Source organism: Candidatus Blastococcus massiliensis AP3, from assembly GCF_000582785.1.
Lineage (GTDB): Bacteria > Actinomycetota > Actinomycetes > Mycobacteriales > Geodermatophilaceae > Blastococcus > Blastococcus massiliensis.
The window spans coordinates 516,569-570,788 of sequence record NZ_HG931174.1; the positions used below are offsets into that span (position 1 = coordinate 516,569).

The 54,220-nt window shown below is 70.6% G+C and carries 67 protein-coding genes (1 of these 67 only partly in view); 12 read left to right on the top strand and 55 right to left on the bottom strand.

What is annotated here, in order from left to right; genetic code table 11:
• Positions 1-359, bottom strand: partial view of a beta-class carbonic anhydrase gene (locus tag BN344_RS10875; protein WP_040338519.1) — the 5' portion only. Its footprint begins 127 nt before the window's first position; 359 of the gene's 486 nt are visible here — the first part of the coding sequence; its start codon is at positions 357-359; its stop codon lies beyond the left edge, outside the window.
• Positions 360-514: 155 nt separating this feature from the next.
• Here BN344_RS10875 and BN344_RS10880 point away from each other — a divergent pair, with 155 nt between their 5' ends.
• The 5 genes from BN344_RS10880 (at position 515) to BN344_RS10900 (ending at position 4,016) form a co-directional block, all read left to right on the top strand.
• Complete coding sequence (locus BN344_RS10880; protein WP_040338520.1) at positions 515-1,468, top strand: sodium-dependent bicarbonate transport family permease; 954 nt, start codon at positions 515-517, stop codon at positions 1,466-1,468.
• A 14-nt stretch (positions 1,469-1,482) separates the two neighbouring features.
• Positions 1,483-1,785, top strand: a complete 303-nt coding sequence (locus BN344_RS10885; RefSeq protein ID WP_040338521.1) for a P-II family nitrogen regulator — start codon at positions 1,483-1,485, stop codon at positions 1,783-1,785.
• 61 nt (positions 1,786-1,846) lie between these two features.
• Positions 1,847-3,049 carry a molybdopterin molybdotransferase MoeA gene (gene moeA, locus BN344_RS10890; protein WP_040338522.1) on the top strand — a complete coding sequence of 401 codons (1,203 nt, stop codon included), beginning with the start codon at positions 1,847-1,849 and terminating at the stop codon, positions 3,047-3,049.
• Entirely contained in the window at positions 3,046-3,519 is a 474-nt protein-coding gene (moaC, locus tag BN344_RS10895) for a cyclic pyranopterin monophosphate synthase MoaC (RefSeq protein WP_040338523.1), read from the top strand. Before moeA ends, moaC begins: the two co-directional genes overlap by 4 nt.
• Positions 3,516-4,016, top strand: coding sequence for a MogA/MoaB family molybdenum cofactor biosynthesis protein (locus BN344_RS10900; RefSeq protein ID WP_040339108.1), 501 nt, complete (start codon positions 3,516-3,518; stop codon positions 4,014-4,016). Before moaC ends, BN344_RS10900 begins: the two co-directional genes overlap by 4 nt.
• A gap of 20 nt (positions 4,017-4,036) precedes the next feature.
• Here BN344_RS10900 and BN344_RS19890 read toward each other — a convergent pair whose 3' ends face one another.
• The gene (locus tag BN344_RS19890) at positions 4,037-4,216 is read right to left on the bottom strand and encodes a hypothetical protein (protein WP_155858844.1); all 180 of its coding nucleotides are present in this window, start codon (positions 4,214-4,216) and stop codon (positions 4,037-4,039) included.
• A gap of 59 nt (positions 4,217-4,275) precedes the next feature.
• Positions 4,276-5,106 (bottom strand): formate dehydrogenase accessory sulfurtransferase FdhD, encoded by an 831-nt coding sequence (fdhD, locus tag BN344_RS10905; protein ID WP_040338524.1) that lies wholly within the window; start codon positions 5,104-5,106, stop codon positions 4,276-4,278.
• 37 nt (positions 5,107-5,143) lie between these two features.
• Here fdhD and mobA point away from each other — a divergent pair, with 37 nt between their 5' ends.
• Both mobA and BN344_RS10915 read left to right on the top strand, forming a co-directional pair.
• On the top strand, positions 5,144-5,734 hold the full coding sequence (mobA, locus tag BN344_RS10910) for a molybdenum cofactor guanylyltransferase (protein WP_040338525.1): 591 nt from the start codon (positions 5,144-5,146) through the stop codon (positions 5,732-5,734).
• A gap of 9 nt (positions 5,735-5,743) precedes the next feature.
• Positions 5,744-6,409, top strand: coding sequence for an NAD(P)-binding oxidoreductase (locus BN344_RS10915; protein WP_040338526.1), 666 nt, complete (start codon positions 5,744-5,746; stop codon positions 6,407-6,409).
• Here the strand turns inward: BN344_RS10915 and truA are convergent, their stop codons facing one another.
• The 37 genes from truA to rpsL all read right to left on the bottom strand — a co-directional run bounded on the left by truA (position 6,410) and on the right by rpsL (position 29,366).
• The gene (truA, locus tag BN344_RS10920; protein WP_040338527.1) at positions 6,410-7,204 is read right to left on the bottom strand and encodes a tRNA pseudouridine(38-40) synthase TruA; all 795 of its coding nucleotides are present in this window, start codon (positions 7,202-7,204) and stop codon (positions 6,410-6,412) included.
• A 61-nt stretch (positions 7,205-7,265) separates the two neighbouring features.
• Positions 7,266-7,526: a hypothetical protein gene (locus tag BN344_RS10925; protein ID WP_051515799.1), complete on the bottom strand. Its 261-nt coding sequence runs from the start codon at positions 7,524-7,526 to the stop codon at positions 7,266-7,268.
• Positions 7,523-8,137, bottom strand: coding sequence for a 50S ribosomal protein L17 (gene rplQ / locus BN344_RS21265; protein ID WP_040338528.1), 615 nt, complete (start codon positions 8,135-8,137; stop codon positions 7,523-7,525). The genes BN344_RS10925 and rplQ overlap by 4 nt, the downstream gene beginning before the upstream one ends.
• Positions 8,138-8,262: 125 nt before the next feature.
• Positions 8,263-9,339 (bottom strand): DNA-directed RNA polymerase subunit alpha, encoded by a 1,077-nt coding sequence (locus tag BN344_RS10935; protein WP_040338529.1) that lies wholly within the window; start codon positions 9,337-9,339, stop codon positions 8,263-8,265.
• 99 nt (positions 9,340-9,438) lie between these two features.
• Entirely contained in the window at positions 9,439-10,065 is a 627-nt protein-coding gene (rpsD, locus tag BN344_RS10940) for a 30S ribosomal protein S4 (RefSeq protein ID WP_040338530.1), read from the bottom strand.
• Positions 10,066-10,100: 35 nt separating this feature from the next.
• Positions 10,101-10,508 carry a 30S ribosomal protein S11 gene (rpsK, locus tag BN344_RS10945; protein WP_040338531.1) on the bottom strand — a complete coding sequence of 136 codons (408 nt, stop codon included), beginning with the start codon at positions 10,506-10,508 and terminating at the stop codon, positions 10,101-10,103.
• Positions 10,509-10,606: 98 nt separating this feature from the next.
• Entirely contained in the window at positions 10,607-10,981 is a 375-nt protein-coding gene (gene rpsM, locus BN344_RS10950; RefSeq protein WP_040338532.1) for a 30S ribosomal protein S13, read from the bottom strand.
• Between the two features lie 14 nt (positions 10,982-10,995).
• The gene (gene rpmJ / locus BN344_RS10955; protein WP_012950458.1) at positions 10,996-11,109 is read right to left on the bottom strand and encodes a 50S ribosomal protein L36; all 114 of its coding nucleotides are present in this window, start codon (positions 11,107-11,109) and stop codon (positions 10,996-10,998) included.
• Between the two features lie 72 nt (positions 11,110-11,181).
• Positions 11,182-11,403 (bottom strand): translation initiation factor IF-1, encoded by a 222-nt coding sequence (gene infA / locus BN344_RS10960; RefSeq protein WP_028929190.1) that lies wholly within the window; start codon positions 11,401-11,403, stop codon positions 11,182-11,184.
• Positions 11,404-11,694: 291 nt separating this feature from the next.
• Entirely contained in the window at positions 11,695-12,498 is an 804-nt protein-coding gene (map, locus tag BN344_RS10965; RefSeq protein WP_040338533.1) for a type I methionyl aminopeptidase, read from the bottom strand.
• Between the two features lie 94 nt (positions 12,499-12,592).
• Positions 12,593-13,207 (bottom strand): adenylate kinase, encoded by a 615-nt coding sequence (locus BN344_RS10970; RefSeq protein WP_040338534.1) that lies wholly within the window; start codon positions 13,205-13,207, stop codon positions 12,593-12,595.
• Entirely contained in the window at positions 13,207-14,517 is a 1,311-nt protein-coding gene (gene secY, locus BN344_RS10975; protein WP_040338535.1) for a preprotein translocase subunit SecY, read from the bottom strand. The genes BN344_RS10970 and secY overlap by 1 nt, the downstream gene beginning before the upstream one ends.
• A 108-nt stretch (positions 14,518-14,625) precedes the next feature.
• The gene (gene rplO / locus BN344_RS10980) at positions 14,626-15,069 is read right to left on the bottom strand and encodes a 50S ribosomal protein L15 (protein WP_040338536.1); all 444 of its coding nucleotides are present in this window, start codon (positions 15,067-15,069) and stop codon (positions 14,626-14,628) included.
• A 13-nt stretch (positions 15,070-15,082) separates the two neighbouring features.
• Positions 15,083-15,262: a 50S ribosomal protein L30 gene (gene rpmD, locus BN344_RS10985; RefSeq protein WP_040338537.1), complete on the bottom strand. Its 180-nt coding sequence runs from the start codon at positions 15,260-15,262 to the stop codon at positions 15,083-15,085.
• Between the two features lies 1 nt (position 15,263).
• Positions 15,264-15,887, bottom strand: coding sequence for a 30S ribosomal protein S5 (gene rpsE / locus BN344_RS10990; protein ID WP_040338538.1), 624 nt, complete (start codon positions 15,885-15,887; stop codon positions 15,264-15,266).
• A 31-nt stretch (positions 15,888-15,918) separates the two neighbouring features.
• The gene (gene rplR, locus BN344_RS10995) at positions 15,919-16,326 is read right to left on the bottom strand and encodes a 50S ribosomal protein L18 (RefSeq protein WP_081788551.1); all 408 of its coding nucleotides are present in this window, start codon (positions 16,324-16,326) and stop codon (positions 15,919-15,921) included.
• Positions 16,326-16,865, bottom strand: coding sequence for a 50S ribosomal protein L6 (gene rplF / locus BN344_RS11000; RefSeq protein WP_040338539.1), 540 nt, complete (start codon positions 16,863-16,865; stop codon positions 16,326-16,328). The genes rplR and rplF overlap by 1 nt, the downstream gene beginning before the upstream one ends.
• A 12-nt stretch (positions 16,866-16,877) precedes the next feature.
• Positions 16,878-17,282, bottom strand: a complete 405-nt coding sequence (rpsH, locus tag BN344_RS11005; RefSeq protein WP_462475928.1) for a 30S ribosomal protein S8 — start codon at positions 17,280-17,282, stop codon at positions 16,878-16,880.
• Positions 17,283-17,401: 119 nt separating this feature from the next.
• The gene (locus tag BN344_RS11010) at positions 17,402-17,587 is read right to left on the bottom strand and encodes a type Z 30S ribosomal protein S14 (RefSeq protein WP_040338541.1); all 186 of its coding nucleotides are present in this window, start codon (positions 17,585-17,587) and stop codon (positions 17,402-17,404) included.
• Positions 17,588-17,606: 19 nt separating this feature from the next.
• Complete coding sequence (gene rplE, locus BN344_RS11015; protein ID WP_040338542.1) at positions 17,607-18,191, bottom strand: 50S ribosomal protein L5; 585 nt, start codon at positions 18,189-18,191, stop codon at positions 17,607-17,609.
• A 2-nt stretch (positions 18,192-18,193) separates the two neighbouring features.
• Complete coding sequence (gene rplX, locus BN344_RS11020) at positions 18,194-18,541, bottom strand: 50S ribosomal protein L24 (RefSeq protein WP_462475929.1); 348 nt, start codon at positions 18,539-18,541, stop codon at positions 18,194-18,196.
• Positions 18,542-18,543: 2 nt separating this feature from the next.
• Positions 18,544-18,912 (bottom strand): 50S ribosomal protein L14, encoded by a 369-nt coding sequence (gene rplN, locus BN344_RS11025; protein ID WP_040338543.1) that lies wholly within the window; start codon positions 18,910-18,912, stop codon positions 18,544-18,546.
• 220 nt (positions 18,913-19,132) lie between these two features.
• Positions 19,133-19,423, bottom strand: a complete 291-nt coding sequence (gene rpsQ / locus BN344_RS11030; protein ID WP_040338544.1) for a 30S ribosomal protein S17 — start codon at positions 19,421-19,423, stop codon at positions 19,133-19,135.
• Positions 19,420-19,653, bottom strand: a complete 234-nt coding sequence (gene rpmC, locus BN344_RS11035) for a 50S ribosomal protein L29 (RefSeq protein ID WP_040338545.1) — start codon at positions 19,651-19,653, stop codon at positions 19,420-19,422. Before rpmC ends, rpsQ begins: the two co-directional genes overlap by 4 nt.
• Positions 19,653-20,069 (bottom strand): 50S ribosomal protein L16, encoded by a 417-nt coding sequence (rplP, locus tag BN344_RS11040; protein ID WP_040338546.1) that lies wholly within the window; start codon positions 20,067-20,069, stop codon positions 19,653-19,655. Before rplP ends, rpmC begins: the two co-directional genes overlap by 1 nt.
• Positions 20,070-20,072: 3 nt before the next feature.
• Complete coding sequence (gene rpsC / locus BN344_RS11045; RefSeq protein ID WP_040338547.1) at positions 20,073-21,002, bottom strand: 30S ribosomal protein S3; 930 nt, start codon at positions 21,000-21,002, stop codon at positions 20,073-20,075.
• Positions 21,002-21,469 (bottom strand): 50S ribosomal protein L22, encoded by a 468-nt coding sequence (rplV, locus tag BN344_RS11050; RefSeq protein ID WP_040338548.1) that lies wholly within the window; start codon positions 21,467-21,469, stop codon positions 21,002-21,004. Before rplV ends, rpsC begins: the two co-directional genes overlap by 1 nt.
• Positions 21,470-21,489: 20 nt before the next feature.
• Complete coding sequence (gene rpsS / locus BN344_RS11055; RefSeq protein ID WP_029340037.1) at positions 21,490-21,771, bottom strand: 30S ribosomal protein S19; 282 nt, start codon at positions 21,769-21,771, stop codon at positions 21,490-21,492.
• A 23-nt stretch (positions 21,772-21,794) separates the two neighbouring features.
• The gene (rplB, locus tag BN344_RS11060) at positions 21,795-22,628 is read right to left on the bottom strand and encodes a 50S ribosomal protein L2 (RefSeq protein ID WP_040338549.1); all 834 of its coding nucleotides are present in this window, start codon (positions 22,626-22,628) and stop codon (positions 21,795-21,797) included.
• A 48-nt stretch (positions 22,629-22,676) separates the two neighbouring features.
• Positions 22,677-22,979, bottom strand: a complete 303-nt coding sequence (rplW, locus tag BN344_RS11065; protein WP_040338550.1) for a 50S ribosomal protein L23 — start codon at positions 22,977-22,979, stop codon at positions 22,677-22,679.
• Positions 22,976-23,920, bottom strand: a complete 945-nt coding sequence (gene rplD, locus BN344_RS11070) for a 50S ribosomal protein L4 (RefSeq protein ID WP_081788553.1) — start codon at positions 23,918-23,920, stop codon at positions 22,976-22,978. Before rplD ends, rplW begins: the two co-directional genes overlap by 4 nt.
• Positions 23,917-24,582 carry a 50S ribosomal protein L3 gene (gene rplC / locus BN344_RS11075; protein ID WP_040338551.1) on the bottom strand — a complete coding sequence of 222 codons (666 nt, stop codon included), beginning with the start codon at positions 24,580-24,582 and terminating at the stop codon, positions 23,917-23,919. Before rplC ends, rplD begins: the two co-directional genes overlap by 4 nt.
• Before the next feature lie 15 nt (positions 24,583-24,597).
• A complete protein-coding gene (gene rpsJ, locus BN344_RS11080) occupies positions 24,598-24,903 on the bottom strand; it encodes a 30S ribosomal protein S10 (RefSeq protein ID WP_014377994.1) in 306 nt (101 codons plus the stop codon).
• A 126-nt stretch (positions 24,904-25,029) separates the two neighbouring features.
• The gene (gene tuf / locus BN344_RS11085) at positions 25,030-26,223 is read right to left on the bottom strand and encodes an elongation factor Tu (RefSeq protein WP_040338552.1); all 1,194 of its coding nucleotides are present in this window, start codon (positions 26,221-26,223) and stop codon (positions 25,030-25,032) included.
• A gap of 99 nt (positions 26,224-26,322) precedes the next feature.
• Entirely contained in the window at positions 26,323-28,422 is a 2,100-nt protein-coding gene (fusA, locus tag BN344_RS11090) for an elongation factor G (RefSeq protein ID WP_040338553.1), read from the bottom strand.
• Positions 28,423-28,521: 99 nt separating this feature from the next.
• Positions 28,522-28,992 (bottom strand): 30S ribosomal protein S7, encoded by a 471-nt coding sequence (gene rpsG / locus BN344_RS11095; RefSeq protein ID WP_040338554.1) that lies wholly within the window; start codon positions 28,990-28,992, stop codon positions 28,522-28,524.
• Positions 28,992-29,366 carry a 30S ribosomal protein S12 gene (gene rpsL, locus BN344_RS11100; protein ID WP_040338555.1) on the bottom strand — a complete coding sequence of 125 codons (375 nt, stop codon included), beginning with the start codon at positions 29,364-29,366 and terminating at the stop codon, positions 28,992-28,994. The genes rpsG and rpsL overlap by 1 nt, the downstream gene beginning before the upstream one ends.
• 611 nt (positions 29,367-29,977) lie before the next feature.
• On the opposite strand from rpsL, the gene BN344_RS11105 reads away from it, so the two are divergent.
• The 5 genes from BN344_RS11105 to BN344_RS11125 all read left to right on the top strand — a co-directional run bounded on the left by BN344_RS11105 (position 29,978) and on the right by BN344_RS11125 (position 33,146).
• Positions 29,978-30,970: a serine/threonine-protein kinase gene (locus BN344_RS11105; RefSeq protein WP_040338556.1), complete on the top strand. Its 993-nt coding sequence runs from the start codon at positions 29,978-29,980 to the stop codon at positions 30,968-30,970.
• A 59-nt stretch (positions 30,971-31,029) separates the two neighbouring features.
• Entirely contained in the window at positions 31,030-31,254 is a 225-nt protein-coding gene (locus BN344_RS11110) for a hypothetical protein (protein WP_231486735.1), read from the top strand.
• Positions 31,255-31,315: 61 nt separating this feature from the next.
• Positions 31,316-32,356, top strand: coding sequence for an LLM class F420-dependent oxidoreductase (locus tag BN344_RS11115; protein ID WP_040338558.1), 1,041 nt, complete (start codon positions 31,316-31,318; stop codon positions 32,354-32,356).
• Positions 32,357-32,506: 150 nt separating this feature from the next.
• On the top strand, positions 32,507-32,854 hold the full coding sequence (locus BN344_RS11120) for a hypothetical protein (RefSeq protein WP_040338559.1): 348 nt from the start codon (positions 32,507-32,509) through the stop codon (positions 32,852-32,854).
• Positions 32,844-33,146 (top strand): transcriptional regulator, encoded by a 303-nt coding sequence (locus BN344_RS11125; protein WP_040338560.1) that lies wholly within the window; start codon positions 32,844-32,846, stop codon positions 33,144-33,146. The genes BN344_RS11120 and BN344_RS11125 overlap by 11 nt, the downstream gene beginning before the upstream one ends.
• Before the next feature lie 155 nt (positions 33,147-33,301).
• Here BN344_RS11125 and BN344_RS11130 read toward each other — a convergent pair whose 3' ends face one another.
• From BN344_RS11130 to rplJ, 15 genes are all read right to left on the bottom strand, one after another.
• Positions 33,302-37,207: a DNA-directed RNA polymerase subunit beta' gene (locus BN344_RS11130; RefSeq protein WP_040338561.1), complete on the bottom strand. Its 3,906-nt coding sequence runs from the start codon at positions 37,205-37,207 to the stop codon at positions 33,302-33,304.
• 94 nt (positions 37,208-37,301) lie between these two features.
• Positions 37,302-40,808, bottom strand: coding sequence for a DNA-directed RNA polymerase subunit beta (gene rpoB / locus BN344_RS11135; protein WP_040338562.1), 3,507 nt, complete (start codon positions 40,806-40,808; stop codon positions 37,302-37,304).
• Between the two features lie 411 nt (positions 40,809-41,219).
• Positions 41,220-41,933 (bottom strand): hypothetical protein, encoded by a 714-nt coding sequence (locus BN344_RS11140; protein ID WP_040338563.1) that lies wholly within the window; start codon positions 41,931-41,933, stop codon positions 41,220-41,222.
• Between the two features lie 91 nt (positions 41,934-42,024).
• Positions 42,025-42,687 (bottom strand): hypothetical protein, encoded by a 663-nt coding sequence (locus tag BN344_RS11145; protein WP_040338564.1) that lies wholly within the window; start codon positions 42,685-42,687, stop codon positions 42,025-42,027.
• A 51-nt stretch (positions 42,688-42,738) separates the two neighbouring features.
• Positions 42,739-44,013 carry an MlaD family protein gene (locus BN344_RS11150; protein ID WP_051515800.1) on the bottom strand — a complete coding sequence of 425 codons (1,275 nt, stop codon included), beginning with the start codon at positions 44,011-44,013 and terminating at the stop codon, positions 42,739-42,741.
• The gene (locus BN344_RS11155; RefSeq protein ID WP_040338565.1) at positions 44,010-45,293 is read right to left on the bottom strand and encodes an MCE family protein; all 1,284 of its coding nucleotides are present in this window, start codon (positions 45,291-45,293) and stop codon (positions 44,010-44,012) included. Before BN344_RS11155 ends, BN344_RS11150 begins: the two co-directional genes overlap by 4 nt.
• Positions 45,290-46,534, bottom strand: coding sequence for an MCE family protein (locus BN344_RS11160; RefSeq protein WP_040338566.1), 1,245 nt, complete (start codon positions 46,532-46,534; stop codon positions 45,290-45,292). The genes BN344_RS11155 and BN344_RS11160 overlap by 4 nt, the downstream gene beginning before the upstream one ends.
• Positions 46,534-47,556 carry an MCE family protein gene (locus tag BN344_RS11165; RefSeq protein WP_040339114.1) on the bottom strand — a complete coding sequence of 341 codons (1,023 nt, stop codon included), beginning with the start codon at positions 47,554-47,556 and terminating at the stop codon, positions 46,534-46,536. The genes BN344_RS11160 and BN344_RS11165 overlap by 1 nt, the downstream gene beginning before the upstream one ends.
• Entirely contained in the window at positions 47,556-48,620 is a 1,065-nt protein-coding gene (locus BN344_RS11170; RefSeq protein WP_081788554.1) for an MCE family protein, read from the bottom strand. Before BN344_RS11170 ends, BN344_RS11165 begins: the two co-directional genes overlap by 1 nt.
• Positions 48,617-49,990 (bottom strand): MCE family protein, encoded by a 1,374-nt coding sequence (locus BN344_RS11175; protein WP_040338567.1) that lies wholly within the window; start codon positions 49,988-49,990, stop codon positions 48,617-48,619. The genes BN344_RS11170 and BN344_RS11175 overlap by 4 nt, the downstream gene beginning before the upstream one ends.
• Before the next feature lie 7 nt (positions 49,991-49,997).
• A complete protein-coding gene (locus BN344_RS11180) occupies positions 49,998-50,867 on the bottom strand; it encodes an MlaE family ABC transporter permease (protein ID WP_051515802.1) in 870 nt (289 codons plus the stop codon).
• Between the two features lies 1 nt (position 50,868).
• Positions 50,869-51,684, bottom strand: coding sequence for an MlaE family ABC transporter permease (locus BN344_RS11185; protein WP_231486738.1), 816 nt, complete (start codon positions 51,682-51,684; stop codon positions 50,869-50,871).
• The gene (locus BN344_RS11190) at positions 51,681-52,811 is read right to left on the bottom strand and encodes an ABC transporter ATP-binding protein (protein ID WP_040338568.1); all 1,131 of its coding nucleotides are present in this window, start codon (positions 52,809-52,811) and stop codon (positions 51,681-51,683) included. Before BN344_RS11190 ends, BN344_RS11185 begins: the two co-directional genes overlap by 4 nt.
• A 343-nt stretch (positions 52,812-53,154) precedes the next feature.
• Complete coding sequence (rplL, locus tag BN344_RS11195) at positions 53,155-53,547, bottom strand: 50S ribosomal protein L7/L12 (protein WP_040338569.1); 393 nt, start codon at positions 53,545-53,547, stop codon at positions 53,155-53,157.
• A 17-nt stretch (positions 53,548-53,564) separates the two neighbouring features.
• Positions 53,565-54,179 (bottom strand): 50S ribosomal protein L10, encoded by a 615-nt coding sequence (gene rplJ / locus BN344_RS11200; protein ID WP_051515803.1) that lies wholly within the window; start codon positions 54,177-54,179, stop codon positions 53,565-53,567.
• Positions 54,180-54,220: the final 41 nt, after the last annotated feature.

Genomic DNA, 54,220 nt, shown 5'->3' on the forward strand with positions numbered 1-54,220 from the left:
AAGGCGCGCGCCGCCCACGGTGGCCGCCGGCCGGTCGCCTCGAAGACCGTGTCGGAGAAGCTGACGTCGTCCGTGGACTGCAGCCCGCACTCGGTGTGGTGGATGAGCACGATCTCCCGGGTGCCCAGCGCGTGCTGGCTGATGGTCAGCGACCGGATGGCGTCCTCGGTGATGACGCCGCCGGCGTTGCGGATGACGTGCGCGTCGCCGATCTCGAGACCCAGCACCCCGAAGAGCGGGATGCGCGAGTCCATGCACGCCACCACGGCGACCTTGCGGGCAGGGCGCACCGGCTTGCTGCCGGGGAAGTTCTGCGCCCACTGCCGGTTCGCCTCGAGCATCCGGTCGATCTCGGCCATGGTCTCCTCCGCTTCCCCTCTGGGTTCCGGCGATGATCGTGGTCCCTGCGCGCGGGCGCCGCACGGGGACCGGTAGAGGCGTTCGTCACGGTATGGACGCATCCCGGCCGCGCCCCATTACGCTCCGGCACCGTGAGACGCCGCTCGGGGACGACGTGACGACGCTCAGCACCCTCACCTCTCCCGCGGTGCTGGCCTTCCTCCTGGGGGTGCTGGCGGCCCTCCTGCGCAGCGACGTCCGCTTCCCGGACGCGGTGCACACGGCACTGTCGTCCTACCTGCTGCTGGCGATCGGCCTCAAGGGCGGCGCCGGCCTGCGGGCGTCCGACGTGGGGGACGTCGTGCTGCCCGTGCTCGCCGCCGTCGCGCTCGGCGTCGTCACCCCTCTGCTCGCCTGGGCGGCGCTGCGCCTGCTCACTCGGCTGGAGCGGGTGGACCGAGCGGCGGTCGCGGCCCACTACGGATCCACCTCGCTGGTCACGTTCACCGCTGCCGTGGCGCTCCTGGAAGAGCAGGCCGAGCCCTACGAGCCCTACGCCGCCACGCTGCTCGCCGTGCTGGAGGTGCCCGGGATCCTGATCGGGTTGCTCCTCGCCGGCAGCGTGGCCGGGGCAGCCGGAGCGGGGCGGGGCGAGGCGGTCCGCGAGATCCTCACGGGCCGCAGCATCATGCTGCTGGTCGGCGGCCTGGCCATCGGCGCGGTGGCCCAACCGGCCTCCTACGACACCATCGCTCCTCTCTTCGTCGGCCTGTTCCCCGGCATCCTCGTGCTCTTCCTGCTCGACCTCGGGGTCCTGGCCGGCCGGCGGCTGCGCGACGTCCCCGCTGCCGGGCCCGGCCTGTTCGTCGCCGCACTGGCGATCCCGCTGGTCAACGGCACCCTCGGTGTGCTCGTCGGCACCGCGGTCGGCCTGTCCGTCGGCGGCGCCGCGCTCCTGGGGGTGCTGACCGCCAGCGCCAGCTACATCGCGGCCCCCGCGGCCGTACGGCTGGCGCTGCCCCAGGCGAACCCGGCCTACTACCTGACGACCAGCCTCGGGGTCACATTCCCGTTCAATCTGGTCGTGGGGATCCCGCTGTTCGTCGCGCTCGCGCGCGCCCTCGGCTGAAAGGCGGCACCGGCATGAGGACCGTCCCGGTCATCTGCGTGACCATCGTCGGCGAGGCGGTCGTGGAGAAGCGGCTGCTCCGCGCCATCGAGGCCCTGGGGGCCGGCGGCTGGACGGTCACGTCAGGGCACGGACGCGGCACCGGGTTCGTGCAGGCCAGCGAGTGGGAAGGCGCCAACGTCCGGATCGAGACGCTGGTCTCGCCGCCGGTGGCCGACTCGATCCTCGAGATGCTCGCCCGCGACTACTTCCCCCACTTCGCGGTCATCGCCTGGACCAGCCCCGTCTCGGTGGTCCGCGCCGACAAGTTCCTCTGACCGGCCCGCGCCGCCCCGCTCCGGGCAGGGCCGCCCGGCGTCCATCGGCGAGGATGTGCCCGTGCGGACGGTCGAGGAACACCAGGCAGCGGTCGAGGCCCTGCTGTCCCCGCTCGCCGAGGAGTCGGTGCCGGTGACGGCGGCCCACGGCCGGGTACTCGCCCGCGACGTCCTCGCGGCGGTCGCCCTGCCCGGCTTCGACAACTCCGCGATGGACGGCTACGCCGCGCGCTGGGCGGAGGTGGGCGGGGCGGCGGACCACGTCGTCTCGCTCCCGGTGGCCGAGGACATCCCCGCCGGGCGCACCGACGTCGTCCCCCTGGCGCCCGGGACGGTGCACCGGATCATGACCGGCGCCCCGCTGCCGCCCGGCGCCGACGTCGTCGTGCCCGTGGAGCTCACCGACGGCGGCACCGACGTCGTGGAGATCCGCGACTGCCCCGCCGCCGGCGCGCACCTCCGCCGGGCCGGCGAGGACATCGCCGCCGGCAACGTCGCGCTCGCCGCCGGTTCGCCGCTGGGCGCCGCGCAGCTCGGGCTCGCGGCCGCCGTCGGTCTCACCGAGCTGCCCGTGCGCCGTCGGCCGCGGGTGCTGATCCTCTCCACCGGCAGCGAACTGGTGGCGCCGGGCGTTCCGCTGGAACCCGGGCAGATCTACGAGTCGAACTCGCTCCTGCTGGCGGCCGCGGTCGAGGAGGCCGGCGGCATCCCGCGCCGGCTGCACTTCGTGCCCGACGACGTCGACGCGTTCCTCGGTACGGTGCGGGCGCAGCTCACCACGGCCGATCTGCTCCTCACCAGCGGCGGGGTGAGCGCCGGGGCCTACGAGGTCGTGAAGGACGCCTTCAGCGGGCTGGGCACTGTCGAGTTCCTCAAGGTCGGGATGCAGCCGGGCGGACCGCAGGGTGCCGGCACCGTCGACGGCGTCCCGGTGGTCACGCTGCCCGGCAACCCGGTGAGCGCGTTCGTCTCGTTCGAGGTGTTCGTGCGGCCGGCACTGCGCCGCGCTCTCGGGCACGCCGCTCCCGACCGCCTCCGCGCCCCGGCCCGGCTCACCGGCCCGCTGCGGTCCCCGGCCGGCCGCCGCCAGTTCCTCCGCGGCCGCTACGAGGACGGCGAGGTGTCGCAGGTCGGCGGGCCCGGGTCGCACCTGGTCGCGCACCTCGCGCGCGCCAACTGCCTGGTCGTCATCCCGGAGGACGTCACCGAACTGCCCGCCGGCGCCGAGGTCGACGTCGTGCTGATCGAAGGAGCTCTCCAGTGACCGGACCCCGGTTGACCCACGTCGACGAGACCGGTGCCGCGCGCATGGTCGATGTCAGCGCCAAGGCGGTGACCGCGCGGGAGGCGACCGCCGCCGGCCGGGTGCTGGTGAGCGCCGAGGTCCTGGGCCTGCTGCGCGGCACCGGCGTGCCCAAGGGCGACGCCGTCGCCGTCGCGCGGATCGCCGGCATCGCCGGCGCCAAGCGGACGCCGGACCTCGTGCCGCTGTGCCACCCCATTGCGCTGCACGGGGTGACGGTGGACATCGAGGTGGCCGACGACGCCGTCGAGATCACCGCGACCGCGCGCACCGCCGACCGCACGGGCGTGGAGATGGAGGCGCTCACCGCCGTCACCGTGGCGGGGCTGACGATGATCGACATGGTGAAGTCGGTCGATCCGCGGGCCTCGATCACCGACGTGCGGCTGCTGCGGAAGTCCGGCGGCAAGAGCGGCGAGTGGGTCCGGTGAGCGACCTCCCCGCCGGCGCCCGCGCCCTGGTGGTGACCGCGTCCAACCGCGCCGCCGCCGGCGTCTACGAGGACCGCAGCGGTCCGGTGCTGGCTGCCGGTCTGGTCGGGCTGGGCTTCGACGTGGAAGGACCCAAGGTCCGCCCGGACGACGCCGACGAGCTGGAGGACGTGCTGCGGGCGGCGGTCGACGCGCAGATCGACGTCGTCCTCACCACCGGGGGCACCGGGCTCTCCCCCACCGACGTGACCCCGGAGGCCACCCGGCGGGTGCTCGAACGGGAGGCGCCCGGCATCGCCGAGGCCCTGCGCCGGTACGGCGCGGAGAACGGCGTGCCGACGTCGGTGCTCTCCCGTGGCGTGGCCGGCACCGCCGGCCGCACGCTGATCGTCAACCTCCCCGGCTCGACCGGCGGGGTGAAGGACGCGCTCGCCGTGCTCGGCCCCCTGCTCCCGCACGTCGTCAGCCAGCTCCGCGGCGGCGACCACCCGGGCTGACGCGAGGTCGTGCCGCCGGCTCAGCTCCGGCGGGACCGCAGCCCGGCGATCAGCCCCGCGCACAGGACGAGCGTCCCGCCGGTGGCGATGCCGTAGCCCGACGCGTCGTCGTCGCTGACGAGAACCTGCAGCATGCCGAGGACGGCGAAGGCGGCTCCGGCGCCGAGGAGGCCCCGCAACCCCCGGTTCCGCATACCCATGACCGCACCTCCGGTGACCGTGCCGCGACTGGGCGGCACACCCTAGTGCCGCGGGAGGCCTACGCGGGCAGCACGACCCGCTCGGTACGGGTGTAGACGTTGCAGCCGTCGCCGCGCAGGAAGCCGACCAGGGTGATGCCCACCTCGCGGGCCAGTTCCACCGCCAGGGACGACGGCGCCGACACCGCGGCCAGCACCGGGACGCCGGCCATCGCCGCCTTCTGGGTCAGCTCGAAGCTGGCCCGCCCGCTCACCATGAGCACGTGCCCGGCCAGGGGCAGCCGGCCCGCACGGACGCCGTCGCCGATGACCTTGTCGACGGCGTTGTGCCGCCCGACGTCCTCGCGCAGGGCGACCAGGGCGCCGTCGGCGGTGAAGAGACCGGCCGCGTGCAGCCCACCGGTCTTGTCGAACACCTCCTGCTCGGCGCGCAGCCGGTCCGGCAGCGCGAGCAGCGTCTCCAGGGGCAGGCTCACCCGGTCCGCCGCGACGTCGAAGGCCGTCTTCGTGCGGATCGCGTCGATGCTCGCCTTGCCGCACACCCCGCACGAGCTGGACGTGTAGAAGTTCCGCTCCAGCCCCGTGTCGGGGATCGGCACGCCGGCGGCCAGGTCGACGTCGACGACGTTGTAGGTGTTGCGACCGTCGGCATCCACCGAGTCGCAGTAGCGCAGCCCGGCGACGTCCTCCGGGCCGGTGATGACGCCCTCGGTGGCCAGGAAACCATGCACCAGGTCGAAGTCGTCGCCGGGCGTGCGCATGGTGACCGCGAGCGGCGTCCCCGCCAGCCGGATCTCCAGCGGCTCCTCGGCGGCCACCGTGTCGGCGCGGGTGGTGCGCTGCGCCCCGCGGATGCGCAGGACCGGTGTCCGGCTCGTGACTCGTCCCACGGCGTGGACGCTACCCAGGCGGGCCTACGGTGACGCCGTGGACCAGCTGCCGCCGTACACCGCCCTCGTCCTGGCCGGTGGGCGGGCCGCCCGGCTCGGCGGCCAGGCCAAGCCGCAGCTGGAGGTCGGCGGCCGGTCCATGCTCGCCACCGTGCTGGGCGCGGTCGCCGATGCCGAGCGCCGGATCGTGGTCGGCCCGCCGCAGCCGGTACCCGGCGACGTCGCCGTCGTGCGCGAGCACCCTCCCGGCGGCGGACCCGTGGCGGCGCTGCGCGCCGGCCTGCCGTCGGTCCGCACGGAGGTGGTGGCCGTGCTCGCCGGCGACCTGCCCTTCCTGACCGCCGGGCTGATCGCCGAATTGCGTGCGGGACTGACCGACGACGGGGTGCTCGTCGTCGACGAGACCGGTCGCGACCAGCTGCTGGTGGGGGTCTGGCGGACCGCGGCGCTGCGGGACGTCCTGCCCGACGGGGACGGGCCCACGGCCCTGCGCCGCGTGCTGGCCCCGCTGACGACGACCCGGCTGCGCCCCACCGTCGCCCCGGGCACCCCGCCGCCCTGGCTCGACTGCGACACCCCCGCCGATCTGGCCCGGGCGCGGGCGATAGCCGGCGACGGTCGCGGGTAGGGGGCGGGCATGCGCATCGTCGTCGCCGGAGCACACGGGCAGATCGCCCGCCGTCTCGGCCGCCTGCTGTCCGCACGCGGGGACGCCGTCATCGGACTGATCCGCAACCCGGACCACCGGGCCGACCTGGAGGACGACGGCGTGACCCCGGCCCTCCTCGACCTGGAGACGGCGACGGTGGAGCAGGTGGCCGACGTCCTCGCCGGCGCCGATGCGGTCGTCTTCGCCGCCGGCGCGGGCCCGGGCAGCGGCGCCGCCCGCAAGGACACCGTCGACCGCGGGGCCGCCGTGCTGCTCGCGGACGCCGCCGAGCGGGCCGGCGTCCTCACCTACCTCCTCGTCTCCTCCATGGGCGTGGACCTGGTCGCCGACGGAGCCACTCCCGCGAGCGTGGACGAGGTCTTCACGGCCTACCTGCGGGCCAAGCTCGCCGCGGAGGAGGACCTGCTGGCCCGCCGGGACCTGGCGGTCACCGTGCTGCGCCCCGGGGGGCTCACCGACGAACCGGGCACCGGCCGGGTCACCCTCGCCCGGCACGTCGACCGGGGCAGCATCCCCCGGGACGACGTCGCCGCCGTCCTGGCGACGCTGCTCCACGGGAGCCGCGACGGCGTGGTGGCCGAGCTGGTGAGCGGGCCCACCCCCATCGCCGAGGCTGTCGCCACGCTGCCCTGACTACACCCGGCGGGCGCGGGTGACCTGGCTGCGCGCGGCGAGCATGTCGTCGGGCGGGTAGTCGACGCGCACGAGGGTCAGACCCCCGGCCGGCGCGACCGGCACCTCGCTGGCCCGCTCCTCCCGCGCGAAGAGGGATGCCGGCCACTCGGGCGGACGCCGCCCCTCCCCCACGGCGGTCAGCGCCCCGACCAGGCTGCGGACCATCGAGTGGCAGAAGGCGTCGGCGGAGGCCTCCACCGTGACCAGGTCGGCGTCCCGCGCGACGTCCAGCGCCAGCAGCGTGCGGATCGTCGTCGCCCCTTCGCGGCGTCGGCAGAAGGCCGCGAAGTCGTGCTCTCCGAGCAGCAGCGCGGCCGCCGCCGCCATGGCCGGGACGTCGAGCGGGCGTGGCCACGCGGCTGTGTCGGCCCGGCGCAGCGGCGGTGGGCCCCAGGGGGCGTCGGTCAGGCGGTAGACGTAGTGCCGCCCGAGCGCGGCGAAGCGCGCGTCGAAGTCCGGGTGCGCCTCCGTGACTGCGGGGACCGCGATGTCCGGCGGCAGGATCCCCCGCAGCCGGCGGACCAGTCGCTCGCGCTGCCCCTCCCACAGCTCCCGGGGGACGTCGCAGTGCGCGACCTGCCCGGCGGCGTGCACGCCGGCGTCGGTGCGGCCGGCGACGGTGAGCTCGACGGGTGTGCGCAGGATGGTGCTCAGCGCCCCCTCGAGGTCCCCCTGCACGGTCCGAAGCTCCGGTTGACGGGCCCAGCCGTGCAGCGCCGTGCCGTCGTAGCAGACCGCCAGACGGAGACGCACGAGCCCGCCACCGGGGTCGGTGACGGGCTCGGGCGGGTGCTGCTCGGTGTTCAGCGACGCGTCACTCGGGGTCGGGAGCCGACTCGCCGCCAGGGGCGTGCAGGCTCGCAGTGGCCGCGTCGCCCTGCTCGGCGGCGTTGACCTCGGCGGCCGCGGCATCGGCGAGCTCCGGGGAGACGTTGCCGCCCTCGACGACGACGCCGTTCTCCGCGGTCGGCTCGCGGTCGACGTCGCCGTCGTCCTGACGCTCACCGTCGGGGATGAAGACGTCGGCGACGACTTCCTGCGCCTCGTCGCCCGGCTGCGCGCCCGGGCTGGTCACTTGTCGCCGTCCGTGCCGGCGTCGGCCTCCGCGGTGGCGTCGTCGGCATCGTCCGGGCTGTCGGCGCTGTCCGCGGAATCAGCGCTGTCGGCGCTGTCGGCCGAGTCCGCGCTGTCCACCGAGTCGGCGGCAGTGTCGTCGGTCTCGACGGCGTCGGCGGTCACCTCTCCGGCAGCCGCGGCGGAGCCGGCGCCGGCGGCGAACTGCGTGCCACGGGCGCGCTCTGCCTCGCCGACCGCCTGCTGGGCGACGGTCAGCGCCTCGACCAGCTCGATGACCGCCATGGGGGCGTTGTCACCCTTGCGAGGTCCGACCTTGGTGATGCGGGTGTAGCCGCCCGGCCGGTTCGCGAAGCGCGGACCGATCTCGGCGAAGAGGGTGTGCACGACGTCCTTGTCGCGGATCGTCGTCATCACCTGGCGACGGGCGTGCAGGTCGCCGCGCTTGGCGAAGGTCACCAGCTTCTCGGCCAGGGGACGCAGCCGCTTGGCCTTGGCCTCGGTGGTGGTGATCCGCCCGTGCTCGAACAGCGACGTGGCCAGGTTGGCCAGCATCAGCCGCTGGTGCGCGGGGGATCCGCCGAGACGGGGACCCTTGGTGGGGGTGGGCATGTCGGTCCTTCCTCAGGCTGCCGGCCGGTGCCTGGCGGCTGCGTTCCTTGGTGACGTGCTGGAGAGGCCCCCTCGCAGGGCCCCGCCGCGAGCGTGCGAGCGGTGGGGGGCGAGGGGGTCCTTCCTCAGAGCTGCTCGGTCTCCTGGTAGGAGCCCTCGTCGTACTGCGCCTGGTCGTAGCCCGCGGCGTACTCGCCGGTGCCCTGGTAGGCGTCGGTCTCGTAGCCCTCGTCGTAGCTCTCGATGGAGGTGGGGATGAACCCGGGCGGGCTGTCCTTGAGGGCGAGGCCCATGGCCGCCAGCTTCATCTTGACCTCGTCGATCGACTTCGCGCCGAAGTTGCGGATGTCGAGCAGGTCGGCCTCGGAACGCGTGACGAGCTCACCGACGGTGTGCACGCCCTCGCGCTTGAGGCAGTTGTAGGACCGGACGGTGAGGTCCATGTCCTCGATCGGCATCGAGAAGTTCGCGATGTCGGCGGCCTCGGCCGGGCTGGGCCCGACCTCGATGCCCTCGGCGTCGATGTTCAGCTCGCGCAGCAGGCCGAAGAGCTCGACCAGCGTCGACCCGGCCGACGCGATGGCGTCCCGCGGGGCGAGGGAGGGCTTGGTCTCGACGTCGACGACGAGGCGGTCGAAGTCGGTGCGCTGCTCGACACGGGTCGCCTCGACCGCGTAGGTCACCTTCAGCACCGGGGAGTAGATCGAGTCCACGGGGATGCGGCCGATCTCCTGGCCGGGCTGCTTGTTCTGCGGCGCGGGCACGTAGCCACGGCCCCGCTCGACGACGAGCTCCACCTCGAGGCGGCCCTTGCCGTTGAGCGTGGCGATGTGCAGGTCGGGGTTGTGCACCTCGACGCCGGCCGGCGGAGCGATGTCCGCGGCGGTCACCTCGCCCGGGCCCTGCTTGCGCAGGTACATGGTCACCGGCTCGTCGGAGTCGGAGCTGACGACCAGGCCCTTGAGGTTGAGGATCAGCTCGGTGACGTCCTCCTTGACCCCCGGCACGGTGGTGAACTCGTGCAGGGTGCCCTCGATCCGGATGCTGGTGACAGCAGCGCCGGGGATCGACGACAGGAGCGTGCGACGCAGGGAGTTGCCGAGGGTGTAGCCGAAGCCGGGCTCGAGCGGCTCGATGACGAACCGCGAGCGCTGCTCGGTGATCGTCTCCTCGGTCAGCGTGGGGCGCTGTGCGATGAGCATTGTGTCTCCTTCAGGTCCTCCGGCGACCGCCATATGACGCCGTGAGGTGGGTGGTGCAGGCCCCGGCGGACATCTGTCCGTCCACCGGGGCCGGTACTGCTACTTGGAGTAGAGCTCCACGATCAGCTGCTCCTGGACCGGGGTGTCGATCACCTGACGGGCCGGGATGCTGTGCACGAGCACGCGCAGCTGGCTGCTGATGACCTCCAGCCACGGCGGCACGGGACGCTCGCCGGCGCGGGCCTGGGCGACCTCGAACGGCAGCATCGTGCGCGACTTCTCGGCCACCTCGACGATGTCGTTCTCGGACACCCGGTACGACGGGATGTCGACCTTGCGGCCGTTCACCCGGATGTGACCGTGGCGCACCAGCTGGCGGGCCATGTCGCGGGACTCGGCGAAGCCGGCCCGGTAGACCACGTTGTCCAGCCGCGACTCCAGGATCTGGAGCAGGACCTCACCGGTCTTTCCGGTCTTGCGGTTGGCCTCTTCGTAGTAACCGCGGAACTGCTTCTCCAGCACGCCGTAGATACGACGCGCCTTCTGCTTCTCGCGAAGCTGGAGCAGGTACTCGCTGTCCTTGGTGCGGCCGCGGCCGTGCTCGCCCGGCGGGTAGGGCCGGATCTCGATCGGGCACTTCGCGGACTCGCACTTGCTCCCCTTGAGGAACAGCTTCATCTTCTCGCGCCGGCAGAGGCGGCAGTCGGCTCCGGTGTAACGGGCCACGTCAAATACTCCTGTTTCGTCTCGTCAGTGACCGGTCAGACCCGGCGGCGCTTCTTGGGGCGGCAGCCGTTGTGCGGCTGCGGCGTCACGTCCTGGATCTGACCCACCTCGAGGCCCGTGGCCTGCAGCGAGCGGATCGCGGTCTCCCGGCCGGAGCCAGGGCCCTTCACGAAGACGTCGACCTTGCGCATGCCGTGCTCCTGCGCCTTGCGCGCGGCGTTCTCGGCAGCCATCTGCGCCGCGAACGGCGTGGACTTGCGCGAGCCCTTGAAGCCGACGTGGCCGGCGGAGGCCCAGCTGATCACGTTCCCGGCCGGGTCGGTGATCGACACGATCGTGTTGTTGAACGTGCTCTTGATGTGAGCGGCGCCGTGGGCGACGTTCTTCTTCTCCTTGCGGCGGACCTTCTTGGCACCAGCCGCGGTGCGAGCCCTGGGAGGCATGTCTCTCCGGTCTGTGTCTGTGTTCGTGGCCTGGTAGTGCAGGCGCTCCGCCGGTCCGGCCCTACGGACTCAGCGACGGGGCGCCGGTGTGGCTCGCCTCAGCGAGCCTTCTTCTTGCCGGCGATCGTCTTGCGCGGACCCTTGCTCGAGCGCGCGTTGGTCTTGGTGCGCTGCCCGCGCACCGGCAGGCCGCGGCGGTGCCGCAGCCCCTGGTAGCTGCCGATCTCCACCTTGCGGCGGATGTCGGCGGCCACCTCGCGGCGCAGGTCACCCTCGACGCGGAAGTGCTCGTCGATGTAGTTGCGCAGCTTGAGCAGGTCCTCGTCGCCCAGGTCCTTGACGCGCAGGTCCGGGCTCACGCCCGTCGCCGCCAGGGTCTCCTTGGCGTGGGTCTTGCCGATCCCGTAGATGTAGGTGAGCGCGACCTCCATCCGCTTCTCGCGGGGGAGGTCGACGCCGGCCAGTCGTGCCATGTTCAGGTACTCCCTCAGCCCTGGCGCTGCTTGTGCCGGGCGTTGTCGCAGATGACCATGACCCGGCCGTGCCGGCGGATCACCTTGCACTTGTCGCAGATCTTCTTCACCGACGGCTGGACCTTCACCGGTGCCGCCCCTCATTCCTCAGATCGTGTGCCGACCGCGTCTCTGCCGGTGGGCAGTCGCTGGCCGAGCGGTTACTTGTAGCGGTAGACGATGCGGCCGCGTGTCAGGTCGTAGGGCGAGAGCTCCACGACCACGCGGTCCTCGGGCAGGATGCGGATGTAGTGCTGCCGCATCTTGCCGCTGATGTGGGCGAGCACCCGGTGCCCGTTCTCCAGTTCGACCCGGAACATCGCATTGGGCAGCGGCTCGACGACGCGACCCTCGACCTCGATGGCCCCGTCCTTCTTCGCCATGCCCTACACGCACTCCTTGACTCGGTGGTACTGATCCGGCCCGCGCCCACGGTTCGACCCGGGACGACGTGCGCGGTGGTTGAAGAACAGGTGGTGCAGGCGCTCTCGCAGAGGGCGTTCCCCGTCACGCGGCCACAGCACGACGAAGGAACGGCGCTAGCGCCACGGGAAATCGTACCCCGGCACCACTCTGGTCACCAACCCGCCCCCATGAGGGGTGGAACACCCCCGGCCCCGTCGCAGGGGTCCGGTGCGAGGGCAGCGAGTGCCGGAGGGCGACGGGGTCCTTGCTCAGGTGCGGGGCGTGACCCCGAACGGCGCCAGGCCGGCGACGCCGCCGTCCTCCGCCGTGAGCACCCACGGACCCTCCGGGGTGATCGCCACGGTGTGCTCGAAGTGCGCGGCCCGGGAACCGTCCTTGGTGACCACCGTCCAGCCGTCCTCGAGCTCGACGGTCGCGGGGTCGCCCACGGTGACCATGGGCTCGATGGCCAGCACCAGGCCCGGGACCAGCTTCGGTCCCCGACCCGGACGGCCGTAGTTGAGGACGTGCGGGTCCTGGTGCATCTCCGTGCCGATGCCGTGGCCGCCGTAGTGGTCGACGATCCCGTACGGGTGACCGCTGGCCCGGATGGACTCCTCGACCGCGTGGCTGATGTCGGTGAGCCGGCCACCGGCCAGGGCGCGGGCCAGGCCCGCCCACATCGAGCGCTCCGTGACGTCGAGCAGGGCCGCGTCCTCGGGCGAGGGCTCCCCCACCGTCAACGTGACCGCGGCGTCGCTGTGCCACCCCTCCAGGATGGCGCCGCAGTCGATGGAGACGTTGTCCCCCTCGGCGAGCACGCGGTCCGGATTCGGTATGCCGTGGACGACCTCGTCGTTGATCGAGGTGCAGATCGTTCCGGTGAAGCCGTGGTAGCCGAGGAAGTTGGGCACCGCGCCCTGCGAGCGGATGTGGTCCTCGGCGATGGCATCGAGCTCGCCGGTGGTGATCCCCGGCCTGAGCGCAGCCCTCATCGCGGCATGCGCGCCCGCGGTCACCAGCCCCGAGGCCCGCATGAGCTCGATCTCCTGCGGCGTCTTGATCTGGATCATGCGTCCACTCCACTTCGCGAGCAGCGGGAGACGGCTGAGGATCCCTGCCGTCATCTGCCGCGCCACTTCTCCGTCCGGGCTCGCGCCCCGGTGTTCAGTCCGCGTCCGACCGGACGGGGTCCCCGGAGGCATCGACGCCGAGCGCCTCGAGAGCGCGGGACGTGACCTCCTCGACCGAGCCGATCGCGTCGATGCGGGCGAGCAGGCCCGCCGTCTCGTAGAAGCCGGACAGCGGCGCGGTCTGTTCCCGGTAGACCTTCAGCCGGTGCCGGACGGTCTCGGGCTTGTCGTCGTCGCGCTGGACCTCCTGGCCCTCGACGAGCATCCGCCGGCCGGAGAGACGGCGGACGAGCTCCTCCTCCTCGACGACGAGCTCGAGCACCCGGTCGAGCCCCTGGCCCAGTTCGGTCAGGGACTCACGCAGCTGCTCGGCCTGCGAGATGGTCCGGGGGAAGCCGTCGAGCAGGAAGCCCGCCTTGGCGTCGGGCTCGGCGAGCCGGTCCTTGACCATGGCCACCGTGATCTCGTCGGGAACGAGGTCACCGGCGTCCATGAAGACCTTGGCCTTCTGCCCGAGCTCGGTCTGACCGCTCACGTTGGCCCGGAAGATGTCGCCCGTGGAGATCGCGGGGACGAGGAGCCGCTCGGCGATGATCTGCGCCTGGGTGCCCTTGCCCGCTCCGGGCGGCCCCAGCAGGACGACGCGCACTACTTCAGGAACCCTTCGTAGTTGCGCTGATTGAGCTGCGTCTCGATCTGCTTCACCGTCTCCAACCCCACTCCGACCATGATGAGCACCGCGACCCCGCCGAACGGGAAGTTCTGGTTCTGCCCGGGCTGCGTGACCGCCAGGAAGAAGTTCGGCAGCACGGCGACCACGCCCAGGTAGATCGAGCCCGGCAGGGTGATCCGCGACAGTACGTACTGCAGATACTCCGCCGTCGGCCGGCCCGGGCGGATGCCCGGGATGAAGCCGCCGTAGCGCTTCATGTCGTCGGCCCGCTCCTCGGGATTGAACGTGATCGACACGTAGAAGTACGTGAAGAACACGATCAGCCCGAAGAAGACCGCGATGTGCACCGGGCTGCTCTGGTCGATGATGTGGTTCTCGAAGAACTGCCGGAGCCCGCCGGTCTCGTTGCCCTGCAGCTGCACGATCAGCTGCGGCAGGTAGAGCAGCGACGACGCGAAGATGACCGGGATGACACCGGCCTGGTTCACCTTCAGCGGCAGGTAGGTCGAGGTGCCGCCGTACATGCGCCGGCCGACCATGCGCTTGGCGTACTGCACCGGGATGCGGCGCTGGGCCTGCTCGACGTAGACCACCGTGCCGATGATCAGCACCGCGAAGGCGCAGACGACGGTGAAGACCAGGGCGCCGCGGGTCTGCAGGATCGAGCCACCCTCGGCGGGGATGCGGGCGGCGATCGAGGTGAAGATCAGCACCGACATGCCGTTGCCGATGCCGCGCTCGGTGAGCAGCTCGCCGAGCCACATGACCAGCGCGGTGCCGGCGGTCAGCGCGACGACCAGCATGATCGTCGTCCAGACGGAGTCGGACGGGATGATCGGCTCGGAGCAGCCCGGGAACAGCTGGCCGCTGCGGGCGAGGGCGATGATGCCGGTGCTCTGCAGGACCGCGAGGGCGATCGTCAGGTAACGGGTGTACTGGGTCAGCTTGGCCTGACCCGACTGCCCTTCCTTCTTCAGCTGCTCGAAGCGCGGGATGACCACGACCAGCAGCTGGACGATGATGCTCGCCGTGATGTACGGCATGATCCCGAGCGCGAACACCGACAGGCGCAGCAGTGCGCCGCCGGAGAACAGGTTGACCAGCGAGTAGATGTCGCGCTGGGCACCGGACTGGGCCGCGTCGAGACACCTGTTGATGGCCTCGACGGAGACGCCGGGCCCGGGCACCTGGGCGCCCAGCCGGTAGACGGCGATGATCCCCAGGGAGAACAACAGCTTGCGCCGGAGGTCTGGCGTCCGGAACGCCGCAGCGAACGCCTGCAGCACGTGCCCTCCCCTGATCGGTCGAGTGAGTGTAAAGACCCCCCTGCCCCACACCGCTCGCAGGCTCGCGGCGGAACCCTGCAGGAGGGCGGGGCAGAGGGGTCCTTCGTACTAGATGACGGACGTGCTGCCGCCGGCGGCGGCGATCTTCTCGGCAGCGGAGGCCGAGAAGGCGTGCGCCCGGACGGTGACGTTCACGCCGCCGAGCTCGCCGGTGCCGAGCACCTTGACCGGCTGGTTGCGGCGGACCGCACCGGCGTCGGCCAGGGTCTCCGGGTCGACCGAGCCGCCCTGCGGGAACAGCGCCGCGATCCGGTCGAGGTTGACGACCTGGAAGACGACCTTGTTCGGGGGCTTGAAGCCCGAGAGCTTGGGCAGCCGCATGTGCAGCGGGGTCTGCCCACCCTCGAACCGGGCGGAGGTGTTGCCACGCGCGCCGGTGCCCTTGGTGCCGCGACCGGCGGTCTTGCCCTTGGAGCCCTCACCGCGACCCACGCGGGTCTTCGCGGTGTGGGCGCCCGGGGCCGGACGCAGGTGGTGAACCTTCAGAGTCATAGCGAGTCTTTCCTCAGACTTCTTCGACGGTGACCAGGTGCGGCACCGTGGCGACCATCCCGCGGATCTCGGGACGGTCCTCCTGGACGACCGAGTCGTGGATCCGCTTGAGGCCCAGCGAACGCAGCGTCTCACGCTGGTTGGGCTTCGTGCCGATGGCCGACTTGATCTGGGTGACCTTCAGCTGCGCCATCTCAGACTCCCTGGCCGGCACGAGCACGGAGCATGGCGGCGGGGGCGACGTCCTCCAGCGGCAGACCGCGGCGGGCCGCGATCTCCTCGGGACGGACGAGGTCCTTCAGCGCCTGCATCGTGGCGTGCACGATGTTGATCGGGTTCGAGGACCCGAGGCTCTTGGAGAGCACGTCGTGGATGCCGGCGCACTCGAGCACGGCACGCACCGGACCACCGGCGATGACACCGGTACCGGGGCTGGCGGGCTTGAGCAGCACGACGCCGGCCGCCGCCTCACCCTGCACCGGGTGCGGGATGGTGCTGGCGATGCGAGGCACCTTGTAGAAGTGCTTCTTGGCCTCCTCGACACCCTTGGCGATGGCCGCGGGCACCTCCTTGGCCTTGCCGTAGCCGACGCCCACGGTGCCGTCGCCGTCGCCCACGATCACCAGGGCGGTGAAGCTGAAGCGACGACCACCCTTGACGACCTTGGACACGCGGTTGATGGCGACCACGCGCTCGATGTAGTTGCTCTTCTCGGCGGGCGCGCCCCCGGGGCCCCGACCGCCGTCACGACGGTCGCGGCGGTCGTTACCGCCGCCGGCGCCACCGGCGCCGCCGCCGCGTCGCTGTGGTCCTGGCATCAGACGTCCCTCTCGATCAGCTTGTCGTACATCAGAAGTCCAGCCCGCCCTCGCGGGCACCGTCGGCCAGGGCGGCGATGCGCCCGGCGTACCGGTTGCCACCGCGGTCGAAGACGACCGCCGAGATGCCGGCGGCCTTCGCCCGCTCCGCCACCAGGGCGCCCACCTGACGGGCCAGGGCGGACTTGTCGCCCTCGGCGCCACGCAGGCCGGCGTCCATCGTGGAGGCGCTCACCACGGTGCGGCCGACGGTGTCGTCGACGACCTGCACGTGGATGTGGCGCGAGCTGCGCTTGACCACCAGGCGCGGACGCTCGGCGGTACCCGAGACCCGCTTGCGCAGCCGGTTGTGGCGACGCAGCCGCGAGACGCGGCGCGCCGTGCTGATGTCGGTTCCGACGGGCTTGTGGACCCGAGCGGCCTTCTCTGCCTGAGCCATCACTTACCCGTCTTCCCGACCTTGCGCTTGACGACCTCGCCCTGATACCGCACGCCCTTGCCCTTGTAGGGGTCGGGCTTGCGGATCTTGCGGATCTTGGCTGCGACCTCACCGACGAGCTGCTTGTCGATTCCGCTGACCCGCAGGCGGGTCGGCGACTCGACGGCGAAGGTGATGCCCTCCGGTGCCTTGACGGGCACCGGGTGGCTGAAGCCCAGGGCGAACTCGAGGTCCGAGCCGCGCGCCTGGACGCGGTAACCGACGCCGACGATCTCGAGGGTCTTCGTGTACCCCTCGGTGACGCCGGTGATCATGTTGGCGATCAGCGTCCGCGACAGCCCGTGGAGGGCGCGGTTCTGCCGTTCGTCGTTGGGCCGCTGCACGAGCAGCGTGCCGTCCTCACTGCGCTCGACCGTGATCGGCGTCGCGACCGTGTGCGCCAGGGCGCCCTTGGGGCCCTTCACGTTCACCGTCTGGCCGTCGATGGCGATGTCCACGCCACCCGGCACGGGAATCGGCAGTCGTCCGATCCGTGACATCTCGCTCGCCCCTTACCAGACGTAGGCGAGGACTTCCCCACCCACGCCCTTCTTGTTCGCCTGCTTGTCGGTGAGCAGCCCGGTCGAGGTCGAGATGATCGCCACGCCGAGACCGCCGAGCACCTTGGGCAGTGCGGTGGACTTCGCGTAGACCCGCAGACCGGGCTTCGAGACCCGCCGGACGCCGGCGATGCTGCGCTCACGGTTGGGGCCGTACTTCAGGTCGATCTGCAGCTGCTTGAAGGTGCTGCCGTCCTTCTCGATCTCGCTGACGTTCCAACCGGCGATGTAGCCCTCCTGCTGGAGGATCTCGGCGATGTGCGTCTTGAGCTTCGAGGACGGCATGACCGCTGCGTCGTGGTACGCCTGGTTGGCGTTCCGCAGACGCGTGAGCATGTCTGCGATCGGGTCGGTCATCGTCATGGCGTGTGGTGCCTCTCTCGCCGCGGTTCCTCATGCCCCGGGTCATTCCGGACTTGGGGCGTGGGCCTCTCGGCGATCAGTGGTGCATCGGTGAGGGGTGGAACGGGGTCCTGCTACCAGCTGGACTTCTTCACGCCGGGGAGCTCCCCGGCGTGGGCCATCTCCCGCAGGCAGATCCGGCACAGGCCGAACTTGCGGAAGACGGCGTGCGGACGACCGCACCGCTGGCAGCGGGTGTAACCGCGGACCGCGAACTTGGGCTTGCGGGCCGCCTTGTTGATCAGCGCCTTCTTGGCCATTGCTTCTCTCCTGCCCGGCTCAGCGGACGGTCGTGACGACGGGCTGGCCGGCGAAGGGGAATCCGAGCTGGCGGAGCAGCTCGCGACCCTCCTCGTCGGTGGTGGCGGTGGTCACCAGCGTGATGTCCATGCCGCGGGGGCGGTCGATCTTGTCTACGTCGATCTCGCGGAACATCGACTGCTCGGTCAGCCCGAACGTGTAGTTGCCGTGGCCGTCGAACTGCTTCGGGTTCAGGCCGCGGAAGTCGCGGATGCGGGGCAGGGCCAGCGACAGCAGCCGGTCGAGGAACTCCCACATGCGGTCGCCGCGGAGGGTGACCTTCGCGCCGATCGGCATGCCCTCGCGCAGCTTGAACTGCGCGATGGACTTGCGGGCCCGGACGACGGCCGGCTTCTGACCGGTGATGGCGGTGAGGTCGCGGACCGCGCCGTCCATCAGCTTCGCGTCGCGGGTGGCCTCGCCGACGCCCATGTTGACGACGATCTTGGTCAACCGCGGGATCTGCATGACGTTCTCGTAGCCGAACTCGCCCTGCAGCGCCGGCACGATGTTCTCGCGGTAGTTGGCGAGCATGCGGGGCAGCTCACGGGTGGGTGCGCTCATGGTCAGAGGTCCTTACCGGTGCGCCGCGAGACCCGGATGCTGCGGCCTTCCTCGTCCTTGCGGTAACCGACCCGGGTCGGCTTCTCGTCGGAGTCGATCACCATCACGTTGCTCACGTGGATGGGAGCCTCCTGCGTGACGATCCCGCCCTGCTGGGCGCCGCGCTGGTTCGAGCTGATGCGGGTGTGCTTCTTGATCCGACCCACGCCCTCGACGAGGACCTTCTGCAGCTTCGGGTAGGCAGCGATGACCCGGCCCTTGGCGCCCTTGTCCTTGCCGGCGAGCACCAGGACGGTGTCGCCCTTCTTGACCTTCATCGACGGCGTCTTGCCGTTGCTGACGGCAGCCATGATCACAGCACCTCCGGGGCGAGCGAGATGATTCGCATGAAGCGCTTGTCACGCAGCTCCCGGCCGACCGGCCCGAAGATGCGGGTACCGCGCGGGTCGCCGGTGTCGCGGATGATGACCGCGGCGTTCTCGTCGAAGCGGATGTAGGAACCGTCGGGACGACGGCGCTCCTTCACCGTGCGGACGATGACGGCCTTGACGACGTCACCCTTCTTCACGCCGGCGCCCGGCAGCGCGTCCTTCACGGTGGCGACGATGATGTCGCCGATGCCCGCGTAGCGTCGCCCCGAGCCGCCGAGAACCCGGATGCAGAGGATCTCCTTCGCACCGGTGTTGTCGGCGACACGCAGTCGCGACTCCTGCTGGATCACGTCCTACTCCCAAATACTTGTGGTGACAGCCGGGCCGGAACGGTGAACCGGCTGTCCGGAACCCGCGTGCGGACGCACCGGCGGAGAGCCGCCGGTGCGTCCGAAGCGCGAGACCGGGATGTGCACGCAGCTCCTGGTGACAGGTGCGGTGCGTGCCAGTCGACCAGCGTACCCGGTCGACCGTCGGCCCCGGAGGCCCGGGGCCTGGACGAGGCCTTCGTTACTTCGCCTTCTCCACGACCTGCACGAGCCGCCACCGCTTGGTGGCCGACATCGGACGGGTCTCCATGATCTGCACGCGGTCGCCGATGCCGGCGACACCCTGCTCGTCGTGGACCTTGAGCTTGTTCGTGCGGCGGATGACCTTGCCGTAGAGGGCGTGCTTGACGCGGTCCTCCACCTCGACGACGACGGTCTTCTCCATCTTGTCGCTGACCACGAGGCCCTCACGGACCTTGCGGTAGCCGCGGCCGGCGAGGCCGGGCCCGGACGACTGCTGGGTCTCGCTCATGCCACACCCTCGTTCGGGGCGACCGAGAGACCCAGCTCGCGCTCGCGCATGATCGTGTAGATCCGGGCGATGTCGCGGCGGACGGTCTGCAGTCGCCGGTTGTTGTCCAGCTGGCCGGTGGCCACCTGGAACCGCAGGTTGAACAGTTCTTCCTTGGACTCGCGCAGCCGCGTGGCGAGCTCGTCAGCAGAGAGCTCGCGCAGCTCGGGAGCGGTCAGACCGGCGGCCATCACACTTCTCCTTCACGCGTGATGAAGCGGCACTTCATCGGCAGCTTGTGGATCGCGCGCCGCATGGCCTCGCGGGCCACGGGCTCGGCCACACCGGAGAGCTCGAAGAGCACCCGGCCCGGCTTGACGTTGGCGACCCACCACTCCGGGGAACCCTTGCCGGAACCCATGCGGGTCTCGGCGGGCTTCTTGGTGAGCGGACGGTCCGGGTAGATCGAAATCCACACCTTGCCGCCACGCTTGATGTGGCGGGTCATGGCGATACGAGCGGACTCGATCTGCCGGTTGGTGACGTACGCCGGCTCGAGCGCCTGGATGGCGTACTCGCCGAAGTTGATCTCGGTGCCACCCTTGGCCCGGCCGGACCGGCTCGGGTGGTGCTGCTTGCGGTGCTTCACGCGCCGGGGGATCAGCACGTCTCAGCCCTCCGTCGTGGGGTTCTCGGCGGCCGTGCTCTCGGCCGCAGCGGTGGCCTCGGGGCCGGCAGCCTCGGCGAGGGTCTGCTCGGGAGCGACCTCGCCGGACGTCTGCGCGACCACGGCCTCGGTGGTGTCGGCGGCGGCGTCGGCCGGCCGCCCGGTGCCCTCGGCGGCGGCGCGGCCGGCCTCGGTGCCACCAGCGGTGGTGCCCGAGGAGCCCGAACGACGCGGGCGCTGCGGGCGCTCGCGACGCTGGCCCTGACGCTCGGCCAGGGCCTCGAGGGCCGCACGCTCGGCGCGCGAACCGCTGACGTCACCCTTGTAGATCCACACCTTGACGCCGATGCGGCCGAAGGTGGTGCGGGCCTCGTAGATGCCGTAGTCGATGTTCGCGCGCAACGTGTGCAGCGGGACGCGACCCTCGCGGTAGAACTCCGAGCGGCTCATCTCGGTGCCGCCGAGGCGGCCCGAGCACTGCACCCGGATGCCCTTGACCTGCGGGCTGCGCTGCGCCGACTGCATGGCCTTGCGCATGGCACGACGGAAGCTGACCCGGCTGGAGAGCTGCTCGGCGACGCCCTGGGCGACCAGCTGCGCGTCCGACTCCGGGTTCTTGACCTCGAGGATGTTCAGCTGCACCTGCTTGCCGGTGAGCTTCTCGAGCTCGCCACGGATGCGGTCGGCCTCCGCGCCGCGACGGCCGATGACGATGCCCGGCCGGGCGGTGTGGATGTCGACGCGGACCCGATCACGGGTGCGCTCGATCTCGACCTTGGAGATGCCGGCCCGCTCCATGCCCTTGGACATGAGCTTGCGGATCGCGACGTCTTCCTTGACGTAGTCCTTGTACAGCTTGTCCGCGTACCACCGGGACTTGTAGTCGGTGGTGATCCCGAGTCGGAACCCGTGCGGGTTGACCTTCTGACCCACTAGCGGGTCCCTCCCCTCGTGTTGCTGGTGGACTGCTGGGCCGCGGGGCCGACCATGCCGGTCTCCCGGCGGGCCTTCCGCGACTTCTGCGCGAGGTCGGCGCTGGTGGCCACCTCGCTCACCTCGATGGTGATGTGGCTGGTCCGCTTGTTGATGCGGAACGCCCGGCCCTGCGCACGCGGACGGATCCGCTTGAGCGTCGGACCCTCGTCGACGTAGGCGGCGCTGATGACCAGCGCAGCCGGGTCGAGCTGCAGGTTGTGCTCGGCGTTGGCCACCGCGCTGGCGACGACCTTGGCCACCGGCTCGCTGGCGCTCTGCGGCGCGTAGCGCAGCAGGGCCAGTGCCTCGTCGGTGGGCAGGTAGCGGACCATGTCCACCACCCGCCGGGCCTTCATGGGGGTCACGCGGACGAACCGGGCCGTAGCCCGGGCGACCGGCGCCTCCTGTCCCAACTGGGAAGTCATCTGAATCTCTCTCTACCTGGTCAGCCCCGCCGCGAGCGGCGGTCGTCCTTGATGTGCCCACGGAACGTGCGCGTGGGGGCGAACTCGCCGAGCTTGTGCCCGACCATCGCCTCGGTCACGAACACCGGGACGTGCTTGCGGCCGTCGTGCACCGCGAGGGTGTGACCCAGCATGTCCGGGATGATCGTCGAGCGACGTGACCAGGTGCGGATCACGTTCTTGGTGCCCTTTTCGTTCTGCGCGTCCACCTTCTTGAGCAGGTGGTCGTCGACGAACGGGCCCTTCTTCAGGCTGCGTGGCATGTCTGTCGGCTCCTCTGTCCCGCTCAGCGCTTCTTGTTGGCGCGCCGGCGGCGCACGATCAGGGCGTCACTGGCCTTCCGCTTGCGCGTCCGGCCCTCCGGCTTGCCCTTCGGGTTCACCGGGTGGCGACCACCGGAGGTCTTGCCCTCACCACCACCGTGCGGGTGGTCGACCGGGTTCATCGCCACACCACGGACGGTCGGGCGCTTGCCCTTCCACCGCATTCGGCCGGCCTTGCCCCAGTTGATGTTGGACTGCTCGGCGTTGCCCACCTCGCCGACCGTGGCGCGGCAGCGCACGTCGACGTTGCGGATCTCGCCCGAGGGCATGCGCAGCTGCGCGAAGCGGCCCTCACGGGCGACCAGCTGGACGCTGGTGCCCGCCGAGCGCGCGATCTTCGCACCGCCACCGGGACGGAGCTCGATGGCATGAACCACGGTGCCGACGGGGATGTTCCGCAGCGGCAGGTTGTTGCCGGGCTTGATGTCGGCCGACGGCCCGCACTCCACCGTGTCGCCCTGCTTCAGCTTCGCCGGCGCGATGATGTAGCGCTTCTCGCCGTCGGCGTAGTGCAGCAGCGCGATGCGCGACGTGCGGTTCGGGTCGTACTCGATGTGCGCGACCTTGGCCGGCACGCCGTCCTTGTCGGCGCGACGGAAGTCGATCAGGCGGTAGGCCCGCTTGTGACCGCCACCCTGGTGTCGCGCGGTGACCTTGCCGTGGACGTTGCGTCCACCGCGGCCGTGCAGCGGCCGGACCAGCGACTTCTCGGGATGGTCGCGGGTGACCTCGGCGAAGTCGGCGACGCTGGAGCCACGGCGGCCCGGCGTCGTCGGCTTGTACTTACGGATAGCCATTGCTGACTCAGTCCCTGTCTATATCTCTGGTCCGTGGATCCGGGCCCGTCAGGCGCCCGGACCCCCGAAGATCTCGATGCGGTCGCCGGGGGCGAGCGAGACGATGGCGCGCTTGGTGTCCTTGCGCTTGCCCATCTGGGTGCCCCGGCTGCGCTTGCGCTTGCCCTGGCGGTTGATCGTGTTCACGCCGGTGACCTTCACGTCGAAGATCTGCTCGACCGCGATCTTGATCTGCGTCTTGTTGGCCTCGGGCAGCACGATGAACGTGTACTGGTTGTCGTCGAGCAGCCCGTAGCTCTTCTCGGAGATGACCGGGGCGAGCAGGACGTCCCGGGGGTCGCGGACGCTCATGCCTTCTCCTCGGTGGTCTCGTCAGCGGCCACTGCATCGGTGGCAGGAGCCTTCTTGGCGGGTGCCTTCTTCGCAGCGGCCTTCTTCGCCAGCTTCTCGTCCGCCGACTTCGCCGACGCCGCCTTCTTGGCCGGAGCCTTCTTGGCGGCAGCCTTCGTGGCGGCGGCCTTCGTGGCAGGAGCCTCGGCGGCCGTCTCGACGGTGCCCTCGCCCTCGGCGGGAGCGATCGAGGGGACGCCCCCGGCGACCCCCTCCGTGGACAGGTCCGGCAGCTGCCGGCCCTTGCCCTTGGCCGGACCGGCGACGAACTCGGCCAGTGCGGTCTCGGTGAAGACCACCTCGTCGGCGACGAGCACGTCGTAGGTGTTGAGCTGGCCGGCCTCGATCAGGTGCACCTGCGGCAGGTTGCGCAGGCTCACCCAGTTGAGGACGTCGTCGTGGTCCAGGACCACGAGGACCTTCTTCGCCGAGGTGATGGCGTTCAGGGTGGCCATGGCGGACTTGGTCCGCGGGGCGTCGCCGTCGACGAAGGCGGAGACCACGTGGACGCGGCCTTCGCGGGCCCGGTCGGAGAGGGCACCGCGCAGGGCGGCGGCCTTCATCTTCTTCGGGGTCTTCTTCGTGTAGTCGCGGGGCGTGGGCCCGAAGACCGTGCCACCGCCGGCGAACTGCGGCGCCCGGGTCGAACCCTGACGGGCCCGGCCGGTGCCCTTCTGGCGGTAGGGCTTGGCGCCACCGCCGCGCACCTCACCACGGGTCTTGGTGGAGTGCGTGCCCTGGCGCGCCGCGGCGAGCTGCGCCACGACGACCTGGTGCATCAGGGAGACGTTCGCGTTGGCGTCGAAGAGCTCACCGGGCAGCGTCACGCTGCCGGAGGTCTCCCCTGCCGGGGTGCGGACGTCGACCTGGCGGTCGGTGCGCGTGTCGATCGACTGGCTCACTTCTTGTCACTCCCCACGGGGCCGCCCTTGACCGCGGAGCGGACGAGGAGCAGGCCACCCTTGGGACCGGGGACCGCACCCTTGATCAGGATGAGCCCGCGCTCCGCGTCGACCTTGTGAACGACCAGCGACAGCGTGGTCGTCTTCACGGCGCCCATGCGGCCGGCCATCTTCAGGCCCTTGAACACGCGGCCCGGGGTGGACGCGCCACCGATGGAACCGGGCGACCGGTGCTTGCGCTGGGTGCCGTGCGACGCGCCGAGGCCCTTGAAGCCGTGACGCTTCATGACGCCGGCCGTGCCCTTGCCCTTGCTGGTGCCGATGACGTCGACCTTGGCCACGCCGTCGAACACGTCGGCGGTCAGCTCCTGGCCGACCGTGTAGTCGCCGGCGTCCTCGGTGCGCAGTTCGACCAGGTGCCGCCGCGGCGTGACGCCCGCCTTGGTGAAGTGCCCGCCCTCGGGGCGGTTCACCTTGCGCGGGTCGATCTCACCGAACCCGAGCTGGAGGGCCGAGTAGCCGTCCACCTCGGGGGTGCGCACCTGGGTCACCACACACGGGCCCGCCTTGACGACGGTCACCGGCACGAGGCGGTTGTTCTCGTCGAAAACCTGGGTCATCCCCAGCTTCTCGCCGAGGAGACCGCGAAATGTGCTCGCCATGTCTGCTGACTGCCCTTACTGAATGTTGACGTCGACCGAGGCCGGCAGGTCGATGCGCATGAGCGCGTCCACCGTCTTCGGCGTCGGGTCGAGGATGTCGATGAGCCGCTTGTGCGTGCGCATCTCGAAGTGCTCGAACGAGTCCTTGTACTTGTGCGGCGAACGGATCACCGCGTACACGTTCTTCTCCGTCGGCAGAGGCACCGGGCCGACCACACGCGCTCCGGTCTTGGTGACCGTCTCCACGATGCGCCGCGCCGAGGCGTCGATCGCCTCGTGGTCATAGGCCTTCAGCCGGATGCGGATCTTCTGTCCCGCCATCGCTGTCTTCTGCTCCTGCCGATCGGTTGTGAAAGTTCGAGTGGGTCTGCTGACCCGGTCCCGGGCAGCTGCCCGGGGGTCCTGGCCGGGCGGCGGCCGGCTCGCGGCCGCCGCCCGTCAGGGGAACTACTTGTTGATCTTGGTGACGCGTCCGGCGCCCACGGTCCGGCCACCCTCACGGATGGCGAACTTGAGGCCCTCCTCCATGGCGATGGGCTGGATCAGCTCCACCGTCATCTCGGTGTTGTCGCCGGGCATGACCATCTCGGTGCCCGAGGGCAGCGTGACCACGCCGGTGACGTCCGTCGTCCGGAAGTAGAACTGGGGACGGTAGTTGTTGAAGAACGGCGTGTGACGGCCACCCTCGTCCTTCGAGAGGATGTAGACCGAACCCTCGAAGTTGGTGTGCGGGGTGATCGAGCCGGGCTTCACGACGACCTGGCCGCGCTCCACGTCCTCGCGCTTGATGCCGCGGAGGAGCAGACCGACGTTGTCACCGGCCTGGCCCTGGTCGAGCAGCTTGCGGAACATCTCGACGCCGGTGACGGTCGTCTTGGTCGAGTTCTCGCGGATGCCGACGATCTCGATCTCCTCGGAGACCTTGACGATGCCGCGCTCGACGCGGCCGGTGACGACCGTGCCACGACCGGTGATCGTGAAGACGTCCTCGACGGGCATGAGGAACGGCTTGTCGATGTCGCGCTCCGGCTCCGGGATGGCGGTGTCGACGGCGTTCATCAGCTCCATGAGCTTGTCGCCCCACTCGGCGTCGCCCTCGAGGGCCTTGAGCGCCGACACGCGCACCACGGGGACGTCGTCGCCCGGGAACTCGTACTCGCTGAGGAGCTCGCGCACCTCGAGCTCGACGAGCTCCAGGATCTCCTCGTCGTCCACCATGTCGGCCTTGTTCAGGGCCACCACGATGTAGGGGACGCCGACCTGGCGGGCCAGGAGGACGTGCTCCTTGGTCTGCGGCATCGGGCCGTCGGTCGCCGCGACCACGAGGATCGCGCCGTCCATCTGCGCGGCACCGGTGATCATGTTCTTGATGTAGTCGGCGTGCCCGGGGCAGTCGACGTGGGCGTAGTGCCGGCTCTCGGTCTGGTACTCGACGTGGGCGATCGAGATCGTGATGCCGCGGGCCTTCTCCTCGGGCGCCTTGTCGATCGAGTCGAAGGCCGACGCCTCGTTGAGGTCCGGGTACTTGTCGTGCAGGACCTTGGTGATCGCCGCGGTCAGCGTCGTCTTGCCGTGGTCGATGTGCCCGATGGTGCCGATGTTGACGTGCGGCTTGGTCCGCTCGAACTTGGCCTTGGCCACTGGGTTCCTCTCCTCGTGGTTACGCAGGTGGTGCGTGCTCTGGGGGGTTTCGGGCGGGGCCCGCCGGTCACGGGCCTCCGCCCGTGACCGGTCTTGCCGTTACTCGCCGGTCGCCTTGGCGATGATCTCCTTGGCGACGTTGGCCGGGACCTCGGCGTACGAGTCGAAGACCATCGAGTAGCTCGCCCGTCCCTGGGTGCGGCTGCGCAGGTCGCCCACGTAGCCGAACATCTCCGACAGCGGGACCAGGGCCCGGACGACGCGGGCGCCGGAGCGCTCCTCCATCGCCTGGATGATCCCGCGGCGGGAGTTCAGGTCGCCGATGACGTCGCCCATGTTCTCCTCGGGCGTCGTCACCTCGACCGCCATCAGCGGCTCGAGCAGGGCCGGGCTGGCCTTGCGCGCCGCCTCCTTGAAGGCGATCGAGCCGGCGATCTTGAAGGCCATCTCCGAGGAGTCGACCTCGTGGTACTGGCCGTCGAGCAGGCTGGCCTTCACACCCACCATGGGGTAGCCGGCGAGGACGCCGTACTGCATGGCGTCCTGCATGCCCTGGTCGACCGACGGGATGTACTCCTTGGGGATGCGACCACCGGTGACCTTGTTCTCGAACTCGTAGGTCGCCGAGTCGGCGCTCATCTCCAGCGGCTCGATCGCGATCTGGACCTTCGCGAACTGGCCGGAGCCACCCGTCTGCTTCTTGTGCGTGTAGTCGTACCGCTCGACGGCCTGGCGGATGGTCTCGCGGTAGGCGACCTGGGGCTTGCCGACGTTGGCCTCGACGTTGAACTCGCGGCGCATGCGGTCCACCAGGATCTCCAGGTGGAGCTCGCCCATGCCGGAGATGACCGTCTGGCCGGTCTCCTCGTCCAGCTTCACCTGGAAGGTCGGGTCCTCCTCGGCGAGCTTCTGGATCGCGGTGCCCAGCTTCTCCTGGTCGCTCTTGGTCTTCGGCTCGATGGCCACCGAGATGACCGGCGCCGGGAAGGTCATCGACTCGAGGATCACCGGCTGCTGCGGGTCGCAGAGGGTGTCACCCGTCGTCGTCTGCTTCATGCCGTTGACGGCGACGATCTGGCCGGCACCGACGCCCGCACGCTCTTCACGCTTGTTGGCGTGCATCTGGTAGATCTTGCCGACCCGCTCCTTGCGGTCCTTGGTGCTGTTGAGCACCGGGGACCCGGCCTCGAGCTTGCCGGAGTACACGCGGATGTACGTCAGCTTGCCGAGGTGCTGGTCGGTCTGGATCTTGAAGGCCAGGGCCGAGAACGGCTCGTCCTCGTCGGCGTGCCGGAGGACCTCGGTCTCGCCGTCCAGCGCGGTGCCGACGATCGCCTCGATGTCCAGGGGGCTGGGGAGGTAGTCGGTGACGGCGTCGAGCATGGGCTGGATGCCCTTGTTCTTGAACGCCGTACCCGTCACGACCGGGTTGACCTGACCGGCGATGGTCGCCTTGCGGATGGCGGCCTTGAGACGGTCGACCGCGATCTCCTCGCCGGCGAGGTAGTCCTCCATCAGCGAGTCGTCGAAGTCCGCGATGTTCTCGAGCAGCTTCTCGCGGTACTCGGCGGCCTGGTCGGTCAGCTCGGCCGGGATCTCCTCGACCTCGTAGTCCTCGCCCATCTTGGTCTCACCGCGCCAGGTGAGCGCGCGCATCTGGACCAGGTCGACGACGCCGATGAAGTCGGCCTCGGCGCCGATGGGGAGCTGCAGCACGAGCGGGTTGGCGCCCAGGCGCTCGATCATCATGTCGACGCAGCGGAAGAAGTCGGCACCCGTGCGGTCGAGCTTGTTGACGAAGCACATGCGCGGGACGCCGTACTTCTCAGCCTGCCGCCACACCTGCTCGGTCTGGGGCTCGACGCCGGCGACACCGTCGTAGACCGCCACCGCACCGTCGAGCACCCGGAGCGACCGCTCCACCTCGACGGTGAAGTCGACGTGTCCAGGGGTGTCGATGATGTTGATGTCGTGGTCGTTCCAGGAGCACTTCGTCGCGGCCGACGTGATGGTGATGCCGCGCTCCTGCTCCTGCTCCATCCAGTCCATCGTGGCCGCGCCGTCGTGGACCTCACCGATCTTGTAGCTGATACCGGTGTAGAAGAGGATGCGCTCGGTCGTGGTGGTCTTGCCGGCGTCGATGTGCGCCATGATCCCGATGTTCCGGGTCTTGCGGAGCTGGGCCTCGTTGCTGGCCATTGCTTCTCCTCGTGGTTCTGGTCCGTGTGCGGGTGCCGGGGCCGGACTCTTGTGGAGCGTCCCGGTGTCCCGCCGACGGCGGGCGCTGGCGGCTGTGCCTTACCAGCGGTAGTGCGCGAAGGCCTTGTTCGACTCGGCCATCTTGTGCGTGTCCTCGCGCCGCTTCACGGCGGCACCGAGGCCGTTGCTCGCGTCGAGCAGCTCGTTCATGAGGCGCTCGGTCATCGTCTTCTCGCGACGGGCCCGGCTGTACTGGATCAGCCAGCGCAGCCCCAGCGTGGTGCTCCGCGAGGGGCGCACCTCGACCGGGACCTGGTAGGTCGCGCCACCGACACGGCGGCTGCGGACCTCGAGGGACGGCTTCACGTTGTCCAGCGCACGCTTGAGCGTGACGACCGGGTCGGTGTCGCTCTTGGCGCGGGCGCCCTCGAGCGCGCCGTAGACGATCGCCTCGGCGACCGAGCGCTTGCCGTCGACGAGCACCTTGTTCACCAGCTGGGTCACCAGCGGCGACTGGTACACCGGGTCGATGACGAGCGGACGCTTCGGCGCGGGGCCCTTGCGCGGCATTAGCTCTTCTCCTTCTTCGCGCCGTAGCGGCTGCGAGCCTGCTTGCGGTTGCGGACACCCTGGGTGTCCAGCGAGCCGCGAATGATCTTGTAGCGCACGCCCGGGAGGTCCTTCACGCGGCCGCCGCGCACGAGCACCATCGAGTGCTCCTGCAGGTTGTGACCGACACCGGGGATGTAGGCGGTCACCTCGATGCCACTGGTGAGGCGGACGCGAGCGACCTTGCGCAGCGCCGAGTTCGGCTTCTTCGGCGTCGTCGTGTACACACGCGTGCACACTCCGCGGCGCTGGGGCGAACCCTTCAGCGCCGGAGTGCTGGTCTTGACGACCTTGTCCTCGCGGCCCTTGCGGACCAGCTGGTTGATCGTGGGCATGGGTGGCCTGGATCTCCTACCTGCGCTGGGTCGTGCTCTCGATGTATGCCTGCTGGTGGTGCTCGGGTGCCGAACTCCCCGGAAGAAGTCCACCCGATCCCGGCCGCCAACCACCATCCGGCCCCCGCGGTCGGGCGTGTCGCCCGGCCCGGGACCGGCCCGTGGTCGGACCGAACTCGGTTGCCCCTCGCGACTCGGCGCCGCCGCCTCCCGGCCTTGAGCCGGAGGGCGGTCCCCGGTGACCGGAACGATCACCCAGGCGCACCGCGAACGGGAGCTGGCCCAGGGCACCCTGGGCACGGCTGACCACGATACCCGTGCCTCGGAACCCGGTCAAAGCCGGGTCCCTCACATCCACGGCCGGGTGGCCGACCGCGGGCCGCCGGAGCGGACCACGCCGGGACAACCGCGCCTCGCGGCGGTCGATTCCCCGACGCCGTGGCGATCCGGGTCTCCCGGGGGCCGACCCTACTCCCGGACGGTCGGCGCGGTTACCCGCGCCGCGCCGCCGTTCGCACGGCGGTTCCGGGCCCGCCCGTCCGGGAACTGTCCGACCCCGGGCCTAGCGTCGCCGGCAGCCGGTCGCCCCCGATCGGAGGAGGGAAGGGCACGTGCATCCCGACAGCGCGCGCGAGTTGAAGGCTCTGCTGCTGGAGGGGCTGCGGTCGGCTCCCCCGACGGCGCTCACCGCCGACCGGGCCGGTGGAGCACGGTGGCCCCACGTCGCTGTGGGACTGACGCCCGTGGCCGGTGGACGCGCGCGCGTGGCCGTCCGCCTGGAGGAGGACGGCGACCGCGCCGCGCTCCCGGATCTGGGGCGGGCGGCCGATGCCGAGATCGACATCCGCGTCATCGGGCCGGTCCGCGCCTACTCCTCCTCCCCCACGCCCGGCGAGCTCCAGCGACGCACGCGCCCCCTGCGGCCCGGGGTCTCGGTGGCCCACCCCGGCGTGACCGCCGGGACGCTGGGCGGCTTCGTGCGCACCGCCGCCGGGCCGGCGATCCTGTCGAACAACCACGTGCTCGCCGCCAGCGACGCGGCCTCGGTCGGGGACCCGATCCTCCAACCCGGCCCCGCCGACGGCGGCCGACCGGACGACCGGGTGGCCACGCTGACCGCGTACCGGCCGTTCCGGAGCGACGGGGGCAACCTTGTCGACGCCGCGGTCGCCGCCCTGGACGCGGGGGTGGCGATCGACCTCGCCGCCTACCCCGGCGGGCCGCTCCTCGGCCCCGTTCCACCGGCTGACGAGATCGATCCCGACGAGGCGGTGGAGAAGGTGGGCCGGACGACCGCGCACACGGCCGGCCGGATCACCGCCGTGGAGGTCGACGGCGTCGCGGTGCAGTACGACGAGGAGATCTTCGGCTTCGACGACCAGGTGGAGGTCGAAGGCACCTCCGGACCGTTCAGTGCCGGCGGCGACAGCGGGTCGGTGATCTGGCGCAGCCGCGACCGGGCTCCGCTCGCGTTGCTCTTCGCCGGCAGCAGCACCGGGGGGAGCAACGGCGCCGGGCTCACCTTCGCCAACCCCCTCGTCACGGTGCTCGACCTGCTCGGCGCGGAGTGGTGGACGGACCCCTTGTCCCCGACCGCTCGCTAGCTCGCCCCAGGGCCCTGCGGGAGGCCTGAGGGTGTCGCTCCCGCCGCGCTGGGGGCACGATGGGCGGTGTGACCGACCGGAATGCCGCGCGCGCCGCCAAGCGCACGCTCGCCGCGCGCCTGCGCGCCGAGCCCGGCGTGGTCGGTGTGGGGCTGGCCCGCCGGGACACCGGTTACGTCGTCAAGGTGGACCTGGTCGACGAGGGTGCTGCGAGCCGGGTGCCGGCCGACGTCGACGGGGTCCGGGTGGTCACCGAGGTGATCGGCGTGGTCCGTCCGCTCTGACGTGCCGATAGCGTGCCCCCAGGGGCGTCGCGCCGCGCGCCCAGAGACCTGAGGAGGGCACGTGCGCATCGGCACCCAAGCCAGCTACAGCGGAGGGTTCGCCCAGACCGCGGCAGAGGTCCGCGACCTGGAGGCCGCGGGCCTCGACCTCATCTCGGTGGCCGAGGTCTACACGTTCGACGCGGTCAGCCAGCTCGGCTACCTGGCCGCCGTCACCGAGCGGGTGGAGCTGCTCAGCGGGATCTTCCCGATCTACAGCCGGACGCCGGCCCTGACGGCCATGACCGCCGCCGGCCTGGACTTCGTCTCCGACGGCCGGTTCACCCTGGGCCTGGGCACCTCCGGGCCGCAGGTCATCGAGGGCTGGCACGGCGTGCCGTACGACGCGCCCCTGCAGCGGACCCGCGAAGTCGTGGAGATCTGCCGCCAGGTGTGGCGCCGTGAGCGGCTGCAGCACGAGGGCAAGAAGTACACCGTGCCCCTGCCGGCCGACCAGGGCACCGGCCTGGGCAAGCCGCTCAAGCTCATCAACACCCCGGTACGGGACCGGATCCCCGTGATGCTCGCGGCGCTCGGGCCGAAGAACGTCGAGATGTGCGCGGAGATCGCCGAGGCCTGGGAGCCGATCTTCTTCCTCCCCGAGCGCGCCCAGTCGGTGTGGGGTGAGGCCCTGGCCGCCGGCAAGGCCAAGCGCGCGCCCGAGCTCGGTGAGCTGCAGGTCGTCAACGGCGTCTCGGTGGCCATCGGCGACGACGTCGACCACCTCCTGGACGCCGTCCGGCCGGGGCTGGCCCTCTACATCGGCGGGATGGGCGCCCGGGGCAAGAACTTCTACAACGACCTCGCCGTCCGCTACGGCTACGAGGCGGAGGCCAAGACCATCCAGGACCTCTACCTGGACGGGAAGAAGGACGAGGCGGCGGCCGCCATCCCCGACGAGCTGGTGCGCCTGACGTCCCTCATCGGCCCGGAGTCGTGGGTCGCCGAGCGGATCGCGGCCTTCCGCGAGGCCGGCGTGACCACGCTGATGGTGCAGCCCCTCGACGGCAGCCGCGAGGGCCGGCTCCGGACGGTCGAGACGATGAAGCGCCTCGCCGGCTGACGCCCCCCCCCCCCACTGTTGCCATGCAGGAAACTCGCCGCTAGGGTTTCCTGCATGGCAACTGGCTCCGATCGCACCCCTAGCGCTCCGGACGCTCGGAGAGCGCTGCAGCAACTGTCCGCGGACCGGGCCGCGGTGCGCTATCCGCCCATGCCGCGGTGGTTCTATCCCGTGCAGGCGAGCCTCCTCGCCGGCCTGTGCCTCGTCCAGCTCCTACCTTCCCCGGCGGCGGCCGTGGCGACCGTGCTCGCGGGCGTCACGGTGGCCTTGCTGGGATCGCGCTACTGGCTGAACCGACCCGACGTCTCCGGGGTCACCCCGTCGCTTCGCGACATGCTCCCCTTCCTGGCCGGCACGTCCGGCGCCATCCTGCTGGCGATGGCCCTGTCCAGGACGACCGGCGCCTGGTGGGTCTGGATCGTCGCGGCCGTCGTGGTCGCCGGCGTCGTGCTGCGCACGGGCGCTACCTACCGCCAGGAGTACGGCGATGCCGCCTGAGGCGCCGGTCTTCGACGAGATCATCCACGCACCGCATCGACTCCGGATCTGCGCGGTCCTGGGCGCGGCGCGCCGCGTCGAGTTCGGGTTCCTGCAGGACCGCCTGGAGTTGTCGAAGTCCGCGCTGAGCAAGCACCTGTCCCAGCTGGCCGACGCCGGGTACGTGACCCAGGAGCGAGGCGTGCGGGAGGGCCGCAGCCGGCTCTGGCTCACCCTCACCCCCGCGGGCAGGCGTGCCTACGCCGCCCATGTCCGGGCACTCCAGCAGATCATCGCCGCCGACCCCGGCTGACGAGATCCTCCCTCACCGCGGAGCGTCCTCCCCCACCGTCCACCGTGAGGGAGGACGCTCGGTGATCAGGTGACCTGATCATCGCCACGGGACGGGGACGCGAAGGGGCCCCGCAGGCGAATCGCCTGCGGGGCCCCTCCGTCACTCAGCGGCGATCACTGCCGCCAGTCGTACTCCTCGAGACGCACGGCCTCGCCGGTGCCCTGACCGAAGACGTCCGGGCTGTAGTACTGCCCGTCGTCGTAGCCGGCCATGGTGTAGACCGCGGCCCGAGCCTCCTCGGTCGGCTCGACCGTGATGTTCCGGTAGCGGCTGATACCCGTACCCGCCGGGATCAGCTTTCCGATGATCACGTTCTCCTTGAGCCCGAGCAGGCTGTCGCTCTTCCCCTGGATCGCGGCGTCGGTGAGCACCTTGGTCGTCTCCTGGAAGGAGGCGGCCGACAACCACGACTCGGTCGCGAGCGAGGCCTTGGTGATGCCCATGAGCACCGGACGGGCCGAGGCCGGCTCGCCGCCCTCGGCGACGACGCGGCGGTTCTCGGTCTCGAACAGCGTCCGCTCGACCAGCGCACCGGGCAGGAACTCCGTCGCGCCCGAGTCGATGATGGTCACCCGCTTCAGCATCTGGCGGATGATCACCTCGATGTGCTTGTCGTGGATCGACACACCCTGCGACCGGTAGACCTCCTGGACCTCGCGGACCAGGTGCAGCTGCACCTCGCGCGGGCCCATGATGCGCAGCACCTCGTGCGGGTCCACCGCACCCTCGGTCAGCTGCTCGCCGACCTCGACGTGGGCGCCGTCCTCGACCCGCAGCCGCGACCGGCGCGACAGCTTGTCGATGACGACCTCGTCGGAGCCGTCGTCCGGGGTGATGGTGAGCTTGCGGAACTGCTCGCCGTCCTCGATCCGGATCGTGCCGGCCAGCTCCGCGATCGGCGCCTTGCCCTTGGGGACGCGGGCCTCGAAGAGCTCCACCACACGCGGCAGACCGTGGGTGATGTCGGCACCGGCCACACCACCGGTGTGGAAGGTGCGCATCGTCAGCTGCGTGCCGGGCTCGCCGATCGACTGGGCGGCGATGATGCCGACCGCCTCGCCGACGTCCACGAGCTTGCCCGACGCCAGCGACCGGCCGTAGCAGGTGGCGCAGGTGCCCAGCAGGGACTCGCAGGTCAGGACGCAGCGGACCTTGACCTCCGAGACCCCGGCGTCGATCAGCGTCTGGATGAGGACGTCACCCAGGTCGGCGTTGGCCGGGGCGATGACCGTCCCGTCCTCGGCCACCACGTCGGCGGACAGGGCGCGGGCGTACACGCTGGTCTCGACGTGCGCGTCCCGCGTGACCTTCCCGTCGACGACGGTGCCGATCGGCATGACGACGCCGCGGTCGGTGCCGCAGTCCTCCTCGCGGATGATGACGTCCTGCGAGACGTCCACCAGACGACGGGTGAGGTACCCGGAGTCGGCGGTGCGCAGGGCGGTGTCCGCCAGGCCCTTGCGGGCGCCGTGCGTGGAGATGAAGTACTCCAGCACGGACAGACCCTCCCGGAAGTTGGCCTTGATCGGCCGCGGGATGATCTCGCCCTTCGGGTTGGCGACCAGACCACGCATACCGGCGATCTGGCTGATCTGCATCATGTTGCCTCGGGCGCCCGAGTTGACCATGACCCAGACCGGGTTGGTGGTCGGGAAGTTGTCCACCATCGCCTGGCTGACCTCGGCCCGCGCGCGGGTCCAGATCTCGATCAGCTCGCCACGACGCTCGGCGTCGGTGATGACACCGCGCTCGTACTGCTTCTCGATCTTGGCGGCCTCGGCCTCGTGCCGGTCCATGATCTCCCGCTTGGCCGGCGGGGTGACCACGTCGTCGATCGCGATCGTGACGCCCGAGCGGGTCGCCCAGCGGAAGCCGGCAGCCTTGAGGGCGTCCAGCGTCGCCGCCACCTGCACCTTGGGGTAGCGCTCGGCGAGGTCGTTGACGATCGCCCCGAGCTCCTTCTTGGGCACCTGGTAGTTGACGAAGCGGTAGTCCTCGGGCAGTGCCTCGTTGAACAGCACCCGGCCCAGACTCGTCCGCACGGTCGCCGGCTGGCCGGGGGTCCAGTCCTCCGGCTGCTCCCATGCCTCGTTCGCCTTGCCGTTGTCGACGCCGTAGACCTCGTCGAGACGGATGAGCGCCCGCTCCTGCAGCCCCAGCGCACCCATGTCGTAGGCCATGAGCGCCTCGGCGGCCGAGGCGTAGGCGGCCGGCTGACCACCGTCGGCCTCGTGCCGGCTCGGCACCAGGGTCGTCAGGTGGTACAGGCCCAGCACCATGTCCTGGGTCGGCGCGGTGATCGGACGACCGTCGGCCGGGCTCAGGATGTTGTTGCTCGACAGCATCAGGACGCGGGCCTCGGCCTGCGCCTCGGCCGACAGCGGCAGGTGCACCGCCATCTGGTCACCGTCGAAGTCCGCGTTGAACGCGGTGCAGACCAGCGGGTGGATCTGGATGGCCTTGCCCTCGACCAGCTGCGGCTCGAAGGCCTGGATGCCCAGGCGGTGCAGCGTCGGCGCACGGTTGAGCAGCACCGGGTGCTCGGTGATGACCTCTTCCAGCACGTCCCACACGACCGGGCGGGCCCGCTCGACCATCCGCTTGGCGGACTTGATGTTCTGCGCGTGGTTGAGGTCGACCAGCCGCTTCATGACGAAGGGCTTGAAGAGCTCCAGGGCCATCTGCTTGGGCAGACCGCACTGGTGCAGCTTCAGCTGCGGGCCGACGACGATGACCGAACGGCCGGAGTAGTCGACGCGCTTGCCGAGCAGGTTCTGGCGGAACCGGCCCTGCTTGCCCTTGAGCAGGTCGCTCAGGGACTTGAGGGGACGGTTGCCCGGGCCGGTGACCGGCCGGCCGCGACGGCCGTTGTCGAACAGCGCGTCCACGGACTCCTGGAGCATCCGCTTCTCGTTGTTCACGATGATCTCGGGAGCGCCGAGGTCGAGCAGTCGCTTCAGCCGGTTGTTCCGGTTGATCACGCGGCGGTACAGGTCGTTCATGTCGCTCGTGGCGAAGCGGCCACCGTCGAGCTGCACCATCGGGCGCAGGTCCGGCGGGATGACCGGCACGCAGTCGAGCACCATGCCCATGGGCGAGTTGCGCGTCTGCTGGAACGCCGCCACGACCTTGAGCCGCTTGAGGGCCCGCAGCTTGCGCTGGCCCTTGCCGCTGCGGATGGTCTCGCGCAGCGAGGCGGCCTCGGCGTCCAGGTCGAAGCCGGCGAGCAGCTTCTGCAGCGCAGCGGCACCCATGCCGCCCTCGAAGTACTCACCGAAGCGGTCGCGCAGCTCGCGGTAGAGGCTCTCGTCCGCGATCAGCTGCTTGACCTCGAGCTTGCGGAAGGTGTCCATCACCTCGTCGAGGCGGTCGATCTCCCGCTGGGCGCGGTCGCGCAGCTGGCGCATCTCGCGCTCGCCACCCTCGCGCACCTTGCGGCGCACGTCGGACTTGGCACCCTCGGCCTCGAGCTCGGCGAGGTCGGCCTCCAGCTTCTGCTGGCGGGCCTCGACGTCGGCGTCGCGCCGGCCCTCGAGGTTGGACTTCTCGGCGCTGATCTCGGCCTCGACGGTCGGGAGGTCGCGGTGGCGCGCCTCGTCGTCGACCGAGGTGATCATGTAGGCCGCGAAGTAGATGATCTTCTCGAGGTCCTTGGGCGCCAGGTCGAGCAGGTAGCCCAGCCGCGAGGGCACACCCTTGAAGAACCAGATGTGCGTGACCGGCGCGGCCAGCTCGATGTGGCCCATCCGCTCACGACGCACCTTGGCGCGGGTGACCTCGACGCCGCAGCGCTCGCAGATGATGCCCTTGAAGCGCACGCGCTTGTACTTGCCGCAGTAGCACTCCCAGTCCCGGGTGGGACCGAAGATCTTCTCGCAGAAGAGACCGTCCTTCTCCGGACGGAGGGTCCGGTAGTTGATGGTCTCGGGCTTCTTCACCTCACCGTGCGACCACTGGCGGATGTCGTCGCCGGTGGCCAGACCGATGCGGAGCTCGTCGAAGAAGTTGACGTCGAGCAAGGTGGTGACCCCTTTCCGGGGCTAGTTCTTCGCTTCTATGACTTGGGGTGCAGTGCCGGCCGGCCCCGACTGCTCAGGGCCGGCCGACCACCGATCACACGTCTTCGACGGACGAGGGCTCGCGGCGGGACAGGTCGATGCCCAGCTCCTCCGCGGCCCGGAAGACCTCGTCGTCGGTGTCGCGCAGCTCGATCGCGTTGCCGTCGCTGGAGAGCACCTCGACGTTGAGGCAGAGCGACTGGAGCTCCTTGAGCAGCACCTTGAACGACTCGGGGATGCCCGGCTCGGGGATGTTCTCGCCCTTGACGATCGCCTCGTACACCTTGACGCGGCCGAGGATGTCGTCGGACTTGATGGTGAGCAGCTCCTGCAGCGCGTAGGCCGCGCCGTAGGCCTGCATCGCCCAGCACTCCATCTCACCGAAGCGCTGACCACCGAACTGCGCCTTACCACCCAGCGGCTGCTGCGTGATCATCGAGTACGGGCCGGTCGAGCGGGCGTGGATCTTGTCGTCGACCAGGTGCAGCAGCTTCAGGATGTAGACGTAGCCCACGGCAATCGGCTCGGGGAAGGGCTCCCCCGAACGACCGTCGAGCAGCCGGGCCTTGCCCGTCTCCTTGACCATCCGGTTGCCGTCGCGGTTCGGCGTCGTCGAGCCGAGGAGGCCGATGAGCTCGTCCTCCTTGGCGCCGTCGAACACCGGGGTCGCGGTGCGGGTGCCCGGCGCCGCGGACCTGGCCGCCTCGGGCAGGTTGGCCGCCCACTCCGGGGTGCCCTCGACGTCCCAGCCCTGCTTGGCGATCCACCCGAGGTGCATCTCCAGGACCTGGCCGACGTTCATGCGGCCGGGAACACCGAGCGGGTTGAGGACGATGTCGACCGGGGTGCCGTCCTCGAGGAACGGCATGTCCTCCTGCGGCAGGATCTTCGAGATGACGCCCTTGTTGCCGTGGCGTCCGGCGAGCTTGTCGCCGTCGGAGATCTTGCGCATCTGGGCGACGTAGACCCGGATCAGCTCGTTGACGCCGGCGGGCAGCTCGTCGCCGTCCTCGCGGGAGAACACGCGGACGCCGATGACCTTGCCGGACTCACCGTGCTTGACCTTGAGCGACGTGTCGCGGACCTCGCGGGCCTTCTCGCCGAAGATCGCGCGCAGCAGCCGCTCCTCGGGGGTCAGCTCGGTCTCGCCCTTGGGCGTGACCTTGCCGACGAGGATGTCGCCGGGGACGACCTCGGCACCGATGCGGATGATGCCGCGCTCGTCGAGGTCGGCGAGGACCTCCTCGGAGACGTTCGGGATGTCCCGGGTGATCTCCTCGGCACCGAGCTTGGTGTCGCGGGCGTCGACCTCGAACTCCTCGATGTGGATCGAGGACAGGACGTCGTCCTGCACGAGGCGCTGCGACAGGATGATCGCGTCCTCGTAGTTGTGGCCCTCCCACGGCATGAAGGCGACGAGCAGGTTCTTGCCCAGCGCCATCTCGCCCTGGTCGGTGCACGGCCCGTCGGCGATGACCTGACCGACCTCGACCCGCTGCCCCTCGTCCACGACGGGGCTCTGGTTGATCGAGGTGCCCTGGTTCGAGCGGCGGAACTTCAGCAGCCGGTAGGTCTGCCGGGTGCCGTCGTCGGCCATGACCGTCACGTAGTCAGCGGTGGAGTCCTCGACCACGCCGGCCTTCTCCGCGGTGACGACGTCACCGGCGTCGACGGCGGCACGCAGCTCCATGCCGGTGCCGACCAGCGGCGCCTCGCTGCGCAGCAGCGGCACCGCCTGACGCTGCATGTTCGCGCCCATGAGCGCGCGGTTGGCGTCGTCGTGCTCGAGGAACGGGATCATCGCCGTCGCGACCGAGGTCATCTGCCGCGGCGAGACGTCCATGTAGTCCACGTTCTCGGGGGCGAGGTAGTCGACCTCACCACCCTTGGTGCGGACCAGGACGCGCTCCTCGGCGAGGCGGCCCTGCGCGTCGAGCGGGCTGTTGGCCTGCGCGACGACGAAGCGGTCCTCCTCGTCGGCGGTCAGGTAGTCGATCTGGGTGGTGACCTGACCGTTCTCGACCTTGCGGTACGGCGTCTCGATGAAGCCGAAGGCGTTGACCCGGCCGAAGGAGGACAGCGAGCCGATCAGGCCGATGTTCGGGCCTTCCGGCGTCTCGATCGGGCACATGCGGCCGTAGTGGCTCGGGTGGACGTCGCGGACCTCCATGCCGGCGCGCTCACGCGACAGACCGCCCGGACCCAGCGCCGAGAGGCGACGCTTGTGGGTCAGGCCCGCGAGCGGGTTGGTCTGGTCCATGAACTGCGACAGCTGGCTGGTGCCGAAGAACTCCTTGATGGAGGCGACGACCGGCCGGATGTTGATCAGGGTCTGCGGCGTGATCGCCTCGACGTCCTGGGTCGTCATCCGCTCGCGGACCACGCGCTCCATGCGGGAGAGGCCGACCCGGATCTGGTTCTGGATCAGCTCGCCGACGGTGCGCAGGCGGCGGTTGCCGAAGTGGTCGATGTCGTCGGTCCCGTGGTCGGGCTCGCCGGCGTGGAGACGCACGACGTACTCGATGGTGGCGACGATGTCGTCCTCGGTCAGCGTGCTGGTGCCCTGGGGCACGGAGACGCCCAGCTTCTTGTTGACCTTGTAGCGGCCGACCTTGGCGAGGTCGTAGCGCTTGGGGTTGAAGAAGAGGTTCTCCAGCAGCGCCTGGGCGGACTCACGCGTCGGCGGCTCGCCCGGACGGAGCTTGCGGTAGATGTCCAGCAGCGCCTCGTCCTGCCCGGCGATGTGGTCCTTCTCCAGGGTGGCCAGGACCGTCGGCGACCACTGGAAGTGCTCGCGGATGCGGTCCTCGGTCCAGCCCAGCGCCTTGAGCAGCACGGTGACCGGCTGGCGGCGCTTGCGATCGATGCGGACACCGACGGTGTCGCGCTTGTCGACGTCGAACTCCAGCCACGCACCGCGGCTCGGGATGACCTTGGCGCTGAAGACGTCCTTGTCCGAGGTCTTGTCCAGTGACTTGTCGAAGTAGACGCCGGGGCTGCGGACCAGCTGGGAGACGACGACGCGCTCGGTGCCGTTGATGACGAACGTGCCCTTGTTCGTCATGATCGGGAAGTCGCCCATGAACACCGTCTGGCTCTTGATCTCGCCGGTGGTGTTGTTCATGAACTCGGCGGTGACGAACAGCGGCGCCGCGTAGGTCATGTCCTTGTCCTTGCACTCCTCGAGGGACGCCTTGACGTCCTCGAAGCGCGGGTTGGAGAAGGACAGCGACATCGAGCCGCTGAAGTCCTCGATCGGAGAGATCTCCTCGAGGATCTCGGCGAGGCCGCCGACGGCAGCCGCCTGCTCCTCGGGCGAGAGCGTCTCGCGCCACTCGGGGCTGCCGATCAGCCAGTCGAACGACGCCGTCTGCAGCGCCAGCAGATCCGGGACCGCGAGCGGCTCGGAGATCTTGGCGAACGAGACGCGCAGCGGAGCGCCGGGGATCTTCGCCTGGTCGGCCTCGCCGGTGCGGGGGCCGTCCTGCGGGGCCGGGGTGGTGCGGGTGGTGCCGGACTCGGTGGTGCTGGGGTTGATGCTGGTGGGGCGAGAGCCTGCCAAGATGCGTCCTTCCAAGGACCTCACGACGTGCCAATGTGAACGGGGCGGGTTCGGCGGTGTCGACTCCGGGTCGTCGTCGGTAATGGCGAGGCTGTCCGCGACGGCCGCGAACGCCCGGATCGAGGGTCGACGCGGGATCGCCCGGTTGGTTCCCGGGCACCCGACGTGACCCGTCTCAGCGGGCAGGCAGTCAGAGGGCAGCGCAACAGGAGACCCTACCCCTGCTGTTGCGCGCTGTCCACGTCGGGGGTACCGGTGCGACCGGTGCCACACGGTGTCGCGGCGCGGTCCGGGGACGGACCGGCAGGGGCGGTGCGGACCCCATGATGCCAGCCGCGGGGCCCCCGTGGCACCGCCACGCCGAGTGGTCCCCCGCGGGGCCCGCCGCGAGTGGAAGGCCCCGGTCCTCCGTCAGGAGGTGCTCAGGATGATGGCCTCGCTCAGCTTCCACTCACCGTCGACCTGGACGACCGTGACCCGCAGCGTGTAGATGCAGGCCGACGTGCCGGTCGCGGTCCGGCACTCCGAGCCCGGCGGGGCCGGCTGGGTCCCGGCGTTCGTCGACTCGACGACCAGTTCACCGAAGACGACGAGGGTTGCGGTGTCCTGGGCCTCGTTGACCTGCTGGAGGCCGACGTCGGTCACGTCGTAGCGGCCCTTGGCCGACGCCTGCTCGTACTGGTCGACGAGCGTGTCCTGCCACGTCTGCTCCTGCTGCTCGCGCAGTTCGCCGGTGGTGACGTCGAGCTTGCGCTGGATGCTGCCCTCGGAGTCCTCGTAGTCGTAGGCGTAGAGCGCCTCGACGCCGTTGCGGGCGGCGGCGAAGATCTCGGGATTCACCGTGGTCGGGTTCAGCCGCTGCCACAGCAGCAGCCCGGCACCGGCCGCGGTGATCAGGCACAGGAGCGCGAGCGTCAGGGCGAGGACGGGCACCCGGCGCCGGGCGGTGGTCGTCGTGCCGGCGGGCGACGATCCCGCGGCACGGGAGGTGCGCGGCCGGGCCGACGACGCCGGGCGGGACGAGGCCTCCGGGGTCGGGGCGGCGCTCGTCGCGGCTCCCTCGGTGGGGGCCAGGTCGTCCCCGGCAGGGGCCGGGTCGTCGCGGTCGCGGCGGCTGCCCGCCACGCGGGGACGCGGGCTGGGGCGAGCGGGGCCGCCGCCGCGCGTCCGGGGCGTGGGACGGGGCCGGTTCTCGGAGTTCTCGGTCATCTCCCGGTCACCGCCCCGAGATCCCGGACAGCAGCCAGCGGTCGTCGACCTTCTCCAGCGTCACCTGGATGCGCGACTTCTCGATCACCGGCCGCGGCTCGACCGCGTTCTCGCTCGTCGCCGCGACGAGCAGCATGACCGTGGCCTCCTTCTCGTCGGCCCGGGTGATCCCCGCCCCGATGACCTCGGTGTTGGCCACCAGCTCGAACTGGGTGATGTTCTCGCGCTGCCCCTCGAACTCCTCGACGGCCTGCTCGGTGAAGTCGCCGGTCGTCACCCGGCGGATCTGCTCGAGGTCGTCGTCGAGGGTCAGGTGGTCGAAGGAGGCGATGTCGACGACGGCCGACCGAGCCGCCTGCAGCGCCGAGGCGTAGTCGGCCGTGCTCACCGGGGAGTCGTCGGGTCGGGTGAACCACAGGTAGGCCGTCGCGGCGAGGAGCAGCACCAGCAGGACGCCGAGGACCGGCACCAGCGGAAGGGTGAGCCGGCCGCGGGTGCGCCCGCTGCCGGCTTCCTCGCCGGACGCCTTCTCACCCGTGCCCGGCTCGTCCGTGCCCGGGTCCTCCGTCCCCTGGCCGGCCGGCGCGTTGCGCTCGTCCGTCCCGTCGCCGACCGAGGAGGGCACGTCGCCCTCCTCGTCGCGCGTTCGCGCCTCCGTGTCGCTCGTCACTCGCGTCATTCTCCTGGTTCTCGACCGGCCGGTTCCGCAGGCATGCCGGGGTCAGCCCGTCACGGTCGCGAAGGGGGTGGTCTTGAAGAGCCCGTGCAAGGGGTTGGGGAGACCGCCGGGCGGCGGCGGGAGGCTGCCACCGGCCTCCTCCTCCGGCGTGGTCGAGCCGCGGCCACCGCTCCGTCCGATGTTCTGCTCGCCGCGGATGTTGCTGCCGTTCTCGTCGACCTCGTCGCCCGGGTTCGGGTCGACGCCGTTGACGACGTCGCACCGCACCGCATCGGTGTTGACGCTCTCGACCGCCCCCTGCGTGGGTGTGCTCGAGCTGGGCACGTAGCCGCTCACGCACGAGTGCGGGTCTCCGGCGTTGAGCACGAAGCCGAAGTGGGAGCGCAGCACCCCGTCCGCGTCCCGGCGGACGACGGTGAACCCGCCGGTCACCGCGTCGGGATAGGTCACCAGCATCTGGCGGATGCCGTCGAGCCGCGGGATCTGGACGCCGTTGAGGATGTCGAGGTTGCGCACCAGCGAGCCGAGCCCCGGGCCGGCCTGGTCCACCAGGTCCTGGAGCGACTGCCCGGCATCCGGGGCGTTGACCACGATCTCGCGCAGGTCTGGGTCCATGTCCACGAGCGTGTCGGTGAACAGCCGCAGGTCGGACGCCCACTGACGGATCGCCGACCGGCTCTCCCGCTGGGTGTCCAGCACGGTCTGCGAGTCGACGATGAGGTCCAGGGTCCGCGGGAGGGACTCCTGGGCGCGGGCGAGGAGCAGGTCCCCGTTGTCGATGAGCCGACCCAGGTCCTCCCCCGCGCCCTCGAACGCGCGGCCGAGCTCCTCGACGACGATCCGCAGGTTCTCCTCGTCCAGCGACCCGACGAGCCCGTCGAGGTGGAGCAGCATCTGCTCCACCGGCACCGGGATGCTGGTCCGCTCCTGGGGGATGACCGCGCCGTCCTCGAGGTACGGCTCACCCTCGCCGGCGGGCCGGAGGATGACGTACTGCTCCCCCACCGCGCTGCGGGTCGCCACCGTCGCGTCGGTGTCGGCGGGGATGGGCTCGGCGTCCGGGTCGATCCGCAGGACGACCCGGACCCCGTCGTCGACCAGCTTCATGTCGGTCACGCGGCCCACCGCGACGCCGCGATAGGTGACCTCCGCGTTGACGAAGATGCCACCGGAGTCCTCGAAGTCCGCGGACACCTCGTAGGAGCCGCCCAGCACGATGCGGTCCAGCCCCACGTAGGTGAACCCGAGGTACGCCATGCCGACCACGGCGAGGGTCACGAAGGCGACCAGCCTGACCTTGGTGCTCCGCGCGATCACTGCCCCACCTCACCCAGGTTCAGCGTGCCCACCGGACCGGAGGGCAGCTCGCCGCCGGGCAGCTGCTCGACGACGCGGCCGCCACCGAGCTGCTCGAGCAGCGAGAAGCCGCCCCCGGGTGCCGCGGTCCCGGGGGGGTCGTCCGCTCCTCCCCCGGTGGCGCCCGCCGCCGTCCCGCCGGGCTCGCTGCCGCACTTGCCCTGGGCGATGGCGTCCTGCAGCGGCAGCTCGATCAGGGCCCCGGCCTGGTCGATGACGTACCGGCACAGCAGCTGGGTCAGGTCCAGGTTGACCGTCGCCGTCATGTTCGCGAAGAGCGCGACGCCACCCGACTGCGCCTGGCGGTAGTTCAGGGCCGTCAGGGAGCTGTCCGGGAAGGGGTAGGTCAGCAGGAGCTCCAGGGACCGGCCGAGGTTGGGTCCTGCCGCCGCCAGCTGGGTCAGGATCGGCTGGAGCAGCCTCAGGTCCTCGACGGTGTTGGCCGCGGACTGGTTGATGATGCGGGTGCCCACGTCACCGAGCCGGGCGAGCCCCTCCAGCATCGAGACCAGCAGGTCGCGCTGCTCGTTGATGACGTCGAGGCCGGGCCCGATGGTGTCGAGCGCGTTCTCGATGGTGGCGGTCCGGCCGGCGAGCGTGATGGCCAGTTCGTTCGCGCGGTCGAGGGCCCGGTTGATCTCCGCGCGCTGCTCGTCCAGCCCGCCGATGAAGGTGTCGAGCTGGTTCAGCGTGTCCTTGATCTCGGCCTCGCGCCCCTCCAGGGCGTCCCCGAGCTCGCGGTTGATCGTCTGCAGCTGGGCCAGCCCGCCGCCGTTGAGGACCAGCGAGAGCGCCCCGAGGAGCTCCTCGACCTCGACATTGCGGTTGGTGCGGTCGAGGGTGATGCGCGCGTCGTCGCCGAGGCGACCCCGGGGCTCCTCCGTGCCGGGAGGCGCCAGCTCGACGAACTTCTCGCCCAGGAGCGAGGTCTGCTGGATGGCCGCCACCGCGTTGGCCGGGAGCTCGACGTCCCGGTTGACGGTGATGGTCACGACCGCGGTCCAGTCCTCCTCGTCCAGCTCGATGGAGTCCACCCGTCCGACCGGCACGTCGGCGACCCGCACCCCGGACTGCGGCACGAGGTCGAGCACGTCGAGGAACTCCACCTCGACGGTGTACGGGTCGTCACCGACGTCGGCACCACCGGGCAGGTTGAACGACGACGCCCCCCGGAAGCCGCAGCCACCGAGCAGGAGGACGCCGGCCGCGAGGGCTCCGGCCCGCTGCACTCGCCGGTTCACGGGGCACCCACCGGGAGGACGCCGGGCAGCAGACCCCCGCCACCGGCACCACCGCCGCCCCCACCGCCGAGGAGTGCCTGCCGCAGCTCCTCGTAGTCGGGGATGCCGTTGCCGTTGAGGTCGTCCAGGCTCCCGTCGGCGTTGGCGTCACCGGAGAGCAGCCGGGCGCAGATCTCGTTGACGCCGTCCCGCACCGGGCCCGTGGGGTCGGGCAGGGGCAGGGGCAGGTCGAGCTCGAGGTCGACCCGGCCGATCTGGGCCAGGGCTCCGCAGACGACGACCTCGGCGTTGAGCGCGCCCAACCCGTTGTCGCGGGTGTCCAGGGTCCCGTAGTCGGGGTTGTAGGCGCGCGCCAGGTTGCCCAGCGCGGCGGGTGCCACGTCCAGCACCTCGGCGAGCTTGGTCCGCTGCTGCACCAGGACGAGGGTGACGTCGGCCAGCCGGTTCACGTTGGTGGTCAGCAGGCTCGTGTTGTCGCGGACGAAGACGGCGACCTGGCCGAGCGCGTCGCTGAGCAGGGACACCGCCTCCTGGAGGTCCGCCCGCTCGTCGGCCAGGAGCTGGCTCACCGCGGCCATGTTCTGGTTGAACTGGCCGACCTGGACGTCGATCTGGGCCAGCGCCGAGGTGAACGTCTGCAGGTTGTCCAGGGAGTCGAAGAGGTGGTCGCGGTTCTCCGCGAGCGTCTCCACGGCCTGCGAGAAGCCGGTCAGGGTGCGGTTGAGCGTCTCCCCGTTGCCCTCGAGGTTCGCCGCGCCGACGTCGACCAGGTCCGACAGGGCGCCGTCCGCGTTGGCCCCGTTCGGCCCGAGGGCCTCCGACAGCTCGTCGAGGGCGGCGTACACGGCGTCGAGCTCCACCGGGATCCCGGTGCGCTCCAGCGGCACCTCCGCGCCGTCCTCCATCGTCGGCCCCCCGTCGTACACCGGCGAGAACTGCACGTACCTGTCCGAGACCAGGGAGGGCGCGAGGACGATCGCGTTGGCGTCGGCCGGCACGTCGTAGTCCTCGTCGATGCTCATGTCCACCCGGACCTTGTCGCCCATCGGGACCACGTCGTCGACGGTCCCGATGGCGATGCCCAGGACCCGGACGTCCGAGCCCGGGTAGAGGCCGACCGTCTCGGTGAACCACGCCGTCACGCGGTACTGACCGACCGGGCGCAGGATCGTCCATCCCAACGCCACGAGCAGGACGACGGCCGCGCCGATCGCCACCGCGCGCTGCAGCGAGCCACTCATCACTGACCTCCCGGGGTGCATCCGGTGACCGGGGTCTCTGTCTCGCTGCAGACGGCGGCGCCGACGATGGAGGGGATCAGGTCGTTGACGAAGCTGTCGAACCAGCGCCCGGTGCCGAGCGCGTTGGTGAACACCCGGACGAAGGGCGCGAGCTCCTGCACCGTCTCCGCGAGCGCGGCCCGGTTGCGCGACAGGATGTCGGTGACCCGGGACAGCTGCTGCAGCGCCGGGGTGAGCACCTCGCGGTTGTCGGCCACCAGGCCCGAGAGCTGCCGGGCCAGCTCCTGCGTGCTGGTCAGGATCGAGTCGATCAGCTCGCGACGCTCCTGGACCTCCGTCAGCAGCGTGTTGGAGTCCAGGATCAGCTGGGTGAACTCGCCGTTGCGGTCGGCCAGCACCTGGGTCACGTCCCGCGTGGCCGACAGCAGCTGCCGCAGCTCGGCGTCCCGGGAGGCGATGGTGTCGGACAGCCGGGCCAGCCCCTCCAGCGAGGTGCGCACCTCGTCGGGGGTCTCGGAGAAGGTCTCCGACAGCACGTCGAAGCTGGCCGCCAGCTGACCGGTGTCGATCTGCTGGACCGTCGCCGACAGGTCGGCGAACGCCTCCACGACGTCGTACGGCGAGGCGGTGCGCTCCAGCGGGATGCGCTCGTCGGGATCCAGCGCCTCCGCTCCGCGCGGCACGAGGGCGACGTACTTGGCGCCGAGGACCGTCTCGATCTTGATCGCCGCCTCCGACCGGTCACCGACGAAGGTGTCCTTGATGCGGAGCTCGACGGTCACCGCGCCGTCCTCCAGCGCCATGCTCTCGACCGAGCCGACCTTCACCCCGGCGACCCGGACCGCGTCGTCGGGCCTGAGGCCGGCGGCCTCGGAGAACTGGGCCTTGTAGACCGTGCCCCCGCCGATCAGCGGCAGGGACTGCGCGTTGAACGCCAGGTACACCAGGACGGCGATCACGGTCATGCTGATCGCCCCGATGACGACCGGGTTCTTGTCGCGGAAGTTCGACGAGCGAGCCATCAGCCGCACCCCTCCGCTCCGCTTTCGAACTGGAACTCCCGGGCGATCGGCTGCTGCGCCGGGTCGAGCGGGTTGCCGGGGAGGGTGACCGTGCCGCCGGCGCTGCACATGAAGAAGTTGAACCAGCTGCCGTTGATGGCGGTCCGGGTGGTCAGGTCGAGCTTCACCGGCGCCGTCTGCAGGAACCGCTCGACGAGGTCGCCGGTGTCGGCCAGGTTGCCCGACAGGTCGCCCAGCGCGCGGATGTCCGCGGTCAGCGGAGCCCGGACGTCCTCGAGGAAGTCGGTGGTCGAGACGGCCAGCTCGTCGATCGTCTGGAGGGAGTCGAAGATCGCCTCGCGATCTCCGGCCAGGCCGGTGACGAACTGCTGGAGGCTGACCACCAGGTCCGACAGCTGCTGGTCGCGGTCGGCGAGCGTGCCCATCACGGTCGTGAGGTTGTCGATCACGCTGCCGATCACCCGGTCGCGGTCGGCGAGGCTGTTGGTCAGCGAGCCCACGTGCGCGAGCAGGCTCTCCATGGTGCCGCCCTCGCCCTGGAACACCTGGATGATCTCGAAGGACACCCGGTTGACGTCCGCCGGTGAGAGCGCCTGCAGCAGCGGCTGGAAACCGCCGAACAGCACGGTGAGGTCGAGGGCGTTGGTGGTCTGGGCGAGCGGGATGACCGCGCCCTCCTCGAGGGTGCTGCCACCCGACCCCTCGCCCTCGGTGAGGGAGATGTAGCGCTGCCCGACGAGATTCCGGAACTTGATGGTCGCCTCCACCTTGGACGGCAGGGGCAGGTCGGCGTCGACCTCCAGATCCACCTCGGCGACGGGGCGGTCGGTCGCGTCCTCGAGAGCGATCGCCACGACCTGTCCGACGCGGACGCCGGCGATCCGCACCTCGTCGCCCTCGACCAGCCCGGCGACGTCGCTGAACTGGGCCTTGTAGACCACCTGATCGCCGTAGCCGGCGTTGGTGATGGTCGCGACCAGCGCGTACGAGGCCATGATGGTCACCAGGGCGAAGGCGGCCAGCTTGACCAGCGGGGCGGCCAGACCGCGCAGCTTGTCCTTCATCGCAGCATCACGGTCTTCCCCCGCAGGAGGGGCGCCAGGACGGCTGCCCCGTTGTCGGAGACGTCCTCGGGATCGCTACCGCTGTGGTAGGCGAGGATGCTCTTCACGAACTCCAGTTCGGCGGCCGAACCCGGTAGCGCGCCGGGCAGGGAGTTGCCCACGCCGCCCGCCCGGTTCCGGGGGACGTTGTCCGGGTTCCCGCCGTCATCGGCTCCCCCTGCGTAGCAGGCCGGCTCGTCGCGCAGCTCGCTCTCCGGGCTCTCGATGCCGTCCAGCGGCGGGTAGGGGCAGTAGAACTCGCCGGCTGCCGCCTGCGCGATCTCGCCGTCGATGTCGTCCAGGCCGCGGCAGTCCGGGGGTGCGTTGTCGGCGTAGATCGGCTGGTCGCCGGGCTGGTAGGCGTTCCGCGGCGGCAGCGTGAACACGATGTTGAGGTTCAGCGCGGGATCGCCGTCGGCCCCGAACGTCTCGCCGATCCGCGGGACCGACCGCGCCAGCCCGTCGAGCAGGCACGGGTAGACCGGCGAGTACTCCGCGAACAGGCCGAGGACGGGGAGGGAGGTCTCCGCGACCGAGATCAGGTTGCGCTCGTTGCGCTCCAGGAATCCCGCCGTGACATTGGACGAGCTGGTGCCGACCGTGAACGTCCGGCGCAGCTGCTCGGCCTGGTCGACCACCGTCGTGTTCGTGACCGCGAGGTTGTCCAGGACCGCGAGCAGGTCGTCGGCCGCGCCGTCGTAGGTCTCGGCGAAGTCCGCGAGCCCGGAGATGTCGGCCTGCAGCTCGGGGAGCACCGTGTTGATCTCCCCGAAGTACTCACCGACGCTGGCCAGGTTGGCGCCCAGGTCGTCGCCCCGCCCGCGCAGCGCGTCGGCGACCGCCCCCAGGGTGAAGGACAGGTCGTCCGGGTGGACGGCCTGCAGCAGGGGCAGCGTGTTGTCGATGACGCGCTGGAGCTCGATGGCGTTCTCGCTGCGGTCCTGACCGATGACGTCGCCGTCGGCCAGCCGTTCCCGGGAGGGCTGCTCGGGCAGCTCGAGGGACACGTAGCGCTCGCCGAAGAGCGTCTTCGGCAGCAGCCGCGCCGTCACGTCGGCGGGGATCTGGTCGAGGTGGTCGGGGTCGATCGCGAGCTCGAGCGTCGCCCCGTCGGCGTCGCCCGCGACGTCGCGGACCTCGCCGACGATGACCCCGCGGACCTTGACGTCCGACGCGGGCTGCAGCTGGCTGCCCGCCGTCTCGGTCTCGAGCGTCACCATCGCCACCTCGGTGAACACCTTGTTGTACTGGGCGACCGCGAGCCCCAGCAGCAGGGTGAGGACAGCCAGGAAGGCCACCCCCTGGAGACGCCGACGGATCCTCCCGCTCATGGCCGCATCACCCCGCGATCCGGACGGTCGTCGTCGAGCCCCAGATGGCCAGGGACAGGAACAGGTCGATGATGTTGATCGCCACGATCGAGAACCGCACGGCCCGGCCCACGGCCAGTCCCACGCCGGCGGGACCGCCGCCGGCCCGGTAGCCGTAGTAGCAGTGGGTCAGGATGACCACGACGGCGAACACGAGGACTTTGAGGAACGACCAGAGCACGTCCTCCGGTGGGAGGAACAGGTTGAAGTAGTGGTCGTAGGTGCCCGCCGACTGGCCGTAGGCCTGGGTCGCGATGAGCCGGGTGGCGAAGTAGCTGGTGAGCAGGCCGAGCACGTACAGCGGGATGACGGCGATGAACCCGGCGATGATCCGGGTGGTGACGAGGAAGGGCAGCGAGGGCACCCCCATCACCTCGAGCGCGTCGATCTCCTCGTTGATCCGCATCGCGCCGATCTGCGCGGTGAACCCGCAGCCGACCGTGGCCGACAGCGCCACGCCCGCGACGAGCGGGGCGATCTCGCGGGTGTTGAAGTACGCCGAGAGGAAGCCGGTGAACGCCGCCGTCCCGAGCTGGTCCAGCGCGGCATAGCCCTGGAGGCCGACCGCGGAACCGGTGAAGAAGGACAGGGCGGCGATGACGCCGACGGTGCCGCCGATGACCGCCAGCGCACCGCTGCCGAAGGTGACCTCGGAGAGCAACCGGAAGGTCTCCCGCTTGTACCGCCGCAGCGTGCGCGGGGTCCACGCCAACGCCCGCGCGTAGAACGACATCTGGTCGCCGAGGTCCTCGAGCGTGTCCAACGGCCGCTTGTAGACCATGCGGACGACGCGCCGCGTCCCGACCTTGATCCGGTCCACCGGTGAGAGCAGCGCCATGTCACTGCCCCTTCGGTGGGACGAGTTGGAAGTAGATCGCGGTCATCACGAAGTTCACGGCGAACAGCAGCATGAAGGTGATGACCACGGACTGGTTGACGGCGTCCCCCACGCCCTTGGGCCCACCTCCGGCGTTGAGCCCCTTGTACGACGCGACGATGCCGGCGATCAGCCCGAAGACCAGGGCTTTGATCTCGGAGGCCCAGAAGTCCTCGACCTGGGCGAGCGCGCTGAACGACGCCAGGTAGGCGCCGGGCGTGCCGCCCTGGAGGACGACGTTGAAGAAGTAGCCGCCCGCCGTGCCGACCACGCTGACCAGGCCGTTGAGCAGGACGGCGACGAGCATCGCGGCGAGCACCCGGGGCACGACCAGGCGCTGGATGGGGCTGATGCCCAGGACCTCCATCGCGTCGATCTCGTCGCGGATCTTGCGCGCGCCCAGGTCGGCGCAGATCGCCGATCCGCCGGCGCCGGCGATCAGCAGCGCCGTGACGATGGGGCTGGCCTCTCGCACCACCGCGAGGACGGATGCCGAGCCGCTGAACGACTGCGCGCCCAGCTGACGGGTCAGCGACCCCAGCTGCAGGGCGATGACCGCGCCGAAGGGGATGGCCACCAGCGCGGTCGGGATGATGGTGACGCTGGCGACGAACCAGGCCTGCTGGATGAACTCGCGGAGCTGGAACGGGCGCTTGGGGAGCGCCTTCATGACGTCCAGGGCGAACGCGAAGAGGTTCCCGCTCGCGGCGAGAGGCCGGGTGGGCGAGAACTTGCCGTCCAGCAGCCCCGGCGCCTTCGGTTCCTCCGTCGCCGTCACGAGCCGGCGTCCTGACGTGGCAGGACCTGGGTCGCGGTCGAACCGGAGGCATCGGGCTCGGGAGCCCAGTGCCGGCCACCGCTGCCCTGCGTCGGTGTGAACGCCCCCGAGTCCGCCTGCGCCAGCAGGTCCTCGGGCAGCGAGGCCCGGATCGCCTCCTGCGTGTCCTCGTCGAACTCGTGGAGCATGCGGGCCACCCGCTCCTGCCGACGACGTTCGGCCTTGCGCTCCGGCAGCCCCTCGGTGGGGGTCAGCTGCGGCGGCACGGCGTCCCCGCCGCTGGCGCCCTTGGGGCCGACCCCGTTGTGCGCGTCGCCGCCGCGGGCCTCCAGCTCCTTCATCTCCGCCTCGACCTGGGCGACGTCCTTCTCCTCGCTCATGCCGATCGGTCCCTCGCGGCGGCCGTTGAGGAACTGGCGGACGACCGGTTCCTGGGAGGTGAGCAGCTGCTCGCGGGGTCCGAACATGACCAGGTTCCGGCGGAACAGCAGGCCCAGGTTGTCGGGGACGGTGCGGGCGGTGCCGATGTCGTGGGTGACGATCAGGAAGGTGGCGTCGATCTGCGCGTTGAGATCGACGATCAGCTGGTTGAGGTAGGCGACGCGGACCGGGTCGAGGCCCGAGTCCGGCTCGTCGAACAGGATGATCTCGGGGTCGAGCACGAGGGCCCGGGCGAGGCCCGCGCGCTTGCGCATACCGCCGGAGATCTCGCCGGGGAGCTTCTCCTCGGCGCCCTGGAGCCCGACCATGTCCATCTTCTCGAGGACGATGCTCCTGATCTCCGCCTCGCTCTTCTTCGTGTGCTCGCGCAGGGGGAAGGCGATGTTGTCGAAGAGGGTCATCGAGCCGAACAGGGCGCCGTCCTGGAAGAGGACGCCGAAGAGCTTCCGGATCTCGTAGAGCTTGTGCTCGCTGGTCCGCACGATGTCGGTGTCGCTGATGACGATGGAGCCCTTCTCGGGCTTCAGCAGGCCGACCAGCGTCTTCAGGAAGACCGACTTGCCGGTCCCGGAGGGGCCCAGGAGCACGGAGATCTCTCCCGGCGGCAGGGTCAGGGTGACATCGCTCCAGATGTTCTGGCTGCCGAACGACTTCGACAGGTTCTCGACCTCGACTGCGACGCCCACGACTGACTGCCCTCCCGCTCCGGCTTCGCTGCCGGTCCCCGCCCCGCCGCACTGGCGAGCCCCGGCAGTGTGCTGCAGCACGGCCCTGTTCGCATCCGGAAGCCGCGTGCACACCTGACTACTCGTCAGTAACGAACGTGTCGGGGTCAGGTTACGTGGATCACCCCCCAGGTGTGTCCTGGATCTCCCCCGTTCCTCCGGACGGGGGTCCGCCAACCGAGGGCCAGGCACGCAACAGGGGCCGTCCTCCGGCTGGAGGACGGCCCCTGTCGACCGTGCTGGAACGGCCCCGGCGCAGGGTCCCGGCCCGAGCGGAGCGAGGGCTGGGGGGCGCCGGGGTCCTTTACTTGACGGTGACGGTGGCGCCGGCGCCCTCGAGGGCGGCCTTGGCCTTCTCGGCAGCGTCCTTGGCGACCTTCTCCAGGACCGGCTTCGGCGCGTTGTCGACCAGGTCCTTGGCCTCCTTGAGGCCGAGCGAGGTCAGGCCGCGCACCTCCTTGATGACCTGGATCTTCTTGTCACCGGCGCTCTCGAGGATGACGTCGAACTCGTCCTGCTCGGCAGCGGCCTCGGCACCGCCACCGCCGCCACCGGCGGCGGGGGCGGCCGCGACGGCCACGGGGGCAGCCGCGGTGACCTCGAAGGTCTCCTCGAACTGCTTCACGAAGTCGGACAGCTCGAGGAGGGTCATCTCCTTGAACGCGTCGAGCAGCTCCGTGCTGGAAAGCTTGGCCATGTCGATCTCCTTCTGGGTCAGTCGTCGCTGGCCGCGTCGGCGGCCGGCGAGTCGGTCTCGGGGGTGGTGTCAGCAGCAGGTGCGTCGTCAGCGGCAGGAGCCTCGGCAGCCGGAGCGTCGGCGGCCTTCTTCTCCTGCAGCGCGGCGGCGAGGCGGGCGACCTGCGACAGCGGGGCCTGGAACAGCCCCGCAGCCTTGGTCAGGTTGCCCTTCATCGCGCCGGCCAGCTTGGCCAGCAGGACCTCACGGGGCTCGACGTCGGCGAGGCGGGTGACCTCGGAGGCGTCGACCGTGCGGCCGTCGACCACGCCGCCCTTGACGACGAGCAGCGGGTTGGCCTTCGCGAAGTCGCGGAGAGCCTTGGCGCCCTCGACCGGGTCGCCCTCGATGAAGGCGATCGCGGTGGGACCGTTGAGCAGCGGGGCGAGGTCGGAGAAACCGACCGAGTCCGCCGCCCGCTTCGTCAGGGTGTTCTTGACGACGGCGTAGCTGCTGCCCGCACCGAGGGAACGACGCAGCTCGGTCAGCTGCGCCACGGTCAGCCCGCGGTACTCGGTGAGCACCGCCGCACTCGAGTTCTGGAACCGCTCGGTGATCTCGTCGATCACCGCGGCCTTCGCCTGCGTGGGCATGGGCCTCCTCTCGTCTGTCGGGCGACCACTGGCCTTCGCGC

Bases quoted from the DNA above. Each gene is read 5' to 3' on its own strand.
- BN344_RS10935 (WP_040338529.1), bottom strand. From the start codon at position 9,339: ATGCTCATCGCACAGCGCCCCACGCTGACCGAGGAGACGATCACCGAG.
- BN344_RS11175 (WP_040338567.1), bottom strand. From the start codon at position 49,990: ATGAGCGGGAGGATCCGTCGGCGTCTCCAGGGGGTGGCCTTCCTGGCT.
- BN344_RS11160 (WP_040338566.1), bottom strand. From the start codon at position 46,534: ATGAGTGGCTCGCTGCAGCGCGCGGTGGCGATCGGCGCGGCCGTCGTC.
- BN344_RS19890 (WP_155858844.1), bottom strand. From the start codon at position 4,216: ATGGGTATGCGGAACCGGGGGTTGCGGGGCCTCCTCGGCGCCGGAGCC.
- BN344_RS11110 (WP_231486735.1), top strand. From the start codon at position 31,030: ATGGGCGGTGTGACCGACCGGAATGCCGCGCGCGCCGCCAAGCGCACG.
- rplB (WP_040338549.1), bottom strand. From the start codon at position 22,628: ATGGCTATCCGTAAGTACAAGCCGACGACGCCGGGCCGCCGTGGCTCC.
- rplW (WP_040338550.1), bottom strand. From the start codon at position 22,979: ATGAGCGTCCGCGACCCCCGGGACGTCCTGCTCGCCCCGGTCATCTCC.
- rplC (WP_040338551.1), bottom strand. From the start codon at position 24,582: ATGGCGAGCACATTTCGCGGTCTCCTCGGCGAGAAGCTGGGGATGACC.
- rplQ (WP_040338528.1), bottom strand. From the start codon at position 8,137: ATGCCCACCCCCACCAAGGGTCCCCGTCTCGGCGGATCCCCCGCGCAC.
- rplX (WP_462475929.1), bottom strand. From the start codon at position 18,541: ATGGCTGCCGTCAGCAACGGCAAGACGCCGTCGATGAAGGTCAAGAAG.
- BN344_RS10915 (WP_040338526.1), top strand. From the start codon at position 5,744: ATGCGCATCGTCGTCGCCGGAGCACACGGGCAGATCGCCCGCCGTCTC.
- BN344_RS11170 (WP_081788554.1), bottom strand. From the start codon at position 48,620: ATGAAGGACAAGCTGCGCGGTCTGGCCGCCCCGCTGGTCAAGCTGGCC.
- rplR (WP_081788551.1), bottom strand. From the start codon at position 16,326: ATGGCTCAGGCAGAGAAGGCCGCTCGGGTCCACAAGCCCGTCGGAACC.
- rpsK (WP_040338531.1), bottom strand. From the start codon at position 10,508: ATGCCTCCCAGGGCTCGCACCGCGGCTGGTGCCAAGAAGGTCCGCCGC.
- rpsJ (WP_014377994.1), bottom strand. From the start codon at position 24,903: ATGGCGGGACAGAAGATCCGCATCCGGCTGAAGGCCTATGACCACGAG.
- rpsQ (WP_040338544.1), bottom strand. From the start codon at position 19,423: ATGAGCGAGACCCAGCAGTCGTCCGGGCCCGGCCTCGCCGGCCGCGGC.
- BN344_RS11180 (WP_051515802.1), bottom strand. From the start codon at position 50,867: ATGGCGCTGCTCTCACCGGTGGACCGGATCAAGGTCGGGACGCGGCGC.
- BN344_RS10885 (WP_040338521.1), top strand. From the start codon at position 1,483: ATGAGGACCGTCCCGGTCATCTGCGTGACCATCGTCGGCGAGGCGGTC.
- rpsS (WP_029340037.1), bottom strand. From the start codon at position 21,771: ATGCCACGCAGCCTGAAGAAGGGCCCGTTCGTCGACGACCACCTGCTC.
- rplO (WP_040338536.1), bottom strand. From the start codon at position 15,069: ATGACTCTGAAGGTTCACCACCTGCGTCCGGCCCCGGGCGCCCACACC.
- BN344_RS11010 (WP_040338541.1), bottom strand. From the start codon at position 17,587: ATGGCCAAGAAGGCGCTGATCAACAAGGCGGCCCGCAAGCCCAAGTTC.
- BN344_RS11120 (WP_040338559.1), top strand. From the start codon at position 32,507: ATGCCGCGGTGGTTCTATCCCGTGCAGGCGAGCCTCCTCGCCGGCCTG.
- infA (WP_028929190.1), bottom strand. From the start codon at position 11,403: ATGGCGAAGAAGGACGGGGCCATCGAGGTCGAGGGTCGCGTCGTCGAG.
- fusA (WP_040338553.1), bottom strand. From the start codon at position 28,422: ATGGCCAGCAACGAGGCCCAGCTCCGCAAGACCCGGAACATCGGGATC.
- rplJ (WP_051515803.1), bottom strand. From the start codon at position 54,179: ATGCCCACGCAGGCGAAGGCCGCGGTGATCGACGAGATCACCGAGCGG.
- rpsM (WP_040338532.1), bottom strand. From the start codon at position 10,981: ATGGCACGACTGGCCGGCGTCGACCTCCCCCGCGAGAAGCGGATGGAG.
- rplE (WP_040338542.1), bottom strand. From the start codon at position 18,191: ATGAGCGCACCCACCCGTGAGCTGCCCCGCATGCTCGCCAACTACCGC.
- rpsL (WP_040338555.1), bottom strand. From the start codon at position 29,366: ATGCCCACGATCAACCAGCTGGTCCGCAAGGGCCGCGAGGACAAGGTC.
- BN344_RS11165 (WP_040339114.1), bottom strand. From the start codon at position 47,556: ATGGCTCGCTCGTCGAACTTCCGCGACAAGAACCCGGTCGTCATCGGG.
- rplL (WP_040338569.1), bottom strand. From the start codon at position 53,547: ATGGCCAAGCTTTCCAGCACGGAGCTGCTCGACGCGTTCAAGGAGATG.
- rpmD (WP_040338537.1), bottom strand. From the start codon at position 15,262: ATGGCGCAGCTGAAGGTCACCCAGATCAAGTCGGCCATCGGCACGAAG.
- rpsE (WP_040338538.1), bottom strand. From the start codon at position 15,887: ATGCCAGGACCACAGCGACGCGGCGGCGGCGCCGGTGGCGCCGGCGGC.
- rpmC (WP_040338545.1), bottom strand. From the start codon at position 19,653: ATGGCCGCCGGTCTGACCGCTCCCGAGCTGCGCGAGCTCTCTGCTGAC.
- rplF (WP_040338539.1), bottom strand. From the start codon at position 16,865: ATGTCACGGATCGGACGACTGCCGATTCCCGTGCCGGGTGGCGTGGAC.
- map (WP_040338533.1), bottom strand. From the start codon at position 12,498: ATGATCCAGATCAAGACGCCGCAGGAGATCGAGCTCATGCGGGCCTCG.
- rpsH (WP_462475928.1), bottom strand. From the start codon at position 17,282: ATGACCGACCCGATCGCAGACATGCTCACGCGTCTGCGGAACGCCAAC.
- rpsG (WP_040338554.1), bottom strand. From the start codon at position 28,992: ATGCCGCGCAAGGGCCCCGCGCCGAAGCGTCCGCTCGTCATCGACCCG.
- rplV (WP_040338548.1), bottom strand. From the start codon at position 21,469: ATGACTTCCCAGTTGGGACAGGAGGCGCCGGTCGCCCGGGCTACGGCC.
- BN344_RS11125 (WP_040338560.1), top strand. From the start codon at position 32,844: ATGCCGCCTGAGGCGCCGGTCTTCGACGAGATCATCCACGCACCGCAT.